Here is a 57,671-nt window from a genome sequence, read left to right as displayed (position 1 = left end):
GGGATTCATAGATTAAGCATAAATTTTAGTCAGTCTGAATAGAAAGAAAGTCCTGTCCTTTACTCCTCTGAACTGTGTTCTGAAGTCCTTGATTTTGGCATTGAACGATTCGGAAGCTGCGTTGGTGGAACGCCTGTCGAAAAAGTTGACGATTTCCAGATAATGTGTCTGTATGGAACGTATTACCCTTCCGAACGCAAGAAAGCCGGACTTTTCAACTTCGTCATACCATCTGGCAAGTCTTGTCAGAGCGGTGTCCTTGTGCTTGCACTGGTGATATATCAACCCGAGCCTCATGGAAAGATAGTATGCCTTCTTCAGGTCGGGATATTCCCTGAAGAGGATACCGGCACGTATGCGTTGGGATTCAGTCCATAATGACTCTTTTTTATACAGCAGATAGATACTGCGGGCGAGCAATTGCTTGCGCGAATCCCCGTTCTCAAAGGTCGGGGCATGGTATATCTTCCCGCACGCCTTTGCGTATGCGATCTGTATTGATTCCTTGTCCAAAGCCTCCCAGCGTGCCTTCACGCGCATTTCCTGTAAAGCTTCAAAAGCCAGCTTCTGCACATGGAAACGGTCAGTAACACGGCGTGCCGCAGGAAAGCAGACACGGGCGATCTGTTCCATATTAGGAGCCATATCCATAGTGATTTCCCTTACCTGAAACCGTCTGCGCCGGGAGAGACGGAGCAATACGGAGGTGACACTCCTTACATCTGTACCTTTTACAATGGCGATGATGCTGCCTGAACGGCCTGTCTTTTCCTTGTTTATGAGGATAGTATAGAGCTCACCACGCGAAAGGCAGACTTCATCTATACCCACATAGGCCCCTATATTCTTCTCAAAGAGAAGCCAGTCCCCGGCATGAGGAAGAGACTCCCATTTCAGATAACCGCTCAAGTGGTTGCGGTATTGACGTTCAAGAAGCTCACTGTCCACACCGAACAGGGTTCCCAGCAGCTTACAACTGACAGGAAGCGTATCAATATAATTCTTTTAAAAAAGACGCAAACTCATGCGTCATACGGCTGCCTTCCGCTACCAGTTTCCAGTTACGGCTTACGTAACGCCCCTCGTCTTTCAAAATCCACCGGCGCCGGCGGATATTCAGGAAAAGATTCTTGCCACGGATGGGGAAGTCCCGGACTACTACAGGGTCGTAGAAGCCTTTGCTTTCCACTTTGACAGTCGAATATTCACCGGGAAGCTCATTTTTCTCTTCCAGGTAAATCACGATTTCACTACTGCTTTCCTTTACATCGGAAATGTTGAAATAATCCAAGGTACCTTCGGGAAGAAGGAGACGGTAACCGTTAGTTTCCATAATCGCTGATGATTCGTTTGTTTCACACAAAGATAGGATTTTATCGGATATACCCCTCAGGATTTTACGTTGACCCCAGTTTGGCGGGATGGTTGAAAACGGCTCAGTTTCTTTTTAAGATGCATCCTTCATGACCAATAAAGAAGGAAGCGCTTTAAAGACTTTTTCATTGGCAGCAATCCCCACACAAGTATCATAGCTTAAAATAAGCAATCCATGAATTATCGGCAATACCAAATCCTCTATTTCAACCAAAGGATACAGATGTACCCTATTTGCATACTGCTTATTTATCTTATATATTTGTCCTACATATTCTTCACTTCCACTGCTGAAATAATATAAATGAATAAAACTCCCTCCATCTTCCAATAAACGACGCACATAAGTGAAAAGAAAACTATCCATACTTCCATTTATCAATACAGCCACTTCATCTCCATTACGATAGTCACGATTTACAAAGATAGCAACAGGACAAGAAGCATGCTCTAACACATCATCCACTTTTTTACGAAACAAACCAAAAAAAGAAGTCATCGACTTTTCACCGTCAGTCATAAAGCGAGGCCCTGCGCCTAACAACAAAATATCCGGTGACTCCGCTTCTACAGTGGAAATCATATCAGATACCAAATTATCAGTTACTCTATAACGCTTCTCTATATGTATATTCAAGTGCTCTGCCTGTTTATCAACAGGAATAAAACTTTCTTCAAAAAATTGCTCAACACTAGTAGGATTCACATCGGTACCCGTTGTATAATGAGCTGCAATTACCTGATGATAAGAAAGTTGTTTTCCAAAGAGTAATTTGTATACCGATAATAGCTTACCACCTGTTTCGGGACGTCCAAAGAACAAAAGCAATTTTCGTTGCAAAACCGTTTTTTGTTCTCTTACTGCAAAGCCCCATTCGACTAAATTTAATAAAGGTGTCGTCATAAAAGTCGTAACCAAAGCCATTATGATAAGAATAACAAAGATAGATGGAGGAAGTACCCCCAACTCATAACCGATATTCAATGCCACCAATTCCATCAATCCACGGGTATTCATCAAAGTACCTATGGTGAAACTATCTTTCCAAGACTCACCCACCAAACGGGAGGCCACAGCACATCCACCAAATTTTCCGACAACCGCTACAGTAATCAATAACAGGCATACACACCATAATTCCGGCGTATTAATTAATCCTATCTGTGTGCGTAATCCTGTAAAAGCAAAAAATAACGGTAGAAAAAAAACCAATGCTATATCCTCAACCTTCTCCATCATTACCTTACGGAAACCAAAATTAGAAGGCATGACTACACCCGCCATAAAAGCACCAAACAAAGCATGAATCCCCAAAATTTCCGTAATAGCCGCCGATACAATCAAAACCAAAAAAATAAAACTGACAAAGGTCTTGTTTATAACTTCTTTATTGGAATAAAGTGTACCGATTTTCTTTAAAAACGGACGAACAACAACAAACATCACAGCTATATAGACAAATGTAAGAAGAACTGTATACAAAGCACCTCCCAACGTTCCTGCTTTTGTAATAGCAATGACAACCGCCAACAAACACCAAGCTGTCACATCATCATTGGCTGCAGATGCTATCGTAAGAATTCCTACAGGTTTCCGTGTCATATTCCGTTCTTGAATAATACGGGCCAAAACCGGAAAAGCGGTAATACTCATAGATATACCAATAAATAAAGCAAATGGAAGAAATGCTGTTTGCTGGGAAGCATATTCCTCATATACCCAGTAAGAAGCCAACATTCCCAAGAAGAAAGGTACCAAAATTCCTGCATGACTAATAACTAATGTTTCATTTATCTTATTTTTCAATACTCCGAAATCAACCTCCATTCCAATAACAAACATAAATAGTACCAACCCTAACTGACTGATAAGTTCCAGATTAGTCAAAGAATCCGGTTGAAACAAAAAGCCGAAAAACTCAGGATAAAGAGATCCCAGCAGGGAAGGCCCCAAGACAATTCCTGCCACTATCTCACCTATCACTCCCGGTTGCCCTATATAGCGGAATGCAGACGCAAAAATACGAACCGCAATCAATACAACTATAATTTGAATGAGTAAAATGGAAAAAGGATGCTCCAGATTATCAAGTAATATAGTTTTAAACATAGTAAAAGCATCATCACCTGCTGTCGCTGGCTTTATAGATGACAAATGCAAAAAACGCTCACCACCTGCTATAGCGGTATAAATCAACCCTCCGAATATCAATAGCATCATCAAGTAAATAAAGTAGTTTTTACGTGCCTTTCTCATACTCGTTATACAGAAATAATATTAATGAAAATATAACAAATAAAGCTGTTAAAGAGTTCATCAACCAAAAACCTTTTTCATACCTTTGCTCTACAAATTTCATGAAGATGTCCGAACGCAAAATAATACATATCGATATGGATGCATTCTACGCATCGGTAGAACAACGTGACAACCCCGAATTATGTGGAAAACCGCTTGCTGTGGGACACGCTGAAGAACGAGGTGTGGTAGCTGCTGCCAGTTACGAAGCCCGCCGTTACGGAGTACGTTCCGCCATGTCATCACAAAAAGCCAAAAGACTTTGCCCAGAACTGATTTTTGTTCCGGGGCGAATGAATGTATATAAAACTGTATCCCAGCAGATACATGATATTTTTCATACCTATACAGATATCATAGAGCCTCTGTCACTAGACGAAGCTTTTCTGGATGTAACTGAAAATAAAGCAGGCTTTTCACTTGCTATAGATATAGCCAAAGATATTAAAAAGCGTATTCGCAAAGAATTGGGATTGATAGCTTCAGCCGGGGTCTCTTATAACAAGTTTCTAGCCAAAATAGCATCGGATTACCGCAAACCCGACGGATTATGTACAATACATCCCAACCAAGCATTGGATTTCATCGCCCACCTTCCCATCGAATCTTTTTGGGGAGTAGGTCCGGTAACAGCCCAAAAAATGCACACATTAGGGATTCATAATGGTACCCAATTACAAGCCTGCACTTTAGAAATGCTTACCCGGCAGTTTGGTAAAGCAGGTAATCTGTATTACGATTTCGCACGAGGCATTGACCTCCGTCCTGTAGAACCCATAAGAATCCGTAAGTCCGTAGGATGCGAACATACATTGGAAAAAGACATTTCTCTTCATTCTTCCGCCATCATTGAACTATATCATGTAGTTACCGAATTGCTAGAAAGACTGAAACGCACTAATTTCAGCGGTAACACACTTACTTTAAAAATAAAGTTCCATGACTTTAGCCAAATAACCCGCAGCATCACTCAAAACAGTGAACTGACAAGTATGGATAAAATTCTTCCGTTAGCAAAAAAATTACTGAAAGAAATTGATTATGAAAGCCACCCCATCCGCCTTATCGGACTATCCATATCTAATCCAAAAGAAGAAAAAGAAGAAATAAAAAAACAATGGGAACAACTTTCATTGGAATTTAAAGAGTGGGATTAAGGTACTGGATAAATGAATCAATATAAGATTCCATTGTTTCAAACCCCTTCACTCCATTCTTTAATTCTAATCCATAATATATTCCCGCCAGCAAACCTGTCAATGCTCCTACCGCATCACTTGACTTACCTGAGTTTATAGCCGAAAATACGCACTCCTTATAACTATTTCCTGCCATAAACCAATTGACCACTGATTCCACCGTATCTACAACAAAGCTTCCATTACAAAGATTTTGCCTGTTAACCTCCACATCACATCTCTGCTCAGCCTGCTGTAATGCCTGTTCTTTATCTTCATATTCCAACAGGCAACGAATGAACTCAATAAAAAACCAAGTATACTTAAAGCTATAACGACTATTATGAGTGATCTTAATAAAAGAAAAAATCTCCTCTTTAGATAAAGGAGAAAAAGCCAAAACACAACACCCCATCAAACTGCGGTTGCCACTATTAGAATCCGAAGACACTCCCCTGAAATTTTTCATGATTGCTTTTTGGGTCACCTGATCAATATCAAACTCAATGTTTTCTCCTGTATACTTTCTATTGAAATACCAGTTTCTTAAATTCTGCTGATAAAGTTCCAAATTGCAACGACTGTCCAAAGCACATATAACATCGAGGTATTCCCTGAACATTTATCTCCCCGAAGATAAGATTTTGTCCATATAGGTTTAAATGTCCCTTTTCCTTTTCCCCTGTAAGGCATTCCCAACCAATCTCCTAATATAAATCCCGTTAGTCCTGTTTTAATTCTTTTCATGGCATGTGTTAATTACAAAGCACAAAAATAATAAAAAGAGAAACAAATCCTTGCCTTCCATTGTTAAATTCATAATTAATGGGTATTGATAAGTATGTATGCTACAACTAATTTTGTTGCCAACAGAAAATGTATTACCGGGTAATAAAGAAAGGAGAACAAATGAAAAGAATCGTATTACTCCGCCATGGAGAAAGTACTTGGAACAAAGACAACCGTTTTACAGGATGGACAGATGTAGATTTAACCGAAAAAGGTATCGCTGATGCCAACCAAGTAGGTACACTCTTAAAAGAAAAAGGATTTCATTTTGATAAAGCTTACACTTCTTTTTTAAAGCGTGCAGTCAAAACATTAAACTGTGTGCTAGATAAAATGGATCAAGATTGGATACCTGTAGAGAAAAGTTGGCGTCTAAACGAGAAACATTATGGCGTATTGCAAGGATTAAACAAAAGCGAAACAGCTTCTAAATATGGAGAAGAACAAGTATTGATATGGCGCCGTAGCTTTAACGTAGCCCCCAAAGCCCTATCGGAAGACGATCCGCGCAATCCGAAAACAGATACCCGTTATAAAGAAGTTCCTGACAAAGATCTTCCACGTACTGAATCTCTGAAAGAAACAGTAGAACGTATATTACCTTATTGGAAATGCATCATTTTCCCCAATCTAGCTACAGCAAACGAACTGCTGGTAGTGGCTCATGGAAACAGCCTCAGAGGAATTATTAAATATTTGAAACACATACCGGATGAGGAAATTGTAGGCCTTAATCTACCTACCGCTATTCCGTATGTGTTCGAGTTTGATGATGACCTGAATTTGAAGAAAGACTACTTTTTGGGAGATCCGGAAGAAATAAAAAAACTAATGGAAGCAGTAGCCGATCAAGGAAAGACCACCCCCGACGGCAGGAAATAATTTTCCTGCGCTGTCCGAAACCTCCATCACAGAATGGAGAATACATCAAAATAGTGTTTTCAATAATGCATTCAAGCGCAATCATACGCCTTTATACTAGAAAGAAAACATTATGGATAAAGAATTATTAATCAATAAAAGAAAAAAATAGTATGAGTAAAATAACAAATTTATTGGGTGACCAAGCAGCATTTTATTTAGAGCACACCTGTAGAACTATAGATAAATCATTAATCCATATCCCTTCTCCAAACATCATTGATGATACTTGGATATCATCAGACCGCAATATTCGTACCCTAAGCAGTCTTCAAGCCCTGTTAGGACACGGGCGACTTGCAAATACAGGGTATGTATCTATTCTTCCTGTAGATCAAGGCATAGAACATACAGCAGGAGCCTCATTTGCTCCCAATCCACTTTACTTTGATCCGGAAAATATTGTAAAACTCGCTATTGAGGGGGGCTGTAATGGCGTAGCCTCTACTTTCGGAGTATTAGGTTCCGTTGCTCGCAAATACGCCCACAAGATTCCTTTTATTGTCAAACTAAATCACAATGAATTATTGACTTATCCCAATTCTTACGACCAAGTGATGTTTGGCACTGTAAAAGAAGCCTGGAATATGGGGGCTGTAGCAGTAGGCGCCACTATCTATTTCGGTTCTGAACAGAGCCGCAGACAACTGGTTGAAATAGCGGAAGCTTTTGAATATGCCCACGAACTAGGCATGGCTACTATTTTATGGTGTTACTTACGTAATAATGCTTTTAAAAAAGACGGCGTAGATTATCATGCAGCAGCCGATTTGACCGGACAAGCCAATCATTTGGGAGTTACTATCAAAGCGGATATTGTAAAACAAAAATTACCGGTCAATAACGGTGGTTTTACAGCCATTAAATTTGGAAAGACAAATGATAAAGTTTATACCGATCTGACTTCAGAACATCCTATCGACCTCTGCCGCTATCAAGTAGCCAATGGATACATGGGACGTGTAGGATTAATCAACTCTGGAGGTGAATCTCATGGCAGTTCTGATCTAAAAGACGCGATAATAACAGCAATCGTTAATAAACGTGCCGGAGGCATGGGTCTCATAAGTGGACGTAAAGCCTTTCAAAAACCGATGAAAGACGGAATTGAATTGTTAAATACCATTCAAGATGTTTATTTGGATTCAAGCATCACTATAGCTTAACTTTCACTATATGTCCAAGCCGGGAACAAAACAGCCACCTTTCCATGTTCTCGGCTTTTTTATACTCTCGGCTTCCTTTTTTAAGTAGCAACCTTCAAGTATTAAGATAATATTCCTACCTTTGCAATCCGATACACATTATTATATTATATAAAGTATGATGCAAATAAAAGTAACGGCACCCGCTCAAATATATACAACGATCCAGCTCCCCTCTTCCAAGAGTATCAGCAACCGTGCATTGATTATCAACGCACTGGGAAATAGAACATTCCAACTTGAGAACCTATCTGACTGCGATGATACCCAAGTAATGATTCACGCCTTAAATGACGGCAAAAATACCATAGACATTATGGCAGCCGGAACAGCCATGCGCTTTCTTACCGCTTATTTGTCCGTCACTCCGGGAACACGGATCATCACTGGTACACAACGTATGCAACAACGTCCCATCCAGGTGTTGGTCAATGCTTTACGTGAGTTAGGAGCAGAAATAGAATACATAATCAATGACGGATATCCTCCTCTGCGTATCACCGGACACAAACTGCAGAAAGATACCATCAGCCTGCCGGGCAATATCAGTTCTCAATATATCTCAGCCCTATTGATGATTGCCCCTATACTAAGTAACGGGCTGGCCCTTACACTGACAGGAGAAATTATATCCCGCCCTTATATCAATCTTACCCTACAGTTGATGAATGACTTTGGAGCCAAAGCCAAATGGCTCAATGAATATCAACTAAAAGTTGAGCCACAACCCTACCAATCCATACCTTTCTACGTGGAAAGTGATTGGAGCGCAGCTTCATATTGGTATCAGATAGCCGCTCTTTCCAACAAAGCGGAAATCATTTTACCGGGATTATTCGAAACAAGCTATCAAGGGGACAGTAAAGTGGCTGAAATTTTCCAGTTACTAGGAATCGAAAGTATTTATGGAAATAAAATGGTAACATTGAAAAAGACCGATAAAATAGCCGAACGTCTGGATTATGATTTCATCAACCAACCAGATTTGGCACAAACATTTGTTGTCACTTGTGCGTTAATGAATATTCCCTTCCGCTTCTCAGGCTTACAAAGTTTGAAGATTAAAGAAACAGACCGTATAACAGCCTTGATAAAAGAAATGGGAAAGCTAGGATATATACTTCATGAAATAGACGATCGTATTCTGTCTTGGGAAGGTGAACGATGTGAAATGACCGCTGATGCCGCCATTGACACTTATGAGGACCACCGTATGGCTATGGCGTTCGCTCCGGTTTGTGTAGTGATGCCCGAAATCCGGATTAACAACCCACAGGTCGTTTCAAAATCCTATCCTTACTATTGGGAAGATTTAAAGAAAGCTGGTTTTATAATAGAGGAGATATAAAGTTATGCTCATACTTATTATTGGTCTGATTATTTTGGCAGGTATCGCCATGGCAGTGGGAGTTTTACACAACCGCCAGATACAAAAAAAGATAGAAAGCGGAGAATTGAAGACCGCTCCCGAAATAGTGGAAGCAGACGCTGAATGTTGTGGACAACATGAAATTTGTGAAAAAGAAAGCCTGCTTGCCGCTGTCAGCAAAAAAATAGAATATTATGATGATGAAGAACTGGACCGCTTTCGCGGCCGTCCCTCAAATGGTTATAATGAAGAAGAAGTGGAAGAATTTCGAGAAATCATGTACACTTGTAAAGAAGATGAGGTAGCCGGATGGAGCCGTAGCCTGCAATTACGTGGAGTAGAACTGCCAGACGAGTTGAAAGACGAACTTTTCCTGATTGTAGGTGAACGAAGATTCAAATAATCCGCCCTACATCAAACAAAGCCTCCATTTGAATAAAAACCACTGAAAAAAGAATACAGTATGGATATATTAGAACTTTTGCATTATACTTTCTTCCAACATGCCTTGCTAGGAAGCTTGTTTGCCAGCATTGCCTGTGGCATTATCGGCACATACATTGTGACGCGCCGTTTGGTATTTATCAGTGGAGGAATTACCCATGCCTCTTTTGGAGGTATCGGTCTAGGATTATACGCAGACATCTCTCCTCTATTATCTGCTGCAATCTTCTCCGTACTCTCTTCCTTTGGGGTAGAATGGTTAAGCAAACGGAAAGATATGCGCGAAGACTCTGCTATCGCTGTGTTTTGGACTTTTGGTATGGCAGTAGGTATTATATTTAGCTTTTTAGCTCCAGGATTCACTCCCGATTTATCCGCCTTTCTGTTCGGTAACATTCTGACCATTACGCCCACAGATATTTTGTTACTTGCCATTCTTTCCATACTGTTGATACTATTTTTCACTTTATTTCTAAATCCTATCATTTGCATCGCTTTCGACCGGGAATTCGCATGTTCTCAACGTATACCGGTAGCTTTATTTGAATATATTCTAATGATGTTCATTGCACTGACCATCGTATCATGTCTCCGCATGGTAGGTATAGTACTTGCCATTTCTCTGCTGACCTTACCACAAATGACCGCTAATTTGTTTACCCATAGTTTCAAGAAAATTATTTGGTGGTCTGTCATCATTGGTTATGCAGGTTGTTTAGGTGGACTGTTCATTTCTTATAAATTACAAGTTCCTTCGGGTGCAGCGATAATCTTTTTTTCAATCCTCATCTATACTTTTTGTAAAATGGGGAAAAGCATGTACCTTTACAAACAAAAGAAACTCAATCAAACCAATGAATATGGAAATTAAAATCAATTCTTTAAACTCTATCCACGAAGCTGCCAAACAATTCATCGCAGCCATGGGTGACAATACCGTTTTTGCTTTCTACGGAAAGATGGGGGCCGGTAAAACAACATTTATCAAAGCTGTATGCGAAGAGCTGGGGGTAACAGATGTCATTAACTCACCAACTTTTGCCATTGTCAATGAATACCGTTCGGATGAAACCGGCGAACTTATTTACCATTTTGATTTCTATCGTATCAAGAAACTGGACGAAGTATACGACATGGGATATGAGGATTATTTCTATAGCGGTGCCCTCTGCTTCATCGAATGGCCGGAACTGGTAGAAGAACTCTTGCCTGGCAATGCTGTAAAAGTCGAGATTGAAGAATCTGAAGATGGAAGCCGCATCATGCGCTTTGAAGCTGAATAAAAGAAAATATCCACTGTAGGGACGAACATAATCTGCCCTACAGCCAAATTCATTAAATTATGGGAATGCATTATCTGATCCAAGCCATATTCGTATTGGTAGGACTACTGTCTGTTCTGGCAGCCTTATTTAATTGGGAGTGGTTCTTTACCGCACACAACACACAGTTCATTGTCAGTAATGCAGGGCGCCAGCGTGCACGACTTCTCTATGCTATATTAGGGCTATTAATGATAGCTACAGGAATCTATTTCTTTTTGAATGTACAAGGCATCGTATAAACACATAGTAAACAAAATCTGTGAATATTAAATTTCCCTATCCACCAGACATAAAACACTTTTTTCAGGAAAGAGCGGGATTTTCACCCGCCCTGTTATAACCAAATTCCAAATCAATCTATAATTTCAGCCAACAGCCCTCTAGTTTCATCAAGATCAAATTCTGTAGGATCAAAATTATACCCCAACCATTCTTTATATTCACGCGCAGCTTTGGAGCGAGGTTTTTCTAAAGCTTTCAGCATTTCCCTATACCCCCATATGCCATTACAATCTTCCGGCGGACAAGCATTTTCACCATCCAACAAGGCAATAACCGGAATTTCCTCTTTCTTATAAGACTGACAGGATTCTAATATAATTTCATGTATCCAACTATCCCCGAAATCATATTCATACTTAATCTTTGATCCCTTGCGACTTAATAATTCACCTAAAGAAAGCATACCGGAATCAAACTGTTTGAGTGCACCTTCAAAAAAACAATCACCTGTCCGATCTTTGGGAGGAAGATAATAAGTGTCCCCCTTAATAAAACGATGCAAATGATAACCATCCCATCCCATTGCCACTTCTACCACCTCAGAAAATCTTTCCAAGCAAATATTCGAAGGGACCTCCAATATGCGCCATACTAACGGTTCAGAATCTTTCAACTCTATTTTTATTCTAAGTTTTTTAGCAGGCTGATCTTCTATGTAAAGCGGATCATCGTAAATTTCCTCATCCTCGTCCTCATCAGTAGCAGCCTCAAAAACTTCAGCTAAATAATCTTCTACCCGCTCCATTTCCAACCCATGCATTTCCGCATAAGGCATTTTTTTCTTTAGTTCATTAATACTTGGAATGCCATAAGGTTTAATATGATAAGTCCGATAAATCTTTTGCAAAATAGGTAAAGTTTCTACCCCTCGAATATCCATCATGCAAGCTGTAACATGATCAAGCAGCAAAGTGGAACAAATATCATTCTTCTGATCTTTCAGTATATCAAAATAATAACCCAACAAATTACCAAACCAATCCATCACTTCCTCTCTTCTGGCAGGATGAGTTATCACAATATGAGCAACCGCTTCAATCACTCTATATTTAGACATAGGAAGCAATCCAGGCTCTTTCATAAAGTCCATCAAAACATCTAATTGATTCTGTCCCAATTGATAGGTTATAGCAGACAACATTGTTTCATACAAATAACCGAAATAAAAATCATAGAAATCCAAGTCTTGCCGCAATACTTCCAAAACAATATCCAAACAACGTTCCATACGAAAATGCTCCATCATTCCTAATGCATACCACATTCTATATGAATAACATTTTTCGGGCATTTTCCGATATACGACAAAGATGTTAAAAATAAAATTACGGAGATCTCGTTCCAATGTTTCTTGTGGAATAACAGCACAAGAAGAGTAGATTTCAGCCGGTGACAGACTACTCATATCATCCATCGTCCACAAAGGCATCAAATAAGATGCGACTGGCTGTGCAATCAATCTATAATCGGGACACTGATGATGATAATAAATATGAGACAGTTCTTCATCTACCTGATTGGCTCCATCATTAAACAATTCAAATGCAATTTCTTGTTCTTCCGGAGTCAATAAAGACATGATATCCTCCAAAAAACCAGGTAGGAATTGGGAATTTTTCTTTTTAGCCATTAAGCAATGTTTTTATAGTTAAAATGAGCATGAGCGTTTTTACAAAGGTACTCTATTATTTTCTTTTACAAAAGAAATAAGAGAGCTAATAGTAGATATTACCTTGTTTTCAAATATAAAAAATGCGTATCCCTAGCTGGAGATACGCATCTTTTATTTTATTATGAGACTATCTTCTTAATCTACCTGTCCCAATGAATTCCCATATTCCATTTCCCCCTGGACTACAAAGAATACATCATTGGGGTCATAAGGCCCCATTCCGTCTTTCTTGGCTTCCTTGACTATGTAATTCACAATTTCATCTTGATCAATATTAATGTATCCCTCTTCATCAGGTTGTACATCAAGGCATCCGCTGGAGGTATAGTAATCCACAATCACATCAAGGATATAATACAAATCATCCTCCGTGAATTTATCTTTCAAATCCTGAGGCAGATAATTTTTGATAAACTCTATCGTTTTTTGATCATCCTCATCTTCCAATAAGAAATCGTCTTCCATTCCCATAGTCGTATATATTAAAGGGTGAATATTCTTTTTATTACAGTAAAGCTTTAATTTTTTCTTCCAGCTGGGCCTTGGTCACTGCACCTACAGTCTTATCTTTCACTTCACCATCCTTGATAAAAAGAACGGTAGGAATGTTACGTACACCAAATTTACCGGTCAGTTCGTCGTTATCATCCACGTCGCACTTTCCAATTATTACCTGATCCTTATATTCTTCTGCCAAAGCTTCAACATCTGGAGCTATTTTTTTACAAGGACCACACCATGTTGCCCAAAAGTCCACTACTACAGGCTTGCCCGATGCCAGCAATTCTTCAAAATTGCTATCTTTAATTTCTAGTGCCATAATTATTATACTTAGTTATTTAAAATGTTAGCGCAAATATACTAATTAATTTTGTAAGAGAGCTGTGGTTGGCTCTTTAAATAAGTCATGATCTCTTTTTGAACCGAAATCTTCATAGTACGTGACATCAGATTGACATACATTTGTCCATCCTCATCCATTACATGAAAATAAAGCTCTGCATTACCGGGATTTGCCTTGATTAAGGCTGAAAACTCCGTTATCAGCTCTTCATCCAATGCAGACAAAGGAGCTGAAACTGTAAGTTTCTCAATAATCTTTTCCTTTACTTCTGGTAATAATTCAATAGTACTTATCTTCACCTCCCATTCTTCCTGCCGCCATTGTTTTGGCTGACATTTCCCTCGCATAAATAAAAACATACCAGTCATAAAAAAGTTCTTCTTCTCTACCCATTCATTACCGAAGAAAGCAAATTCCGCTGAGCCCGAATAATCTTCCACTTTAGCAATACCGTATGGTTTTCCCGTCTTGGTATATCCCTCACGCACTGCACTCACAATCCCCCCCATGGTTAAGTCTCTGTTCTGCAAAGGGGTTAAATCGGCAAGTTCCGCCATGTGGACATTACATACATTCTCTAATATAACAGCATACTCATCCAACGGATGGGCAGAAAGATAGATACCTACCAAATCACGTTCTTTATTCAAACGTTCCAAATCCCCCCATGCAGGAGACGGAATGATTTCGGGAGTAGCAATATCCACTTGATTCTCACCTCCAAACAAAGAATTTGCAGCTGCGGCTTTATCCATCTGATACTTATTTCCATAACGTACCAAAACTTCGGTAAAGGTTTCATCCTTAGCGTTCTTTACAAAGAAGTCTTCACGCTTTATTCCCGTGAAACTATCAAAAGCACCTGCCAAAGCCAAGTTTTCTATATTCTTACGATTACAAGCCGAAAGATTTACACGCTGTACAAAATCGAAAATATCTTTATATTCTCCATTTCTCTCACGTTCTTCAAGGATAGACTGCACAGCACTTTCCCCCACTCCCTTAATGGCTCCCAGCCCAAAACGGATATCCCCTTTACGGTTCACAGAAAACTTCAGATAACTTTCATTCACATCGGGTCCCTTGGTCATGATGCCAGTCGCCTTACTCTCATCCATCAATTTAGTAATTTCCGTGATATTCGAAATATTCCGGCTCATCGTAGCTGCCATATATTCCGCGGGATAGTTTGCTTTCAGAAAAGCAGTCTGATAAGCCACCCATGAATAACAAGTAGCATGAGATTTATTGAATGCATAAGAAGCAAACTTTTCCCAGTCCGTCCAAATCTTCTCAAGTACTTTGGGATCATGACCGTTCTTTCGTCCGCCTTCAATAAACTTAGGCTTCATATGGTCTAGTTTATCTCTTAGTTTTTTACCCATTGCTTTACGCAAGGCATCGGATTCGCCACGAGTGAAATCCGCCAACAAACGTGATAAAAGCATGACCTGCTCCTGATATACCGTAATACCATATGTATCTTTCAAATATTTCTCCATAATAGGAATATCATACTCAATAGGCTTACGGCCATGCTTACGGTCGATAAAGTCCGGAATATAATCCATAGGCCCCGGACGATAAAGAGCATTCATCGCAATCAAATCCTCAAAAGTACTAGGTTCCAATTCCCGCAAATATTTCTGCATACCGGCAGATTCGAACTGGAATGTACCAATCGTCCGTCCTTCACTATAAAGAGCATAAGTAGGAGGATCCGAAATGTCAACCTCGTCAATGTCCAAGATAATCCCCTTACTATGCTTAATATTTTCAATCGCCTCTTTGATAATAGAAAGAGTCTTCAGACCCAAAAAGTCCATCTTGATCAATCCAGTATCTTCAATAACTGAACCTTCATACTGAGTCACCAGCATTTTTTCACCGGTTTCCTTATCATCTGCCGTACTTACAGGCACCCAGTCCGTTATATCATCTCGACATATAATAGTACCGCACGCATGCACACCTGTATTACGGACATTCCCCTCCAACATCTTTGCATACTTTATCGTATCACGCAAAATAGGATCAGGTGAGACTTCCGCTGCCTGTAGTTCAGGAACATAAGCTATGGCATTAGTCAAATTCATTTTTTTATCAGGAATCTTATCCGGAACCAGCTTACACAAACGGTCAGACTCCGATAAAGGTAATTTCTGTACACGGGCTACATCCTTGATCGCTAGCTTGGTTGCCATCGTACCATATGTAATGATATGCGCCACCTTTTCCTGACCATATTTTTCAGTTACCCAATTCAGTACTCGTCCACGACCATCATCATCAAAATCCACATCAATATCAGGCAAAGAAATACGGTCGGGATTCAGGAAACGTTCGAACAGCAAATCGTATGCAATAGGGTCTATTTTAGTGATACCCAAACAATATGCTACGGCAGAACCTGCCGCCGATCCACGTCCCGGCCCTACAGACACGTCCAATTCTTCACGCGCGGCACGAATAAAATCCTGCACAATCAAGAAGTAACCCGGAAAACCCATCGTCTTCATAATATGAAGTTCGAATTTGATCCGTTCCTGCACTTCCTCATTCAAGACTTCTCCATAACGCTTGTGCGCACCTTCCAACGCTAATTTCTTCAGATAATCAGCTTCCAGTTTAATACGATAGAGTTTGTCATAACCACCCAGTTTCTCTATTTTGGCTTTGGCGGCCTCCTCACTCATTACCACGTTACCGTTTTCATCTTGAGTGAACTCATCAAACAAGTCCTTTTCTGTATATTTCTTCCGATACCCCTCTTCTGTCCCAAAATCTTCAGGAATAGCAAAAGTAGGCATAATCGGTGCATGATCTATACTATAAAATTCCACCTGATCACAAATATCCACCGTATTTGAAAGAGCCTCGGGGACATCAGCGAAAACTTCATTCATCTCGGCACGTGTCTTCATCCACTCTTGCTTTGAATAGAGCATACGGTTAGGATCATCCAAATCCTTACCCGTACTCAGACAGATCAGCCTGTCGTGTGCTTCAGCATTCTCTTCATCTACAAAGTGAACGTCATTAGTACAAACCAGCTTGACATTGAATTTTCTAGAATACTCTATCAACTTTTCGTTAGCAATTTGCTGCAATTTATAAGCTTCATGATTCGCACGAGGAACCGTCGCTTTATGACGTTGCAATTCCAAATAGAAATCATCTCCGAATACACGTTTATACCATTGGATAGCCTCCTCTGCCTCTTCATATTTTCCAGCTATTATATTTCTAGGCACTTCTCCGGCAATACACGCTGTACAAACAATCAGCCCTTCATGGTATTTTTCCAATTCCACACGATCAGTACGCGGACGCATATAGAACCCTTCCGTCCATGCCTTTGACACTAATTTTATGAGGTTGTGGTATCCTTTTTCATTTTTAGCAAGCACTACCAAGTGATAACCACTTTGATCGGGTTTTCCTTCTTTGTTAAATAAACGACGGCGTGCCACATACATCTCACAACCGAAAATCGGTTTAAACAATTTCCTCTTTGCCGCCTCCAACTTCTCCTTGCACGCCACAAGTTCCGCCTCGGGATTATCACATTCCACCGTACCTTTTTCCAGTCCGGCTATTCTTTTCTTCAAATCCTTTATCTCACCGTTAGTACTGCTATTCTTCTTATTCACATAATTGAAGAATTCCTTGATACCGAACATATCACCATGGTCTGTTACGGCTATACCTTTCATTCCATCAGCCATAGCCTTGTCTACCAAACGTGGAATAGACGCCTGGCCATCAAGGATGGAATACTGGGTATGGACATGTAAATGGACAAAATCCTGCATAATCGTTACTCTCCTAAAAAATTGTCTAAAGATACTCCGCTTTCATAAAACCTGCAAAAAGATAAAGAAGAAGTTATCAACATTCGCTTTTTTTATCTTAAATGAAGTCGAAATAGGCATTTCTAACAACTTTTATTTGCAGGGTTTTCAAAATAAGTTTATTTTTGCACGATAATTGGTTTTATACAATCATGAACCGACTGAAGAAATTAAAGAAAATAAGACTACATAGAGAAGGAACAAGCATCTTAATTGTCAGTGCCAGCCTATTAATTGGTATCAATGCCCTGTTGTTTTGGGGAATTGAGTGCAAAATTCCATTCTATATATTTGCCGCCGCAAGTATCGTTGTTTACCTGTTAATGGTTAACTTTTTCCGTTGTCCCATTCGATTATTCGAGCACGACACCGAAAAAATCGTAGTAGCCCCGGCAGACGGAAGGATAGTAGTTATAGAAGAAGTAGACGAACATGAATATTTTCATGACCGCCGGTTAATGATTTCTATTTTTATGAGCATTGTCAATGTACATGCCAATTGGTATCCCGTAGACGGAGTAGTGAAACATGTAGACCATCATAACGGTAAATTTATGAAAGCATGGCTGCCTAAGGCCAGTACGGAAAATGAACGTTCTATGGTCGTTATTGAAACTCCCGAAGGACATACCGTCATGGCGCGCCAAATAGCAGGAGCAATAGCCCGTCGAATCGTGACCTATGCCGAAGTAGGAGAAGATTGCTACATTGATGAACACATGGGTTTTATTAAATTCGGTTCGCGTGTAGATGTTTATCTTCCCCTAGGAACCGAAGTCTGTGTCAAGATGGGACAAGCGACTGTAGGTAACGAAACCGTCATTGCTAAACTAAAATAAAAAAATCACCAATGGCAAACTGTATCACACGCCACATTCCTAACGCAGTAACTTGCTGTAATCTATTCTCCGGTTGTATTGCCAGTGTCATGGCATTTAATGAAGACTATACCTTGGCCATCTCTTTTATTATACTAGGTGCTGTATTTGATTTCTTTGATGGCATGTTGGCACGTTTGTTCAAAGTATCAGGTCCTTTAGGAAAAGAATTAGACTCGTTGGCCGATGACATCACTTTTGGATTCGCTCCTTCCGCCATTGTCTTTTCCTTATTTAAAGAGGTACACTATCCTGATTTTCTATTGCCTGTTGCCGATTATATGCCTTATACCGCATTCCTTATTTCCGTATTTTCAGCTTTGCGTTTAGGCAAGTTCAATATAGACCCACGTCAGAGCAGTAGTTTTATTGGTATGCCCACTCCGGCTAATGCTTTATTTTGGGGATCATTGACTGTAGGAGCACATTCTTTCCTTATATCCGATTCTTTTAATGCGGCATATCTTTTCATTTTGGTAGTTATTATGTCATTATTGCTGGTGGCAGAAATCCCAATGTTCTCATTAAAATTCAAGAGTCTTGCCTGGAAACAGAACAAAGTCAGCTATATTTTCCTCATTGTATGCATCCCCCTGTTGATTTTTTTTAAAATCAGCAGTTTTGCAGCTATCATCCTGTGGTATATCATTCTATCTCTTTTAACTAAAAAAAGAGCGTAAACAATAAACGTGGCACGCTTGTTGTACGTGATATATAAAAAAAGAAATTACTATGTTTGGATTTTTAGGCTTTCTACTTATTATTTTTCTGCTGATTGTTTTTATCGGCTTCACTATATTAGGTAACATTTTGCGTGTATTGTTCGGGATCGGCAAACGTCCCCCCTATCAAAATCGAACTTCCACCCACCAGAAACAAAATACATATACTCAGAATCAAGCGAATGACGAGAATGAGAATTTTGCAGAATCCTCTTCTTCAAATAGACGTTCTCATTCGTCGGGAAACAGAAAAAAAATCTTTGATGAGGATGAGGGAGAGTATGTAGATTATGAAGAGGTGAAATAAGAATCATCGTTTTTTCTTAAAGAAATCTTTCATCAATCGGGCACATTCATCGGCAAGTATTCCTTTCACCACGATCGTCTTTGGGTGCAAGGCATCGGGAGCATATTTTTGATATCCCCTCTTTGGATCTTCAGCACCAAAGACAAGTTTTCCTGTCTGTGCCCAAGCTATAGCACCGGCACACATCACACACGGTTCCACTGTGACATACAAAGTACATTCATTCAGGTATTTTCCCCCCAATGTATTAGCCGCAGCAGTAACAGCCTGCATTTCGGCATGAGCTGTAACATCATTCAATGTTTCTGTCAGATTATGGCCACGGCCAATGATGCGGTCACGACAGACTACCACCGCCCCCACCGGAACTTCTCCCTGTTCAGCTGCTTTTACAGCCTCCATCAAGGCTTGTTTCATATAATAGGTATCATCTGCCATCTTATCTTCTCATATCATGTTCATTAAACAACGTAGGATAATCCTCTTCCATCTTCTGATGGATAAAAGTCAATACTGTTTCGCGTAACCAACGCGCCTTATTGGTTATCTTATATTTTTTAAGATAACAATCCACAATCCGTACCTCCTCTTCACTCATCAGACATACCATACGCTGCTTGCGTTTAGGGGTTGATGCCGGTACTTTTACCCTCTTTTTTACGTTGTTTGCCATATTCTCTGCAAAATTAGCTTTACTTCTGTAAATACAAAGCATAAAAAAGAGTATTTTTGTGCAAAAAGAAACAGAATGGCAGAACACAACGAATTTGGCAAGGAGGGAGAAGAAGAGGCCGCTGCATATCTCATAGATAAAGGATATTCCATCCGCCACCGGAATTGGCATTGCGGGAAAAAAGAACTGGATATTGTCGCCGAATATCGAAACGAACTAATTGTTATAGAGGTAAAGACCCGCAAGAATACTAGATTCGGTAATCCGGAAGATGCAGTAACAGATAAGAAAATTCGCAGAATCATAGCTTCAACTGATGCATACTTGCGCAAGTTCTCAGTAGATTTACCTGTACGTTTTGATATCATCACCTTAGTGGGCGAAAAGGCTCCTTTCACTATAGAGCATATTGAAGAAGCCTTTTATCCTCCGATTTGGTAGAAATATATACATTATATATGGACATAGAAACAATACGCGATTACTGTATCAGAAAGAAAGGAACAACAGAAGAATTTCCTTTTGATAATGTCACCTTAGTATTCAAAGTCATGGGGAAAATGTATGCCTGCATCGGATTGGACAACCCGGAATGGCTATCTTTAAAATGTAAACCCGAATATGCCTTGGAATTAAGAGAACATCATTCCGGCATTGAAGGAGCCTATCACTTCAATAAGAAATATTGGAACCAAGTATCATTACAAGGTGACATTGACGACAAACTGATTTTATTACTGATAGACCACTCATACGAAGAGGTTATCAAAAAATTCACCCGTAAACTTAAAAAAGAATATGATGAAATCCCCTAACTGGTTAAGCAAAATCTTAAAAGAAGAAACTGTAACCTCTACAAACGACCGACTTGCAGAACTTTGTCAGGAAAAAGAAATCAAGGAATTCACCACGCTTATGGCAGAATATCAAACCGCCGGAAAAGGGCAGCGTGGGAATTCATGGGAATCAGAATATGGCAAGAATCTGACATTCAGCACTGTATTTTATCCCCAAACAATCGCCCCCGCCAGTCAGTTCATTTTATCTATGGCGGTAGCTTCTGCCATTCGTACCGCATTGGCCCATTACGTCCATGCAGATTGCCTGCAAATAAAATGGCCCAATGATATCTATTGGAAAGACAAAAAAATAGTCGGCATATTGATTGAAAATGATTTAACAGGAAGCCAAATTTCACAAAGCATTGTTGGAATAGGAATCAATATTAACCAGGAAGAATTTCATTCATCCGCCCCCAACCCTGTTTCATTAAGACAAATTACTCAAAAGGAAACAGACAGAATGGAAGTTTTAAACAGCGTATTGGAACATATCATAAACCTCTATTCCCGGATAGAAAACAGAGAAACTGATATCATCACCAAAATTCAGGAATACTACCTGAAAGCACAATATCGCAAGGAAGGTTATCACCCCTATTGCGATGCAAAAGGAGAGTTTACTGCCAAACTGATCCGTGTGGAACCCGACGGACATTTGATTCTGAAAGATAAAAACGGTTCTCTTAGAAAATATACCTTCAAAGAAGTTAAATATATCCTTTAGTTGTCCTTCCCTTCAGGAACCATCAACATTCCTCCAGTGGCATGACGTTCTGTCGATTGATACACAGATTCCCCCCTCATAATCGATTTAGATAACGTATTCATGCCTCTGGCTGATCGTTTTACTCCTGTAATCAAGGAGATGGCTTTACCCAGCATGAATTCATCCGGATCACCCAATGGTAATAAAGCGTCCGTCGGATTTTGAGTCAAATCATACTCGTTCCATTCTATATCCGGTTTAAAACCGGCACTGTAGTCATAATTCACCGCATTAGTCACTCTCAATGTAATAGGCCAATACATCCATTCATATTTATCATTTTTCTGCATCTCCATTCCTACATTTTTTCCTTCTGTCAATTCGCCAATAAGGATAACATCCATAAATGGGTTGAGGCTGTTAATAACGACTTCCGAAGAAGAAGCCGTACTTTGGCTTGTCAATATATAAATTCGATTGGAATTAAGTTTCAAGTAACCTGCCGTTCCTTTCGTCTCCACACAAAAATCATTAGAATAGGATTGTCCTTTATTGTCAGAGAAAACAGCAAATACTTTTTTTCGAGAAGCTTCTGGTATGAGGAGTCCTGCAAGCATATTAGCAGAATTCTCATATCCACCTCCATTATATCGCAAGTCCAACACAAATTCGTTCACACCTTGTGCCTGAAATCCGGCAAATATCTTCTTCATTTCCTCATCATAGGTACGATCCGAATACCCATTCGGTCCGGGAGTAAAATGATTATAAACCAAATACCCTATCTTTTTATCTCCCCGAGTATATACATTGTGATAGAATAAGGGATTGTCCTCCACGGCCCGGGAAGCTTCTATATCAATAGTTCTGACCTCTGTATCGCCACGTTTGACGAGCCATTGAGTCCTATCCCCATTTAATAAGATTCCATAATTATCGGAATTAATATTATTTTTCCCTTTAACACCCACGATCCAATCCCCTCTTTCCAAACCTGCACTTGATGCCGGACTATTAGGAAGAACATACAGGATACGGGCATAATAATATCCTAAAGGTTGATTACTATCGTTTACAACATTAAATAAAGTAAACTCCATACCATAAGTATCATCCGCATCAATGCTGGTACGTGCTTTATAATCTTTATTCTTCTCCATATAAGAATAATAATAAAGATGCTTTCCGTTTCTCGTCTTTCCATCTTTCAAACTGAGCATAGAGCTAAAAAATGTTTGGGGATCAGCAGAGAAATCCAATTTATCTTGAGCAGGAATGTCGTTATTCCACAAATAATCACTGCGCATGACACTCTCTATCCACTCATTGACTTCCAACTCCGTGTTGCCATTTCCCGGTTCATTTCCTTTAGCCGGAGTATCATCCGAACATGACATACCTAACAGACATAACAATAAGCCCAACCAAATATGGATTTGAAAATTCTCTTTCATAATTCTCCTGTTTTGATCATTTTAATAACCGCAAATATATCTATAATCCAATGATATATCATCTTAAACAACAACAAATTTCAGTTCAAATTTAAATTTTCATTGGTTATTTATGAGAAAGAGAGTACCTTTGTATCCATCTATCAATCTACACTCATGATTCAACTTAATAACGGAAACAAAAAAATACTTCAAATTGCCATCCCTTCTATCGTTTCAAACATTACAGTTCCTCTGTTGGGTTTGATTGATGTTACTATTGTAGGTCATTTGGGCTCTGCCGCCTACATCGGAGCAATAGCTGTAGGCGGAATGCTTTTCAACATCATCTACTGGATTTTCGGTTTTCTGCGTATGGGAACCAGCGGCATGACTTCACAAGCATACGGCAGGCACGACCTGAATGAAGTCACCCGGTTACTACTCCGTTCCGTCGGAGTAGGATTATTCATTGCATTTACTTTGCTAGCCTTGCAATATCCTATAGAAAGAATTGCATTCACCTTTATCCAAACGACTGAAGAAGTAGAACATCTGGCCGGTCTCTATTTCCGTATCTGTATTTGGGGAGCACCGGCTGTATTAGGGCTTTACAGTTTTGCCGGCTGGTATATCGGTATGCAAAATTCCCGTTTCCCCATGTATATAGCCATCACACAAAATATAGTGAACATTGCGGTCAGTCTTCTTCTAGTATATGGATTAGGAATGAAAATAGAAGGTGTCGCTATCGGAACATTAACTGCACAATATGCCGGGCTAGTCATGGCATATTTGTTGTGGTTACGCTACTACAGCACCCTGCGGAAACGCATAGAATGGCATTCCTTCTTTGACAAACAGGCCATGTACCGTTTCTTCCAAGTAAACAGGGATATCTTTTTCCGTACCATCTGCCTGGTGGCGGTTACTGTCTTTTTCACCTCGGCAGGTGCGGCACAAGGAGAAGTGGTGTTGGCGGTCAATACATTACTTATGCAATTATTCACTTTATTCTCCTACATTATGGACGGCTTCGCATACGCCGGAGAAGCATTGACAGGAAGATATATCGGAGCCAATAATCAGAAAGCACTCCACACGACGGTTCGCCAACTATTCGGCTGGGGACTAGGATTATCACTTAGTTTCACCTTATTATATAGTATAGGAGGACAATCCTTTCTCGGATTACTGACTAACGAAACAACTGTCATTCATGCTTCCGAAAGTTATTTTTATTGGGTACTTGCCATTCCTTTGGCAGGCTTCTCTGCTTTTTTGTTCGATGGAATATTCATCGGTGCGACGGCCACCCATCTGATGCTGAAAGCCATGATAGCAGCTTCTGTCAGTTTCTTTCTTATTTACTACGGTTTCCGGGGAGCAATGGGCAATCACGCTTTATGGATGGCATTCATTACCTATCTTCTACTTCGCGGAGTAATGCAAGGAGTTATGGGAAGAAATATTTTAGGATATAAAACAAGTAAAAAAGATTAATATTTTTATCTTTGCAAAAAACTAAAAAACAAACCAATATGGCAAGATTTAAAAGAATTCTACTAAAGCTGAGCGGCGAAAGCCTGATGGGCGAAAAGCAATATGGTATAGACGAAAAGCGTCTGGGTGAATATGCGCAACAAATCAAGGAGATACACGACCTTGGCGTACAAATAGGTATTGTAATCGGTGGTGGAAATATCTTCCGTGGGCTGAGTGGAGCTTCTAAAGGTTTTGACCGTGTAAAAGGTGACCAAATGGGAATGTTGGCAACCGTTATCAACAGCTTGGGATTGAGTTCCGCATTGGGAGCAGCCGGAGTCAAGGCACGTGTATTGACAGCTATCCGCATGGAACCCATCGGTGAGTTTTACAACAAATGGAAAGCGATTGAAGCGATGGAAAACGGAGAAGTTGTAATTATGTCTGCCGGAACAGGCAATCCGTTTTTTACTACCGATACCGGGTCTTCCCTACGTGGTATCGAGATAGAAGCCGATGTGATGCTGAAAGGAACACGCGTGGACGGCATTTATACAGCTGATCCTGAAAAGGACCCCACTGCTACGAAATTTGACGATATCACCTACGATGAGGTATTAAAGCGCGGTTTGAAAGTAATGGATCTTACAGCAACCTGCATGTGCAAGGAAAACAACCTACCCATTATCGTTTTCGACATGGACACAGTAGGTAACCTGAAAAAAGTAATGACCGGTGAAAATATAGGAACACTGGTACACAACTGATATTCTCATCAAGTTCATCCATTTGTCATTCCTTATTTCCTTCTAAATGACAAATGGGTGAACAGTTTTTCTCTGTCTTACCATTTTTTCCACAAATTCGTTCTTTATTGACACATATTCCTTAAAAAAGAGACTCAACCGATAGATTTTCCATCTAAATGAACAATTATTCATGGACTTATAGCGTTAATTAGCCTATTTTTACATCAGCAAAAAATGTAAATCATTCAAAGACTATAAAAACGACAGGAAATACCATGAAAAATTACTGTTACATCTATTTATTGGCCGCCTGCATGGCACCCATGTCTCTCCAAGCTAAAAAAGCAATTCCGTACAGTGGAGAAGTATGCATAGCCCCTCTCCCTACAGTCCCCACACCCCTTCCCGGTATATCTTCCGATTCATATGCCCAGCGCTTTGCCGACTCTGAGATGCTCCGCTTTCCCAAAGCCTATCAGCTAGATCATGGCAAACGGCTCTTTTTCGGGTATTCACAAGGAGTAGGCTGTTGCGCCATGCTGGATATGTGGAAAAATACCGGTGACAAACGTTACTTTACTTATGTTGAGGAATGGGCGGATAGTTTGATTAACGAAAAAGGAGAAATCCACCTCTATGATATGTCAACTTACAACCTAGATTACATCAATTCAGGAAAAGTTCTGTTTGACCTCTATAAAGAAACAGGCAAAGAAAAATACAAAGCAGCTATGGACTTACTGGTAGAACAACTCAAAAGACAACCACGTACGCTGGAAGGTGGCTTCTGGCATAAATTGATCTATCAACATCAGATGTGGCTGGACGGACTTTATATGGCTTCCCCTTTCCTAGCCCGCTATGGAGCGGAATTCAACCGTCCTGATCTGATTGATGAGGCGGTAAAACAATTCACACTTTGCCACAAACATACCTATTCACCGGAAACCGGATTATATCATCATGCCTGGGACGAGAGCAAATCCCAACGTTGGGCAAATCCGCAAGACGGTACTTCACCTAATTTTTGGGGACGCAGTATAGGCTGGTGGTTCATGGCCATGGTAGATGTACTGGACTATATTCCCGACAACCACCCCGGACGTGCCTCGCTTATCAGTTGGATTCAAGGTTTGGCAGAAAGCCTGCCCAACTATCAAAGAGACGGTCTATGGTATCAGGTAATAGACCAGCCCGAGCGTGAAGGTAATTTTCCCGAAGCATCCGTAACCACCCAATGTATGTATGCTTATGCCAAAGCGGTGAACAAAGGATATATAGATGCCCAATACCGGACCATCGCGGAAAAAGCCTTCAACGGATTAAAGCAAACATTGCTTCTCGAGAACCCCGACGGAACTCTGACGCTGACCCGTTGCTGCCAAGTAGGCGGACTAGGCGGCACTCCTTACCGCGACGGAAGCTTTGAATATTACATTGGCGAAAAAATGCGTGACAACGATGCCAAAGCTACCGGTCCTTTCATCATGGGTTGCCTGCAGCTTGGCAAATAGAATCATATCGCATAAACAACAGAATTATCCATCTTTTTAAATTAGCTATATACAATGAAACACACCATTTATGCTCTGACAATGTTTGCATTGGCTGCTTGCACCTCTCCCAAAGAGAAAGCCATAGACCGCCATGCACTGGTAACACGCAATAATCCGGAAGTGACTGCCATGGATTCATTATCCTCCCTGTCGGTAGGGAACGGAGAATTTGCCTATACGGTAGATGCTACAGGATTGCAGACTTTTCCCGAAGTCTATAAAAACGGAGTTCCACTGGGTACACAAAGCCAATGGGGATGGCACAGCTTCGGAAATCCCGAAAACTATAAACCGGAGGAAGCCTTGGTGGAGTATGACTTCGGCCACGGGCACAAAGAGCTATATGCCACCCAACCCAAAGAACCCGGCAGAGCAAAGGAAGCATCCGACTGGTATCGTGTAAACCCACACCGCCTGCATCTGGGTATCATCGGACTCGAATTAGGAAATGAAGTACGTCCCTCGGATGTGCAAAACATACAGCAATCACTGGATATGTGGAACGGTATTATCAACAGCCGGTTCACTCTCAAAGAAACTCCCTACTACATTCAGACAGTCTGCCATCCGGAGCGTGATATGATTGCCGCACGCCTATCGGCCCGACAACCTGCCGGCATCAAGTTTCACTTCCCCTATCCCACGGGCGGTCACTGTGACGATGCTTGTAATTGGGAGGCGAATGATAAGCATAGCACGACCCTGGTCAGTGAAGACGCACAATCGGCCGTGTTAAAAAGAACACTCGACGCAACCACCTATTATGTAACAATCAGTTGGGAAGGCCCTGCGAAGCTAAGTGAGAAAAGTGCAAACTATTTCGTACTCACGCCAACGGACAGTATATTTACATTCACCTGCCAATTCACACCACAAGTATCCGCTTCTCCCATCCTGACTTTTACAGAAGTACAACAAGCCTCTTCCGGACACTGGAAAAATTACTGGACACAGGGAGCTGTTGCCGACTTCTCACAATGTACTGATGTCCGGGCCAAAGAATTGGAACGCCGGGTCGTATTAAGCCAATATCTGCTCGCTATCCAATGCGCAGGCTCAACCCCGCCACAGGAAACCGGACTAACTTACAACTCCTGGTTCGGGAAATTCCATTTGGAAATGATCTGGTGGCATCAGGCACAATTCGCCTTATGGGGACATCCCGAATTGTTGGACCGCACTTTATCCTGGTATGAAACCGTGGAACCCATAGCCCGCCAGATAGCGGAAAGACAAGGTTTCAAAGGCATACGATGGATGAAAATGACTGATCCCAGCGGTCTTGAAGCCCCCTCTAAAGTAGGCAGCTTCCTGATCTGGCAACAGCCTCATCTCATCTACCTGGCAGAATTGCTCTATCGGGCTAATCCATCGGAAGAACTGCTAAAAAAATACAATAGCCTGATACAGGAAACCGCCGAATTCATGTATTCATTCGCCACATACGAGGAAGAGCACGACCGTTATGTCTTGAAAGGTGCTATCCCCGCACAGGAAACGTTGCGCGCTGCCGAAACTGTCAATCCGCCTTTTGAGCTTTCGTACTGGCATTTCGCCATGCAAGTTGCCCAAACATGGCGTGAACGTACAGGGATGGAACGTGTACCCGAATGGGATGTACTGATAGAGAAATTATCTCCGCTGGCATACAACGACGAACAGCTGTATCTGGCAGCCGAGACCGCGGTGGATACCTATAAAGATATCCGTTTTACCTCAGATCACATGGCAGTGCTGGGCGCTGTCGGCATCCTGCCCATGAATCAGCTGATTCATGCCGGATATATGAAAAACACCCTGCACTGGATTTGGGATAACTGGAACTGGGACAAGACCTGGGGCTGGGATTATCCGATGACAGCCATGAATGCCGCCCGAATGGGTGAGCCCGAGAAGGCAGTCAGCGCATTATTGATGGACAAACGTACCAACACCTATCTGGTAAACGGTCACAATTACCAGGACGGGCGTCTGCGTATTTACCTGCCCGGCAACGGTGGATTACTGACCACAGTCGCTATGATGTGCGCCGGATGGGATGGATCGGAAGGGAACAATCCCGGATTTCCGAAAGATGGCAAATGGAATGTACGCTGGGAAGGATTACAGCCATTACCGTAAGAACAGGAGTTAGTAGTTATCATCATGAAAACGACATATTTACTTCTATGCCTGTTGGGCATCGGTAGCGTTTCCGGCGCAGGACAAACCAAGCAGCCACAAAAGATAGGCGATTTCATAGAATCCACTTCGTACAACGAGCATCGCCGGAATGCCACCCGAAGCCTGCAATATACCCCTGACGGAGACGATTTTGTCTGCATCAACGGTAAGAATCGCTTTACCCGTGCCTTATACGGCAGCCACACAGCATTCCGGCTGGAGACAAGCGACCGGCCCGTATTCGCTGCTTATACCAAGAAGAACCCGAAACACATCTGCTTTAAACTGCAGACCTCCGGAGGAACGGTAGCCCTTGATTCTACCGAACACTGCGAGTCCCGTTATACAGCGGGACGCCGCAGCTACAATTTATTCCACCCATCCTTCGAAGGTGGAAACTTATCTATTGCCACATTGGCACTTCCCGATAAAGAAGGGGCCATCTGGCAATTCAACGCCCGGAATTTCAAGGGATCCAATCCCATTCTACTGGCATCCATTTCAGAGATACGTAATTCCAAGCTAAACCGTAACGGAGATATGGGAGCCGACCCTGCCGACAGTTTCGAAGCTCCTCTCCAGCCTCAACAGTTACAATCCTGCCCGGCACAGATAGATGGAACACTTTATATTCTATTGGAAAACCAGGAACTACGTACACTGACAACTGCCGAAGGCGAAACCCTGTTTAAAAAAGCAGAAGCTGCCCGCTCCGAAACAGCCTCACGCATCCGCATTGAAACACCCGACCCTTATTTCAACACCTTAGGAGGCACTCTGGCCATGGCAGCTGATGGAATCTGGGACGGCGAAGTATGGTTACACGGTGCCATAGGATGGCGGATGCCACTCAGTGGTTGGCGAGCCGCTTATACCGGCGATGTTTTGGGATGGCATGACCGTGCCCGGACCCATTTCAACGCATACGCGGCAAGTCAGGTCACCGAAGTGCCCAACACCCTCCCCCATCCGGCACAAGATTCCGCCCTGCATCTGGCACGTTCCGTCAAGAAATGGGGTACCCCCCAATACAGTAACGGATACATCTGCCGTAATCCGCATCGCAATAATCAGATGCACCACTACGACATGAACCTTTGCTGCATAGACGAATTGTTATGGCATTTCAAATGGACGGGGGACTTGGATTATGTCCGCCAAATGTGGCCTGTCATCACCCGTCACCTCGCATGGGAAAAGCTGAACTACGACCCAGATAACGACGGGCTGTATGACGCATACGCCTGCATTTGGGCCAGTGACGCCCTTTATTACAATAGCGGAGGAGTCACCCATTCATCGGCTTATAACTACCGTGCCAACAAGACAGCGGCCCAATTGGCTGAAAAGATAGGCGAAGATCCCACTCCTTACCGCAACGAAGCCGAAAAGATTCTGAAAGCCATGAACGAGAGGCTATGGCTTCCCGGTAAAGGACATTGGGCGGAATATCAAGATTTTATGGGACACAAGCGAGTACACGAAAGTGCCGCTGTATGGACCATTTATCATGCTATAGACAGCGAGACAGCTAACCCGTTCCAAGCCTATCAGGCTACCCGTTATATAGACACAGCCATTCCTCATATTCCCGTCACAGCCCATGGATTAAAAGAGAATGGATATGCCACTATCGCCACCACCAACTGGCTACCCTATTCATGGAGTGTCAATAATATCGCCTTTGCCGAAGTCATGCATACCGCATTGTCATACTTCCAGGCCGGACGTGCCGAGGCCGGATACAAACTTTTGAAAAGCTCTGTTCTAGACGGCATGTATCTAGGAGACAGTCCGGGCAACTTCGGCCAGATCAGCTTCTATGATGCCGCACGCGGAGAATGCTACCGGGATTTCGGCGATCCCATCGGGGTCGCTTCACGAGTACTGATCCAAGGACTGTTCGGTATCCTGCCGGATGCCCTGAACCAGCAAATCATCCTCCGGCCGGGCTTTCCGGACGACTGGGACAAGGCTTCCGTCAGTACTCCCGATATAAGCTATCGCTTTACCCGAAAAGAAGATACGGACACCTATCATATCACACAACGGTTCCAGACTCCTCTCCATCCGGTATTGCAAATCAATGCCAGAAAAGAGAAGATCCGTTCAGTAAAAGTGAATGGTGTTCCTGCCACATGGCAATCCATCGAATCGGCCCATGGCTATCCTCTTCTTTCAATCCAGGCGGAAGGAACATCTTCAACCACCATTACCATCGAATGGGAAGGAGCATCACTTCATACATTGGCAGTCCAAGAACTAGTCATCGCTTCAAACGGGAAGTTGGCTTTGCAAATACCTTCGGGAGCATCCATCTCCCAAGTATATGATCCTCAGAGCGTTTTAGCAAAACACACAGTGGAAGCCACCGCTTTCAACGCACAGCTAAAAGGTGAACCGGGACACCACACTTTCTTTGTTTACACTCATCAAGGAGAAATGGATTGGTGGCAACCTGTTAATATCTATATAGAGAACACCCAGAAAGCCCCTTCCTATACAGACTTTGCAGATATCCGTCCCGAAAAATGCCGGATGATTGATTTTGACAGACAACTGAATGCTTCTGTCACCGATATTTATCAAAATGAATACCTGTCTCCCCGGTCTCCATACACTACTTTGCAACTTCCCACACAAGGAATAGGAGAATGGTGTCATCCGCTGCTGAGCGCTACCATAGACGACTCGGGATTACGCAGCCTTGTACATCATGATACTTTCCAAACGTCTTTAGGCATCCCTTTCCGTCTGAAAGAAAAAGGGAACAACATTCTTTTCACCTCCCTATGGGATAATTACCCGGACAGTTCCACCATCTCACTATCTGGTACAGCTTCACATGCTTATCTGCTGATGGCGGGAAGTACCAACCACATGCAATGCCACATTGCCAATGGAATAATCCGCATACACTATGCAGACGGAACTTCCCAAGCAACGGAGTTGATCAATCCGGACAACTGGTGTCCCATAGAACAAGACCTCTATGTGGACGGCAAAGCGTTCCAAGTACCTGCTCCCCGGCCGTACCGTCTGCACTTGAAAAGCGGTAAAGTAAGCCGTGACCTGGGTAAAGAACTCAACATCACTGGTGTATATGGACGTGAGATAGAAGGTGGTGCAGGCATATTGCTCGATATTCCTTTGGATCATTCCAAGGAACTAAAAGGGCTGACCCTGGAAACCCTGTCCAATGATGTAGTGATAGGAATAATGGGAATCACTTTGCAATAACCACGTGTTATTCAATGCGGAATTACGTTAACTTGAACCGGCGTAGTTCCGCATTATTCATCTTTGGCACACTACGCAAATGTTCCAAAGTTACTCCTTGAATGTGTGCCTGTACCGCCCTGTTTATCAGTCCATGTCCGACAGCCAACACCTGTTTTCCATCATATCGCTCTTTCAAGTAGTCCACAAAACGCCCCGCACGCTCATACAGCATCGCCTCCGTTTCCACATCTGCCGGAAAATGTCGCAAATCAACTTCTTTAATGGCAAGCCCCGTCCAGCTCCCCCAATCGATTTCACGCAACAAAACCATTTTCTCCCAAGGCAGGTTCCGACCTTCCACCGCGATACGGGCCGTATCCACACACCGCTTCAAATCACTACTGACCACTGCGTCCAAAGAGATGTCCCGCAAAGTATCACGCAGCGCTTCAGCCTGTGCTATTCCTTCAACAGTCAGCGTGCCCGGCATATGTCCTTGGAAAATACGGGTCATATTCTCTTCTGTCTGCCCGTGACGGGCTAAATATAAAGTTATCATCTTTTTTAATGCAAAGATAATGCTTACCAACCAAATTTACCCTAATTCTGTTGATGTCTTTGTCTGTCTCGTTGTTATACCTGATTACAAAAGTATTCTCCCCGTAGACTAAGGGCTTTCTTCCGCACAGCTAAGACCTTTCATACGGCAACCTACTACAGACTCCGTCAGTGGACCGTACAGTCTATTACAGCAGACCCTACAGTCCACTACAATAGTTTATACAGTCCATTATCGGAGTCTGTAATAGGTTGCCGTATGAAAAAGCTTAATCATGCAATAAAAAGGACTTAGTATACAGGGAAGAAAAGCTTAAGGTGTTCATCATTTCAATCCTGTTATCCGATAAGACACAAAAACTTTTCACCTATTTTTAATAAAGCCTCAACAACTTAAACTGGTGATGATAAAGTAAAGAGCCGTTAGAAATATAAAATCATCCCCCTTTTATTGCAGATAATCAAAAAATAAATTACTTTTGTTTCACTTAAAACGAATCAATAAACAACTTAAATAACAGAACAGTATGATAGACGCAAAAACTTGCATCAACGACGCACAAGAGAAAATGGACATGGCCGTTATGTATTTGGAAGAGGCCTTAGCGCACATTCGTGCAGGAAAAGCCAGTACCCGGTTGCTGGACGGCATTCGTGTTGACTCTTATGGAAGCATGGTTCCCATCAGTAATGTAGCTGCCGTGACTACTCCCGATGCACGCAGTATCGCCATCAAGCCATGGGACAAAAGTATGTTCCGTATCATCGAAAAAGCTATCATGGACTCTGATCTGGGCATCACTCCCGAAAACAACGGTGAAATCATCCGTTTGGGTATTCCGCCATTGACAGAGGAACGCCGCAAGCAACTGGCCAAACAATGTAAAGGCGAAGGCGAAACCGCAAAAGTAAGTATACGCAACGCACGCCGTGACGCTATAGATACACTGAAAAAAGCTGTTAAAGAAGGTATGCCCGAAGACGAGCAAAAGAATGCGGAAGCCAAACTTCAGAAAGTACACGATAAATATATCGCGAAGATTGAAGAACTTCTGGCAGAGAAAGATAAAGAAATTATGACGGTTTAATGAAGAACTTAAAATAATGAAGCAATAATAATGAAGAAGGAAGAATTGTCCTGCACAGCCTTGCTCTTGTCCGTGCGGTCCAATCCCTCTTTCTTCATTTTTCATCCTTCATTTTAATTTATGAAAGGACTAGTAATAAAAAACACAGGCAGCTGGTATCTTGTCAAAACAGAAGACGGACGTACCATCGAATGCAAGATCAAAGGAAATTTCCGTTTAAAAGGTATTCGGAGTACCAATCCCATTGCTGTAGGAGATTATGTACAAATCATTATCAACAATGAAGGAACCGCCTTCATCAGTGAGATAGAAGACCGCAAGAACTATATCATCCGGCGCGCCTCTAACCTTTCCAAACAATCGCACATACTGGCGGCCAATCTGGATCAATGTATGCTGATTGTTACAATTAATTATCCCGAAACCTCAACTATATTCATTGACCGTTTTCTAGCCACTGCAGAAGCATACCGTGTACCCGTCAAACTGATATTCAATAAGATAGACAGGTATAATGAGGATGATACACGCTATATGGATGCTCTGATAAACCTGTACACATACATCGGTTACCCTTGCTTCAAAGTTTCCGCACTGAACAACATAGGTACAGACGAAGTGAAAAAAGACCTGAAAGGAAAGGTCACTTTGCTTTCAGGCAACTCAGGAGTAGGGAAATCAACATTAATCAATGCTATTTTGCCTGAACAAACCTTGAAAACAGGTGAAATTTCCGATTACCATAACAAAGGAATGCATACCACAACCTTTTCCGAAATGTTCCCAGTAGACGGTGGTGGATACATCATCGACACTCCGGGTATCAAAGGTTTCGGAACATTTGATATGGAAGAAGAGGAAGTAGGACATTACTTTAAAGAAATATTTGAATATTCCGCTCAATGCAAGTATGGAAACTGCACCCACAGGCACGAGCCCGGATGCGCCGTACGCGATGCAGTGGAGAAACATCTAATCAGCGAGTCACGCTATACTTCTTACCTGAACATGTTGGAAGACAAGGAAGAAGGCAAGTATCGCGCCGCTTACTAAAAACCACAACTTTATGAAAAAACACCTCTTAGCTATTGCACTGTTTGCATTATGCACCACCGGGCTGAATGCCGCTTCTCCTAAAAAAGTGACTCCTGAAAAAAAAGGAGTAGAAACCATTAACCGTGCCACAGCCGAAGCACATATCGGCTTTCTGGCCTGTGACGAACTGGAAGGACGCGAAGCCGGATGGAAAGGTGGACGCATTGCAGGCAATTATATCATTTCCTGCCTGAAACAGATGGGAATAAAACCACTGCTAGCCGGAGATTATATACAACCCTTTGATGTATATCATGCTGAACGGCAAGTGAAAGGAAAACGCTGGCAAGTACATCCCGATTCTATTGCGGAACTGAAAAAAGTGGTACATCAAAAATTGGCATTACGTAATATCTTAGGTAAAATAGAAGGAAAGAATCCAAATGAAATTGTCATTATCGGCGCACATTACGACCACATAGGCTACGATCCTATGCTGGAAGGAGATCAGATTTATAACGGTGCAGATGATAATGCATCAGGCGTTCAAGCCGTATTACAGGTAGCCCGTGCCTTTCTTGCTACCGGTGAGCAACCGGAACGTACCGTTATCTTCGCCTTTTGGGATGGTGAGGAAAAGGGATTGCTGGGATCCCGTTATTTCGCCATGAACTATCCGGATATTAAGAAGGTAAAAGGCTATTTGAACTATGACATGATAGGACGTAACAACCGGGAGGACCAGCCCGATTATTTCGTTTACTTCTATACCGCAGCCCATCAGGCCTTCGGTGACTGGCTGAAAAAAGATATTGAAGATTACCGCTTGCAGCTATCCCCTGACTACCGGGCTTGGGACAATCCGGTGGGAGGCAGCGACAACGGCACGTTCGCCAAACTGGGAATACCTATTATATGGTATCACACTGATGCCCATCCCGATTATCACCTTCCGGGAGATGAAACACAGAAAATCAATTGGCTGAAGATAGTCGATATAACCAAAGCCTCTTTCCTTGCGATGTGGAAGCTGGCAAACGAAAAAAAATATTAAAAAAGAACGTGGCGTTTAAACTGAGCGCCACGTTTTTTTATCTAACCTTACATTAACGTATTTATTAAACCCATATAGAAAGGCACATGAACAAACGAATCAAATGGGGCATCATTATATTAATCGGAGCCGGCTTGGCCGGACTAGGCATCTATCAATTTACCCCTCACGAAAATGAAGAACTGACAGCCGCCGACGCGTTACCTAAAGAAAACAAGCAACGTACATTGAAAGTCAATGCACAAGTCATAAAACCACACTTGCTGACAGATGAAATATTGGTTACCGGACGCCTGGTTCCTGACGAAGAAGTGAGTTTGTCTTTTGAAACCTCCGGAAAGATCACCGATATTTTTTTCACAGAAGGCACATTGGTAAAACGAGGAGAATTACTTGCCAAAGTAAACGACCGGCAGTTACAGGCTCAATTAAAACGTCTGGAAGCACAAATACCTTTAGCCGAAGACCGTGTGTTCCGTCAAAACGCTCTGTTAAAACGAGATGCAGTCAGTAAAGAAGCATACGAACAGGTAAAAACCGAACTTGCCACCCTTAACGCCGATATCGAAAATATCAAGGCCAATATTGACATGACCGAACTCCGCGCACCATTCGACGGTATCATCGGATTGAGACAGGTCAGTACAGGAGCATACGCCTCCCCTACCACTGTAGTAGCCAAACTGACCAAAGTGACCCCATTGAAAGTAGAGTTCGCTGTACCGGAACGTTATGCCCGGGAAATAAAAAAAGGGACTAATCTGGAGTTCAAAGTAGAAGGAAAACTGGATACCTATCATGCACAGGTTTATGCAACCGAATCCAGTATAGATATGGAAACCCATTCATTGAACATCCGTGCCATCTACCCCAACCGCAACGGCGAACTGCTGGCAGGCAGATATGCAGATATTCAATTAAAACAAAAAGAAATAGAAGACGCGATAGCGATTCCATCCGAAGCTATTGTCCCCGAAATGGGTAAAAATAAAGTATTTGTTTATCGTAGCGGAGTTGCAGACCCTGTAGATATTATTATAGGACTCCGTACCGAAGCCGAAGTACAGATTGTACGAGGATTGTCTGTGGGTGATACCATCCTGACATCGGGTACACTGCAATTACGTAAGGGAATGCCTGTGGAACTTCAGGCCATTAACTAACAACTAAAAAAATACTTTTATGAATATTTCCGAACTTAGTATCCGTAGGCCTGTGCTTGCCACCGTGCTTACCATCATCATATTACTTTTCGGACTGATCGGTTACAATACATTGGGAGTCCGCGAATATCCTTCGGTAGATAATCCGATCATCTCTGTTAGCTGTAGTTACTCGGGTGCCAATGCCGATGTAATCGAGAATCAGATAACCGAGCCTTTGGAACAAAACATCAACGGTATTCCGGGAATCCGTTCTTTGTCCAGTGTCAGCCAACAAGGACAATGCCGTATCACAGTGGAATTTGAATTATCCGTCGATTTGGAAACTGCCGCCAATGACGTACGTGACAAAGTGTCCCGCGCACAACGTTACCTGCCACGCGACTGTGACCCTCCTACTGTATCCAAGGCTGATGCCGATGCAACGCCTATCCTGATGGTAGCTATCCAAAGTGACAGCCGCTCTCTGTTGGAACTGAGTGAAATAGCAGACTTGACCGTAAAAGAACAACTGCAAACCATTTCGGATGTAAGCAGCGTATCTATTTGGGGAGAAAAACGTTACTCCATGCGCTTATGGCTCGACCCCACCAAGATGGCAGGGTATGGCATTACTCCGGTAGATGTAAAGAACGCGATAACCAATGAAAATATAGAACTCCCTTCGGGCAGCATTGAAGGTAATACCGTAGAATTGACCTTACGCACCATGGGACAAATGCACACCGCTAAAGAATTCAATAACATCATATTAAAAGAAGTAGGCGGAAGAGTTGTCCGTTTCAGCGATATCGGTTACGCCGAACTAGGTCCGGCAGATATCAAGAGTTATATGAAAATGAACGGAGTGCCGATGGTAGGTGTCGTTGTCATTCCACAACCCGGTGCCAACCATATCGAAATCGCCGATGCCGTATACCAGCGTATGGAGCAGATGAAGAAGGATTTGCCCGACGATGTGAAATACAGCTATGGCTTTGATAACACTAAGTTTATCCGCGCTTCTATTGATGAAGTAAAAAGTACGGTGTATGAAGCGTTCGTACTGGTTATCATCATCATTTTCCTGTTCTTGCGCGATTGGCGCGTGACACTGATTCCCTGCATCGTTATTCCGGTTTCATTGATCGGAGCTTTCTTTGTGATGTACATAGCAGGTTTCTCCATCAATGTGCTGACCATGCTGGCGGTGGTATTGTCTGTAGGTTTGGTAGTGGATGACGCCATCGTTATGACAGAGAATATCTATATCCGCATAGAACGAGGTATGCGTCCGTTCGAAGCAGGAATAGAAGGGGCAAAAGAAATTTTCTTCGCTGTTATCTCCACCACTATCACCCTGGTGGCAGTGTTCTTGCCCATCGTATTTATGGAAGGAACCAGCGGACGTTTATTCCGTGAGTTCAGTTTCGTTGTGGCAGGTTCGGTCATCATTTCTTCCTTTGCCGCATTAACGTTCACCCCTATGCTGGCAACCAAGTTATTGATTAAACGGGAAAAACAGGGATGGTTCTACCAAAAGACAGAGCCTTTCTTTGAAGGTATGAACCGCATATATGCCCGTTCACTGAATGCTTTTCTTAAAAGACGCATATGGGCAATACCTGTTACAGTGATTATGTTGATAGCCATCGGAGTACTTTGGGGCCAAATACCCGCTGAAATGGCTCCTATGGAGGACCGTTCGCAAATAAGTATCAATACACGTGCAGCTGAAGGAGCCAGCTATGAATACATCCGTGATTATACGGAAGATATCAACAATCTGGTAGATTCTATTATACCCGATGCAGAATCAGTAACCGCACGCGTTTCCAGTGGCAGTGGAAATATACGTATCACATTGAAAGATATCAAAGATCGTGATTATACCCAGATGGAAGTTGCCGAACGTATTTCACAGGCCATCCGCAATAAAACGAAAGCACGTGCCTTTGTGCAACAACAGTCTTCTTTCGGCGGGCGGAGAGGAAGTATGCCCGTACAATATGTACTACAAGCTGTCAGTATAGAAAAACTGGAGAAAGTATTACCGGATTTTTTAAGCAAAGTATATGATAACCCTACTTTCCAGATGGCGGACGTGGACCTGAAGTTCAGCAGCCCAGAAATGAGAGTGAATATTAACCGTGATAAGGCAGGCACAATGGGAGCCACTGTGCGTGATATAGCCGAAACACTGCAATACGGTCTCAGCGGACAACGTATGGGCTATTTTTATATGAATGGAAAACAATATGAGATTTTGGGCCAGATAAACCGCCAACAACGTAATACACCGGCCAATATCAAATCTATTTACATACGAAGCGACAAAGGGGAAATGATTCAATTGGACAATCTGGTAGAATTTGTAGAATCCGTAGCTCCTCCTAAATTATACCACTACAACCGTTTTATTTCCGCTACCGTATCTGCCGGACTAGCAGATGGAAAGACCATCGGACAAGGTTTGGAAGAAATGGATAAAATCGCCGCCCAGACTTTGGACGAAACCTTCCGTACCGCCTTGTCGGGAGACTCCAAAGACTATCGGGAAAGTTCATCCAGCCTGATGTTTGCTTTCATTCTGGCATTGATACTTATCTATCTTATTCTGGCAGCACAGTTCGAAAGTTTCAAGGATCCTTTCATTATCATGCTTACCGTTCCGCTAGCCATTGCAGGAGCACTGATTTTCATGTATGCCGGAGGTATCACGATGAACATATTCAGCCAAATCGGCATTATCATGTTGATAGGTCTAGTGGCAAAGAATGGTATTTTGATTGTGGAATTCGCCAATCAGAAGCAGGAGGGCGGAGAAAACAAGATGCAGGCCATCCGGGATGCCGCTTTGCAACGCTTGCGCCCTATTCTCATGACAAGTGCCTCTACCGTATTAGGTTTGATTCCACTGGCATTCGCAACAGGAGAAGGCGCCAATCAACGTATCGCCATGGGTACGGCTGTTGTGGGAGGAATGTTAGTATCTACTTTCCTGACCATGTATATCGTACCGGCTATTTATAGTTATATATCTACCAACCGAAACGTTAAAACAGAAATTGTATGAAACGAATCATTATAACTTTATGTATCTGCACCGCATGGGTGGCTTCCACCTATGCGCAATATCCTTATACGCTGAAAAAATGTCTGGAGGAAGGGCTTGCAAACAATTATTCCATACGTATCACCCGTAATGAAGAACAAATCAGCCATAACAATGCCACATTAGCAAATGCCGGTTATCTGCCAACTGTTGATTTGTCTGCCGGATATACAGGAACGTTGGACAATACGGATACCAAAAGCAGAAGTACAGGCACTACAGCCAGTGAACGAAACATCTACGACCAAACCTTAAAGGCCGGGCTGGATGTAAACTGGACTCTGTTCGACGGATTCAATATCAGCACCACCTACAAAAAACTTAAGGAATTGGAACACCAGGGAGAAACCAACACGCGTATCACCCTTGAAGATTTCATAGCGGGACTCACTGCCGAATACTATAATTATGTACAACAGGAAATCCGTCTGAAGAACTTCCTTTACGCTGTGTCTTTATCCAAAGAACGCCTGCGCATTGTAGAAGAACGATACCATATCGGTAATTTTTCCCGGCTGGATTATCAACAAGCCAAAGTGGACTTCAATGCAGACAGTGCACAATATATGAAACAACAAGAACTGGTGGTTACCTCACGTATCAACCTGAACGAGTTAATGGCTGTACAGGAAGTCAACCGGCCGCTACGTGTCAATGACTCTATCATAACAGTGAATGACGCGCTGAATTATGATGAATTATGGGAATCCACCCTTAAGACGAATGCCAACCTGCTGAAAGCTGATCAAAATACAACAATTGCCCAATTGGATTACCGTCAGGTTCTATCCCGTAATTATCCCTATGTGAAATTGAACGCCGGTTATGGCTATACATTCAACAAATATGAAACAAACGCCACCAGCCGGAGAAGCAATTGGGGACTAAACGGAGGAATTACCGTAGGCATTAACCTATGGGATGGTAACCGTCGCCGTGAAAAGCGCAATGCCAGCCTGCAAATACGTAACTCGCAACTGGAAAGAGAACAACTGGAATTGGGTTTGAAAGCAGATTTAAGCAATCTGTGGCAAGCCTATCGCAATAATTTACGTTTATTAAATTTGGAACGCCAAAATCTGGTTGCCGCCCGTGAAAACCATGAAATAGCCAAAGAACGTTATCTGCTGGGAGATCTCTCCGGTATCGAGATGCGTGAAGCCCAAAAGAGTCTGCTTGATGCGGAAGAACGTATTTTATCTGCTGAATATAACACCAAAGTCTGTGAAATTTCCCTGCTCCAACTAAGTGGAAGAATAACGAAATATCTTGAATAATCGTTATAGCCTTTACTTATAGCTTGTAATTCATAGCAGTTATCCGTACCTTTGCACACAATTATCACTAAGTACGTTGTAAAAAGATATGGGATTATTTATCAAGAAACCTTTTGCTGCATTACAAGCCGAAGCCTATGAGTCTGGAAACAAGACCCTGAAAAGAGTCTTGGGACCATGGAGCTTAATCGCATTAGGAGTAGGTGTTATCATCGGTGCCGGATTATTTTCCATCACCGGAACAGTGGCCGCAGGATACACAGGTCCTGCCATTACTTTATCTTTTGCCATAGCGGCAATCGGTTGTTGTTTTGCCGGTTTATGCTATGCTGAATTTGCTTCCATGATACCTGTAGCAGGTAGTGCTTATACATACTCATATGCTACAATGGGCGAACTTATAGCATGGATTATCGGCTGGGATCTAGTATTGGAATATACTGTTGCCGCTACTACCGTCAGTATCAGTTGGAGCAGATATCTCGTTGTTTTTTTGGAAGGAGTGGGGATCAATATACCCCATGCATTTGCTGCTTGTCCCTGGGACGGAGGTATTGTGAATATACCGGCCGCACTGATTGTAGTGCTGATGAGTATTTTTCTGATTCGTGGAACAGAAGGAAGTTCTATTTTTAACGGCTTCATTGTATTCCTGAAGGTGGCAGTGATTCTTATTTTCGTTGTATTAGGATGGAAATACATTAATGCAGAGAATTATGTTCCTTATATCCCTGCCAATACAGGTACTTTAGGCGAGTTCGGATTCTCGGGCGTATTGCGTGGAGCAGCGATTGTATTTTTCGCCTTTCTTGGTTTTGACGCCGTAAGTACAGCCGCTCAGGAAACAAAAAATCCGAAGCGGGATATGCCCGTCGGCATTCTAGGTTCCCTGCTGATTTGCACCATTCTTTATATGGTATTTGCTTACGTAATGACGGGAGTTGCCCATTATTCTGACTTTGCAGGACAACAAGGTATCGCACCTGTTGCCGTAGCGATTGACCACATGGGACATGCAGATACCACAGGAGTAATTCATCCGGATTATCCGTGGTTGAACCGGGCCATCGTACTGGCTATCCTGTTTGGTTACTGCTCGGTTATTATGGTAACTTTGCTAGGACAAAGCCGTGTATTTCTAAGTATGAGCCGCGACGGACTGTTGCCTCCTTTCTTTTCAAAGATTCACGAGAAATACCGGACACCGGCACACAGTAATTTGTTATTCATGGCCATTGTAGGAGGGCTGGCAGCATTTGTTCCGGCACGTGTAGCCGGAGAAATGACCAGTATAGGTACCTTATTCGCCTTCACATTGGTTTGCGCGGCAGTATTGATCGTGCGCAAAAGTATGCCTGACGTACATCGTGCCTTTAAAACTCCTTTTGTTCCCACGGTACCGATTCTAGGCATCCTTACCTGCCTTTGTATGATGTTGTTTCTTCCGGCTGATACTTGGATCCGATTGGTATTATGGATGCTGATAGGTCTGGATGTTTATGCCTGCTACGGAGTAAAACACAGCAAGCTAGAACATAATGTAAAACGACGCAAAGGACTCACCATATTGAATATGGCAGGAATCGCCCTGTCTGTACTTTCAGTTATTACAGGATTATGGCATCAACAGACTGTAGGCTGGGAGGAAGACAAGACATTGCTCGCTATTTCGTTCGTCTTTGCGTTCACACATTGTGCATTCTATATGGTACGTATCTGGAAACAGACATCCGAAAAGAAGAAGTAAGCGTTTTCTACACGCTATCTGCTTCCATAACTTTCATTCACTGTAAGGGGTAAATTCAATCACCCCCTACCGTGAATAAAGTTATCATAATTTCATACCCATCAGTTCTGAACCCATAATCAAGCCTTATAACCTATGAAAGTCTTAAGTTATCCATAGTAGAAAGAACATTTAAAAAACTTCTTCAAAAATGTTTTTAGCTACTACCACAGTATTTCCTTCAGGAATTGAGGAATAGAATCCTGTTTCTTTAGTCCATGCTTCTTCCAAGGTATAAAAATCAAGTTCCTCCGGTTGCTTTCCATCCAGGACACAAGCTAAATAATCAAAATAAGCCTTCCATCTCATAAAATAAAAATCTTTCAAAATGCCATTCCATTCTTTATGAGCATAATCACGAAGTCCGCCTTGATCTGCCGCTACACGATTTCCCCATGTAGTAATCTGAACACGTGCATTCCATTCGTATAATGCTTTTTCTTCCTGGGTCTGTCCTGCTGAACGTGCCGCTTCAATCCAAGTTCCAACCTTGAATTCTTTCCGGGTACCCAGCAAGTGGTCTTGCAATAGAATAAGATGCAGAAAATGCTGTGAAGCCAACTCAAATACTTGCTTGTCTCCTGCCCGGAACGCAGCCGTTACCACTTTTTGCATCAAACGCCCCTTTTCTGCCAATGCCTGCCGTAGCACATCCACCAAATCGAACTCAAAATTATTATTACCCTGATATTTATCAGCCACAGAAACCATCAGTCGGGCAGCCTCTATCACATCCTGCGGATTATAGTATTCTTTCATCTCCGACCAACTGGATACCTGATATACATCCAACCCCGGACGAGCACAGAATACAGACTCATGCGTTCCCTGTTGTATCTTCTCCTTGGGACTATTATAAATACCGTTACCTAGTAAATCCCAAGCTTGTTGCAAAGCCTCATCCTCTACCCCATAACGAGCATATACATATCCTTTCAACCACTCATCACGAGTAAACCGATGCTCACGCCATGGCAACTCCATCACCAGCTCATACATAACCGGGTTGTTCTCAATACCTTCCGGAGTCATCCCTACTCCACACAACGTCTTTCCGGCATGGTTATCTGTTTTCGCATCATAAAAACCATTAATTAGCGCGTCCATTTTACCATGCAATCCTATATTACCACCAAAATTCAAAAGCATACAATACACCCACCCATGTTGTCCATATCCCCCTTTGCGACACCATTCTGATGCCGGATCCCCCCATTGCGGACGGCATTCGCTGTGCAAATCCAAGACTAATAAATCTCCTGCTTCCAAATGTTCTATCATCGAAGTACGAGGGTTGTCTTGCCATGCCTGAGCCACCCACACAGCATCCGGATTTGTTTTTTTCATGGCTTTCATGATGGCTTTACCGGCTGCATCCAAATTTACTCCTTGAGTACTTCCCCCTTCATGAAACGGATCAATAGCGTAAAAACCAGTTTTTCCATACAGTTTTGTCAGTTCTTTATAATACAAAGCAGAGATTTCTTCAAAGCGTTCATCCTCCGGCTGTAAAAAGGCAGGACGATGATAGCTGCACCAAAATCCGGGATCAGCAACATTCAATCCTAATTTCTCCTTTGCATTATGGGGAACCATGCCGCAATATCCCGGCAACACAGGTTCGATGCCATATTCACGCATTCTTTTTACGATCTTCTTCTGAAGTTTCTCCTGGCGGATGTACCAGCTTTCAGGATTAGGTCCTCCCCACCCTTCCAGATTATTCATCAACCACCAAGCTGTAAAACCCGGTCCGGCTACAAACTCATTAATTTCATCCTTAGTATATCCTAGTTTTAGAAGTACATTTCTCCAAACCGACTCAGTCCCTGTCAATGCCAGGGAAAGATTGATACCATGAAGCGCCATCCAATCTATCTCCTTTTCCCAACGCTCCCAGTCCCAAAAAGCCATGGAGTAAGAGAAAGTACAATAATTCAGATCATAACGATAGGGCAGATCTGTTTCATGCCGTTCCTTTTTAGTCACAGGGGGCAAAACAGCAGGCAGTTTTGCAGTCATTCCATTCCAAGAAAGATGTATGCCTGCATAATATTTCAAATACCAATTCAATCCGGTAGCAATATTTACATAATCATTACCCCGGATAATTACTTTATCACCTTTCTGATCGAGTTCAAAAAAATCGGTCCCCGATTTCTGACGTTCGATAATAAATTTGGAGGAAGCTCCTTTGTCGATGCGCTCTAATAATCCTGTAACAGGAGAAGAAAATAAGTTGCTTGTCACCCATAACAGCACAAACAACAATCGTAGTTTTTTCATCATATTATTAAGGTAACGGATAACACCAATTAAATAAAAAACAGAACAGCCCCCTCTCCTTTAAAGGGAGGAAGGCTGTATTAGTATTATTACGAAATAATTAATTATTTACAATTTCCAAGGCAACGCGGCTTCAACTGCTTGAAGAAGTCATTACCTTTATCGTCCACTAAAATGAATGCCGGAAAATCTTCCACTTCTATTTTCCAAATAGCTTCCATACCCAATTCCGGATATTCCACACACTCAATGCTCTTGATATTATTCTGAGCAAGGATAGCAGCTGGACCACCAATAGAGCCCAGATAGAAACCGCCATACTTCTTACAAGCATCCGTTACCTGCTGGCTACGATTACCTTTTGCCAACATTATCATGCTACCACCATGTGACTGGAACAAATCCACATACGGATCCATACGTCCTGCCGTAGTGGGCCCCATAGAACCACAAGCCATACCTTCCGGAGTTTTTGCCGGACCGGCGTAATAGATAGGATGATCTTTGATATACTGCGGCAAATCTTCGCCACGATCCAAACGTTCTTTCAATTTAGCATGAGCAATATCGCGACCTACAATAATAGTTCCGTTCAATGACAGACGGGTAGCTACCGGATATTTGGTCAATTCTTTCAGAATATCCGCCATAGGTTGGTTCAGGTCAATCTTAACCACATCTCCTTCACCTGCTTCACGAAGTGCTGCCGGAATCAGTTCACCCGGTTTATCATCCATCTTTTCAATCCAGATACCGTCTTTATTGATCTTACATTTTATATTACGGTCAGCAGAACAGGAAACACCCAGACCTATAGGACAAGAAGCACCGTGACGGGGCAAGCGGATGATGCGGACATCGTGAGCCATATACTTACCGCCGAACTGTGCACCCAAACCAATCTTATAAGCTTCTTCCAATACTTGTTTTTCCAGTTCCACATCGCGGAAAGCACGCCCGTATTCATTACCGGTAGTAGGCAGCTCGTCGTAATAGTGAGTGGAAGCTAACTTAACAGTCAGCAAGTTCTTCTCTGCTGATGTACCACCGATTACAAATGCAATATGATAAGGGGGACAAGCGGCCGTACCCAAAGTCTTCATTTTCTCAACGAGGAAAGGAACCAATGTAGCCGGATTCAATACAGCTTTCGTTTCCTGATATAAATAGGTTTTGTTCGCCGAACCACCCCCTTTAGTCACACAAAGGAACTTGTATTCCATACCCTCAGTAGCTTCCAAATCAATTTGTGCAGGCAGGTTGCATTTGGTGTTCACCTCATCGTACATAGTCAAAGGAGCATTCTGAGAATAACGAAGATTTTCTTCCGTATAAGTCTTATAAACTCCCAAGGAAAGGGCTTCTTCATCACAATAGCCGGTCCATACCTGCTGACCTTTCTCACCATGGATAATAGCAGTACCCGTATCTTGACAAAGAGGTAATTTACCTTTAGCTGAAACTTCTGCATTACGCAAGAAAGTCAATGCTACATATTTATCGTTATCACTGGCTTCGGGATCACTCAGAATCTTAGCAACCTGTTCATTGTGTGAACGGCGAAGCAAAAAAGAAACATCACGGAAAGCAGCGTTAGCCATAGCAGTCAGACCTTCTTTTTCAATTTTCAAGATAGGTTTTCCTTCAAACTCACTTACTGACACATAATCTTTAGTCAGCAAATAATACTCGGTTTTATCAGGTCCCAACGGGAACATGTGCTGATAGTGGAACGGAGGTGTTGCCATATTGATACTTATTTTTAGTTAAAAGTTATTAGTGTGACAAAGGTAGTAACTATTATCGAAATTTTTCCTTAATTAGCGTGAAAACTTTCAAGGAATGTCCTTACCTTTGCCAACTCATTAAAATAACATCGCATTATACATGAAAAAATTAGGCAAATTATTATTTATTACTTCATTACTGTTATGCTTTCTCATCCCTCGAGGATGGACACAAACCCAAGCAAAAAACCAACCGGACAGTATCGAACTCAAACTGAAGGAAATCTACACGAAACGGGAAGTCATGATTCCCATGCGTGACGGAATCAAGCTTTACACCGCTGTCTACGAACCGAAAGACAACAGCAGGCAGCATCCTATCCTGATGCACCGCAGCCCTTACTCTTGTTCCCCATACGGAGAAGGATTTGACCGTCATTTCAGGACTAATCTGAAAAACTATATAGAGCACCGATATATTATCGTCTTCCAAGATGTACGTGGACGGCATAAGAGTGAAGGGATATTTATCCAAGTACGCCCTCTCAACAAAAACAAAAAGGGTAAGAAAGATAAAAAGAATATAGACGAAGCTACGGACACATACGATACCATAGAATGGTTGATTCACAACACATATAATAACGGAAATGTAGGAACATGGGGAATCAGTTATGATGGTTTCTATGCCACTATGACAGCTTCCTCCAATCATCCGGCTTTGAAAGCTGTTTCTCCGCAAGCTCCCGTCACCGACTGGTTCCGTGGAGATGACCGTCATCACAACGGAGCCTTCACCCTGCTGCAAACCACTAATTTCCTTCCCAGACTGGAAGGACGCCACATAGGGAAAGGAGTGATGAACCAAATTGTAAAGAATGATGTTTACACAGATTTTCTGACACTCGGTACCTTTAAGAACGTGGACGACTTGGTACGTGATACTACACAGACATTGTGGAATGATATCAAAAACCACCCTGATTTCGATGATTTCTGGAAAGAGCGCGACGCACGTACCTCCTGTTATAACTTGAAGCCCGCCATATTGGTGGTAGGTGGACTGTATGACTCCGAAGACTGTTACGGAGCTTGGAATCTTTATAAAGCCATCAAAGAGCAATCACCGGATACAGATTTATATCTGACATTCGGTCCTTGGTGGCATGGAGCCTGGACAGTACGCGGGTTCCAAGGTTTCGGTAATCTGTATTTCGGCAAAAGCACTTCGGCTTATTACATGGACAATATAGAATATCCTTTTTTCCGATATTTCCTGGAAGGAAAGGGAGAAAAGCCCAAACATAAAGTAAATATATTCCATACAGGTGAAAACGAATGGAAAACATACGACGAATGGCCTGTACAAAAAACTACTGGCATACCTTATTATATACATAAAAACGGATCAGTATCCACACAAGCACCGGCAGAACAAGAGTCTTATTCAGAATATATTTCAGATATGTCACGTCCGGTACCCTATACGGCAAACCCTACCACTTACCGGACAAAAGAATTCATGGTAGATGACCAACGCTTTGCCACTTCACGTCCCGATGTCATTACTTTCATGACGGAGCCGCTATGTGATACATTGACACTGGCCGGCCCTATAGAAGTGGAATTAATGACTGCCATTAGTAGTACTGACGCTGATTTTATGGTGAAAGTAATTGATGTATATCCTGAAAAATTTGAATATTCCAAAACTGCACGCAATTATTTAAAGAGTGGCTATCCAATGAGTGGGTACCAGCTGATGATTCGTGGCGAATTGTTCAGAGGACGCTTCCGTAAGGGATTCGACAATCCCCTGCCTTTCAAACCGGAAGAAATAACTCCGGTTAATTACACACTGTATGATGTGGCACACACATTCCTACCGGGACACAGACTGATGATTCAAATTCAAAGCTCTTGGTTCCCCATTATTGACCGCAATCCACAAAAATTTATTGATACCTATCATTGTACGGTAGAAGATTTTGTGATGAAACAAAAAATCAAAATTTATCATCAGCAAGGAGCTGCAAGCAGAGTTATACTACCTGTGGTAAAAAAATAAAAAAGGGAGTGTCCAAGCTCAAATGTCATCCAATAGCAAGAGCCGTATAACTACTCCAGCGTTCATACGGCTCTTTTATATATAACTACCATCTGTAACTTTTCCGAATGTTCATCTTAGTTTGAATACTCTCATCAAAAATATCATATAGAAGCAATCCGTTCTATCAACTCGTTACCTAACGCTGTTTTCGCTTCAATATGCTGCAACACCGCTGTCACAAACGGATTACTTTCAAATACCCCACGCACTTGTTCAAAATCCTGCTCCATTTCTTCACGTGATCCATCTGCACCGAACCCCGTCATAGCAGACAAAGAAAATTCCTTTTTCGCATCGGCATAGACCATTTTATCCAATCCGACAACAGCCTCCTGCCACTTCTTCACGATAGCAATAACATCCTTTGCCGTTATTTCATCGGAACGCAGATTATAAAACTCAAGCATCTTCTCGTACGCCCATGTCCACTCGTATGTATAATAATTACGATGCATCTCAACAAAACGGTCATGAATCTGATCCACATTAGTCAGAATTCCAGATTCTATATCTGCCATCAACTTCTCTATCTCACTTTTAGGAGCGATCAATCCGGAAATATCCACCCATTCTCCTGTCCCTATCTCTGTATCAGGAATCAACCGGGCACGGATTTCCTCATCACTGTTAAAACGAACTTCTTCCAAACGCTTGATTAATGAATTACCCAAAAATTTATGAATAGCCGTTTCATAAAAACGAATGCCATTATTTAAAGAAGAATTCTTAATTTTCGCACTTTGGTAAGAGTAAGTTTCTGAGGTTTCTCCGGATACTTTACGTAATTCCTTCAGAATACTACGCCCTTTCATCATTTTCTGAATAGTATAAGGACTCAACAGGTTATAATTAATTTGATCCAAACGGTTCGGATCTTTACGTTTGTCACGTTTAGGCCACTTTTGAGCATCTCGAATCGTACCTACACTCCGCAAATTTACCCCCGGCACCAAATAAGTGGTATTTTGCTGCTCTATCAGATAAGAAAAAGGCAGATTAGAAGTATCGGCATGATTCACATGACGCCCCATAACCAAAGAAAATGCACCTACACGTGCGGGCCATAAAATATAAGAATCGGAAGTAGTCTTCGCCCCACGCTCCATAGCTCCCTGATGAATCGGACCTAACTTATACATATGGTTGCTTTGATTAGAGCCGGAACCCGCATTCATAAAAGAGAACATTCCGGCAATCAGCAAAGTAGACTTATGATGAGTCACCGTAAAGGGTCCGGCAAAAATGGCACATGCCTCACCGTTCTCTTCTTGACAATTACTAAAAAACAAAGAATCAGATGCAGAATAGTTATGTCCCAAATGACATGCCTGGCTGATAAAGCAACGGGTCAACATAGTTCCATCTTCCACATTGGAACCGCTTGATATAATAAAATCATCGCATACCACTCCATAGCCGATATGAATAGGCGCCTGCTCATTACTGTTCAAGCTGCCGTTTTTCAATCGTCCCGCCCCTTCTATCTTACAATAATCACCTATTCGTACATTCTTTATATATCCCGCATCAACAATAGTAACATGCTGGCCAATAGTACCTGTATCCGAAGCATTCTCTTCAGCATACTGGTCAATAATGGCTTTCATCCGACAAATCAATTCAGGACGATGACGATACAATGCCAAAATATAGGCCTGATGCGCTGACAGACGATCATGAATAGGCACTTCACGTCCACCCGTTTCATTCAATACAGCTACTTCAACGCCATTTCCAAACTTGCTCCAGCCATCTACCAGAATAATATCTACATTCTCTATAAATGCATAATCCCCAATTATATAGTTGGCTATATAGTTTTTTATATTCTCAATACAACAATTATCGCCCACCGTTACATTATGCAAAGTCGCATGATACAATCCGGAATGTTTACGCATGCCACCCGCCAACATAAACTCGTCTTCAAAAACTCCCAATCTGACCCTTCCAGAAAAACGGGTATGACAAATATAGTCCGTCTTAAAGTTCTCTACTACTTCAATTTCAGCCCAATCAACCGCAGTGCATGATCTCTCTTTTAATTGTTGTATTTCTTCTTGTGTAAGTGAACGATAAGTTTTCATTTTCTATATGTATTTATTCTTCATCATAGGTTTGATAAAGAAAATCGTTATAAGGATACTTCTGTACGTGTAGCTCGCGTACCTTATTATATATAATAGTCTTCAATTCATCCATATTTATTTTCTCTCTAGCAGAAATGAAGATACAATTATCATTCAATTTCGCCATCCATGTCTTCATCAGTTCTTCCAATGTAATATTTTCCCTGGTTTTAGGAGTCAAATCATCCTCTGCTTTCTCTACATAGGTATAAGCATCTACCTTGTTAAAAACAATCATGGTAGGCTTTCCACCTGCCTCCAAATCAGCAATCGTTTTATCAACCACAGAAATTTGTTCCTCAAAATCCGGATGAGAAATATCCACCACATGAATCAGCAGATCCGCTTCACGTACTTCGTCCAAAGTTGATTTAAAGGAATCAACCAAATCCGTTGGTAATTTACGGATAAATCCTACGGTATCTGTAAGCAGAAATGGCAGATTCTCAATAATCACTTTGCGTACTGTGGTGTCCAATGTTGCAAAAAGTTTATTTTCAGCAAAGACCTCGCTTTTTGAAAGCAAATTCATTAAAGTAGATTTTCCCACATTAGTATACCCTACCAAAGCTACACGTATCATACGTCCGCGGTTTTTACGTTGAGTGGACTTCTGTTTATCAATTTCAGCCAACCGCTCTTTCAACAATGACATACGATTCAAAATAATACGACGGTCCATTTCCAACTGAGTTTCACCCGGACCACGTAATCCCACAGAGCCTTTACCTCCACCGGCACCAGATCCACCTCCCTGACGTTCCAAGTGAGTCCATAAACGTTGCAGACGAGGCAACATATACTTGTATTGGGCCAATTCCACTTGTGTTTTAGCATTTGCTGTTTGAGCCCGCATGGCAAAAATATCCAGAATCAGCGAAGTACGATCCAAGATCTTCACTCTCAGTTCAGCTTCTATATTACGTATCTGTTTAGCAGAAAGTTCATCATCAAAAATCACCATTCCGACTTCACGCTCATTTTCCTCTTCCTGATGAATATATTCCTTGATTTCTTCCAGCTTTCCTTTACCGACATAAGTCACGGAATTGGCAGCAGGCAGTTTCTGAGTAAACCTTTTCACCACTGTTGCCCCAGCCGTTTCGGCCAAGAACTCCAACTCATCCAAATACTCCTTGGTCTTACGCTCATCTTGTGTCTGAGTAATCAAACCAACTAAAATGGCAGTTTCAACCTGTGCTTCAGAAATTACAAATTCTTTCATTTATCTATCAATCTAAATAAGTTCGCGACAAATATAACAAAAAAAGAGGATGAACGTTGAACGTCATCCTCTTTTTTATTACAGTTATTCCCTATAGTTGTGGTTGTGGAGCCGCCGGATTGTTATCAGTATCACTGATTCCGGAATTGGTTTCCATTTCACATTGCGGAATCCGGTAGATCAGGATTTGTGCTTCTGCAGCTGAATTATATTGTACAGACGGGTCATAATTCGTATTCTTACGAATCACCGGCTTTTTCAAGCGCAGGATATCGAACAGTGAGAAACCTTCTCCCCAAAGCTCCATACGACGCTGCAACCAAACCTCATCCTGAAAATCCTGTGCCGAATTAGCTTTACTTGTAAAGGAAGGGTCCCGATATGTTCGTACAAAATTTTCCAATGTACTCTTTCCGCCACTCAAATTACCACCCATGGCTTCTGCCTCAGCTTTTATCAGATACATTTCTTCAACACGCATCAAAGGCCAGTCTGATGCATTGGTTGTGTTACCAAATATACTTTGATAAGCTCCGAACTTTGTATTTACATACGGAGTCAAACCAAAATATTCAACGATGGAAGTACCCTCAATCTGTTCATTATCAATCAATGAAGATTTATTATCCGGAGACAAAAACCATTGTTTACGAATATCTGTTTCGGGTATTAAATCATATAATGCAGAGTTCACCTTTCTATATCCATCGGGCACTCCTGAAGTATAACCGTTTCCGGTAAAAGAACACAAGTGCGAAGGCCAGTTGATAATACCAGTCTGGACAACATCATTATCAGGCGTAATCATCACTCCCCATAACCATGAACTTGCCGATGCCGAATTAAAGGTAGGAGTAGACACCTGAGCTAAAGTCTGAGGTGTACCGCCAGCGATGGCACGTTCTGCATCTTTAGCTGCATCCGCCCATTTTTGCATTAACAGATTAGCACGAGCACGCAATCCGTAAACTACCGTCTCATCAATCTGATCTTTGTTTGAGCCATTATCATACCCGGCCAATAAATCAGCAGCCGTATTCAGGTCACTCATAATTTGGTCATACACCTGCTGTACAGTTGCACGCGGATTATTCTGCATATCTTCATCAGTCATTGTTTCTGTAACAATAGGTACTGCCAGACTATTTTCATGACCTGCATAAGTAAACTGATAGATTTGAACCAAGTTCAGATAGTCATAAGCACGAGCAGCTAAAGCTTGCCCACGATAAACCTTCAAAGAAGAATCTTCCGTATCTGCCGCTATCAATTTCAGTACATTGTTTGCAGCTTTCAAGTGATTATAGAACGTTTTCCAAATCAATTCATCGCTTGAACTATCGTATACTCTGTCACTATAATTCTGAGATGTATTAAACCAATTATATCCATTAACCAATGCAACCAAGTCCTGCCCTCCTGATTCCAATATCATAGATACCGCAGGAATACCATAATCATTATGATAAGTAGTGGCATCATCTGAAATCGTACCAAAAGTATTTAATTTGGCTGCCATAGCATTCACTTCAGCAGTTATCAAATTAGGTCTGCCATTGATTATATCTTCTTTCTGTTCTTCAGATATGTAATCTCCTTCAGGGAATTTATCCAAATCGCAAGATGCCATTAATAAAGCGACACTTGCAAATGCTATATATTTATTTGACAATTTCATATTCTTAAAAATAGGTTGCTAAATTAGAAATTTAAAGATATACCTCCGGAAATTGTGCGGATAGGTGAATACACATTGTCAGCAGCCACATAACCTTGACGTGGATCCAGCCCTTTGCGAGCTGTCAGCAAAGCCACATTATCTGCAACAAAGAAAACACGAACACCGTCAATCTGCATTTTACGTGTCAGACTCTTTGGCAGAGTATAACCCAATGTAATATTCTGCAAACTTAAATAGTCCGAACTAGTCAAGAAACGATCTGTTAATCTGTTCGTATATTGGTCATTAATATTCATACGAGGAACATCCGTATTTTTATTTTCAGGAGTCCATGCTTTTAACATATCTTTATGCAAAGCACTACCTGTAGCTGCTACGTCCATTAATCCTTGGTAAGTATAGTCCAAAATACGTCCACCAAGCTGATATGCAAACGAAACAGAGAGATCAAAGCCATAGGCTGTGACACTTGTTCCAAAACCACCATAAACTTTAGGTAGAATATCACCTGATGCGAATCTGTTTTCAGAAGCGACAGAATAAGATTTTGTAACTGTATTACCATTCTCATCCGGAGTCACCAGCGCCCACAGACTCTCTCCTGTCTCAGAATCCACACCTACATATTTAGGTAAATAAAGCTGGTACATAGACTCGTCTTCACGATAAATCCGACCACCATCAATCAATTGTCCATTCAGTTCAGGAGATAATTCCAAGACTTTATTCTTAAAATGTGTAAGATTAAAGTTTATATTCCAGGAAAAGTTCTTGTTTTCAATTATATTGGAATACAAATCCAATTCAACCCCACGGTTTACCATTGAACCCACATTCTCGGGATAGCGGGAATAACCCATTGAAGCTGCTACCGGTTTGAAATAAAGCATATCAGTTGTTTTACGTGAGAAGTACTCAACAGAACCACCTAACTTACCACCCCAAAAAGCAAAATCAAATCCAGTATTAAAGCTATGTGAAGTTTCCCAAGTAATATCCTTATTACCTTTATAATATAAAGAAGTTGAAAAATCACCATTACTGTTTGCCAATGTATACTGGTCTTGATACGGATAGTAGTTACGGTACAAACCACCTTGGAACATCAAGTTATCATTACCTTGCAAACCATAGCTAATTTTAAATTTCAACATATCAATCCAAGACTGGTTTTCCAAGAATCTCTCTTTGCTCAATAACCATCCTGCTCCTACAGACCAGAAGTTACCCCAACGATTATCCGGGTGAAAGCAAGAAGAAGCATCACGACGGAAAGAAGCTGAAACAAAATACCGTCCATCATAGTCATATTGCGCACGGAACAACCATCCTTCTGTTGCATAATTACGAGAATATGAATTATTGCTCTGGTTCATAATACCATTGCCTAATTCAGGAACATTCGGATCGTACAATTTCTCACGTTGTCCGTACAAATATTGATATTTATAGTCATAACTTTCATGTCCGGCCAAAATATCCACATTATGAACATCATTAAATGTTTTGTTGTATGTCAACAAATACTGCTGATTTACACTAAATGTACGCTCAGTAGCTACACTGATCAAACCTCCGACTCCGCTAGTTTCGGAATACTGTCCGTAGAAGGGGTTAACCATATTTGTAGAACGCACATTATTTACATCAACACCTATATTCACTTTTGCCTTGATTCCATTCCATATATCAATATCAGCAGACCATTTTCCACTAACCACATCACCAGAATATTTCATTTTATCCAACATATAACTTGCCAACGGATTTGCATTAGGAATAGTATTACGGCTACCATTCGAATCTTGTCCTTGCTTTCCATAATCATAACGAAGGAAACCTCGATTATCTACCATAATATTGCCCTGTGCATCACGAACATACATAGGATAAATAGCTCCCATAATATTTGACGCATAAAAGATATTTGCATTTGAGGTACCACCCTCAGTATCCTGTTCACGGCTATCATAATGAGTAAATGATACATTTCCTCCCATTTTCAACCAAGGCTTCACTTGATAGTCAGCTTTCAAACGTGCAGAATAACGTTGAAAACCAGAGTTAGGAACAATTCCCTTATCATCCAAATAGCTGGCCGACATATAATAATTCATTTTTTCGGTCGCACCGCTAATACTTAAATTATACTCTTGGCGCAGGTTATTTTCAAAAATTTCATCCGACCAATTATCCGGAATATAATAATATGTACCATCAGAATAACCTAATGTCGCACTAGGATTCAATTTGCCATCCATACCGATCAGTTGCTGTCCTTGAGGAATGGAATACACCTGATATCCCAAATATGTAGAAGAAAGCATCGCTTGATTAGCGTACGCATTAGCTTTAGCCAAGTCTCCGGCTGCCGCATATCCTTTCAAATCAGCATTATAGATAGAAGAATAGTTTAATTCATAGAATGTAGCCGGATCCGTAATTGTTTCATAATTAGGTACTCCACGTTTATTTATACCCCATTTAGCATCAAAAGTAACACGGGCTTCCCCACTCTTACCACGCTTGGTAGTAATCAAAATTACACCATTGGCACCACGTGCACCATACAGAGCGTTAGAAGCAGCATCTTTCAACACTGTCATCGATTCTATATCAGAAGTGCTGATAGCAGAAATTTCACCATCATACGGAACTCCGTCTACCACATACAAAGGTTTGTTACTAGCCGATATAGATCCAATACCACGAATACGCACCTCAGCATCTTTGCCCGGCTGACCATTATTACTCGTAGTTTGCACTCCGGCTACTTGACCTGCCAAAGCATTTGTCACATTTGAAGTTTGTCTCGTCGCTATTTTTTCATTTTTTATAGTGGCAGCCGAACCTGTAAATGCAGATTTTTTCGCCGTACCATAAGCCACCACCATTACCTCTTCAAGCTGTTCTGTATCAGACTTCAATACAATATTCAAGTTTGCTTTGACTGCCACTTCTTGTGTAGCCATTCCGATAAAGGAAACTACCAAAGTCTTTGCAGAACTAACAAGACACAGAAAGTGCTTATAATCAAAAGATTAAAATTTATCGATTCTCTTTATTTACTCTGCGGGAATTACTTTAAACAAAGTTATGATAACCTTTTTTTCTACTTTTGTTCTACCTCAAAATTACTTTATACGATAAAAAAGTCTAATTGTGA

General features: G+C 41.8%; 46 protein-coding genes. 27 read left to right on the top strand and 19 right to left on the bottom strand.

The window, feature by feature from the left end:
• Positions 1–12: 12 nt before the first annotated feature.
• The 3 genes from GKD17_RS03095 to GKD17_RS03085 all read right to left on the bottom strand — a co-directional run bounded on the left by GKD17_RS03095 (position 13) and on the right by GKD17_RS03085 (position 3,631).
• A complete protein-coding gene (locus GKD17_RS03095) occupies positions 13–966 on the bottom strand; it encodes an ISAon1 family transposase (RefSeq protein ID WP_458693040.1) in 954 nt (317 codons plus the stop codon).
• A gap of 25 nt (positions 967–991) precedes the next feature.
• Entirely contained in the window at positions 992–1,333 is a 342-nt protein-coding gene (locus GKD17_RS03090; protein WP_007843962.1) for an ISAon1 family transposase N-terminal region protein, read from the bottom strand.
• 114 nt (positions 1,334–1,447) lie between these two features.
• On the bottom strand, positions 1,448–3,631 hold the full coding sequence (locus GKD17_RS03085) for a cation:proton antiporter (RefSeq protein WP_007836324.1): 2,184 nt from the start codon (positions 3,629–3,631) through the stop codon (positions 1,448–1,450).
• A 107-nt stretch (positions 3,632–3,738) separates the two neighbouring features.
• Between GKD17_RS03085 and dinB the strand changes: the two genes are divergently transcribed.
• A complete protein-coding gene (gene dinB / locus GKD17_RS03080; RefSeq protein WP_008656253.1) occupies positions 3,739–4,830 on the top strand; it encodes a DNA polymerase IV in 1,092 nt (363 codons plus the stop codon).
• Here dinB and GKD17_RS03075 read toward each other — a convergent pair.
• Positions 4,814–5,422, bottom strand: a complete 609-nt coding sequence (locus GKD17_RS03075) for an ADP-ribosylglycohydrolase family protein (RefSeq protein WP_235778242.1) — start codon at positions 5,420–5,422, stop codon at positions 4,814–4,816. The two genes, dinB and GKD17_RS03075, sit on opposite strands and share 17 nt — an antisense overlap.
• Positions 5,398–5,598 (bottom strand): hypothetical protein, encoded by a 201-nt coding sequence (locus tag GKD17_RS23135; protein WP_007836334.1) that lies wholly within the window; start codon positions 5,596–5,598, stop codon positions 5,398–5,400. The genes GKD17_RS03075 and GKD17_RS23135 overlap by 25 nt, the downstream gene beginning before the upstream one ends.
• A gap of 162 nt (positions 5,599–5,760) precedes the next feature.
• On the opposite strand from GKD17_RS23135, the gene gpmA reads away from it, so the two are divergent.
• From gpmA to GKD17_RS03040, 7 genes are all read left to right on the top strand, one after another.
• Entirely contained in the window at positions 5,761–6,522 is a 762-nt protein-coding gene (gene gpmA, locus GKD17_RS03070; protein WP_032936424.1) for a 2,3-diphosphoglycerate-dependent phosphoglycerate mutase, read from the top strand.
• A 152-nt stretch (positions 6,523–6,674) separates the two neighbouring features.
• A complete protein-coding gene (locus tag GKD17_RS03065; RefSeq protein ID WP_007836337.1) occupies positions 6,675–7,727 on the top strand; it encodes a class I fructose-bisphosphate aldolase in 1,053 nt (350 codons plus the stop codon).
• 157 nt (positions 7,728–7,884) lie between these two features.
• Positions 7,885–9,114: a 3-phosphoshikimate 1-carboxyvinyltransferase gene (locus GKD17_RS03060; protein ID WP_007836338.1), complete on the top strand. Its 1,230-nt coding sequence runs from the start codon at positions 7,885–7,887 to the stop codon at positions 9,112–9,114.
• A gap of 4 nt (positions 9,115–9,118) precedes the next feature.
• Positions 9,119–9,538 carry a hypothetical protein gene (locus GKD17_RS03055; RefSeq protein WP_007836339.1) on the top strand — a complete coding sequence of 140 codons (420 nt, stop codon included), beginning with the start codon at positions 9,119–9,121 and terminating at the stop codon, positions 9,536–9,538.
• Positions 9,539–9,598: 60 nt separating this feature from the next.
• The gene (locus tag GKD17_RS03050) at positions 9,599–10,450 is read left to right on the top strand and encodes a metal ABC transporter permease (protein WP_007836340.1); all 852 of its coding nucleotides are present in this window, start codon (positions 9,599–9,601) and stop codon (positions 10,448–10,450) included.
• Entirely contained in the window at positions 10,434–10,862 is a 429-nt protein-coding gene (gene tsaE, locus GKD17_RS03045; RefSeq protein ID WP_007836341.1) for a tRNA (adenosine(37)-N6)-threonylcarbamoyltransferase complex ATPase subunit type 1 TsaE, read from the top strand. The genes GKD17_RS03050 and tsaE overlap by 17 nt, the downstream gene beginning before the upstream one ends.
• Before the next feature lie 59 nt (positions 10,863–10,921).
• Positions 10,922–11,143 carry an immunity 17 family protein gene (locus GKD17_RS03040; RefSeq protein ID WP_007836342.1) on the top strand — a complete coding sequence of 74 codons (222 nt, stop codon included), beginning with the start codon at positions 10,922–10,924 and terminating at the stop codon, positions 11,141–11,143.
• Positions 11,144–11,256: 113 nt separating this feature from the next.
• On the opposite strand, the gene GKD17_RS03035 is transcribed toward GKD17_RS03040, so the two are convergent.
• The 4 genes from GKD17_RS03035 to dnaE form a co-directional block, all read right to left on the bottom strand.
• Entirely contained in the window at positions 11,257–12,816 is a 1,560-nt protein-coding gene (locus tag GKD17_RS03035) for a plasmid pRiA4b ORF-3 family protein (RefSeq protein ID WP_007836344.1), read from the bottom strand.
• A gap of 177 nt (positions 12,817–12,993) precedes the next feature.
• Entirely contained in the window at positions 12,994–13,329 is a 336-nt protein-coding gene (locus GKD17_RS03030; protein WP_007836345.1) for a hypothetical protein, read from the bottom strand.
• A 34-nt stretch (positions 13,330–13,363) separates the two neighbouring features.
• Complete coding sequence (gene trxA / locus GKD17_RS03025; protein WP_005839896.1) at positions 13,364–13,678, bottom strand: thioredoxin; 315 nt, start codon at positions 13,676–13,678, stop codon at positions 13,364–13,366.
• A 41-nt stretch (positions 13,679–13,719) separates the two neighbouring features.
• Positions 13,720–17,517, bottom strand: coding sequence for a DNA polymerase III subunit alpha (gene dnaE, locus GKD17_RS03020; protein WP_007836348.1), 3,798 nt, complete (start codon positions 17,515–17,517; stop codon positions 13,720–13,722).
• A 191-nt stretch (positions 17,518–17,708) separates the two neighbouring features.
• Between dnaE and GKD17_RS03015 the strand changes: the two genes are divergently transcribed.
• From GKD17_RS03015 to GKD17_RS03005, 3 genes are read left to right on the top strand one after another with little or no spacing between them, the layout of a single operon-like run.
• A complete protein-coding gene (locus GKD17_RS03015; RefSeq protein WP_007836349.1) occupies positions 17,709–18,395 on the top strand; it encodes a phosphatidylserine decarboxylase family protein in 687 nt (228 codons plus the stop codon).
• 11 nt (positions 18,396–18,406) lie between these two features.
• Positions 18,407–19,114: a CDP-alcohol phosphatidyltransferase family protein gene (locus GKD17_RS03010; RefSeq protein WP_007840653.1), complete on the top strand. Its 708-nt coding sequence runs from the start codon at positions 18,407–18,409 to the stop codon at positions 19,112–19,114.
• 52 nt (positions 19,115–19,166) lie between these two features.
• Positions 19,167–19,463 carry a DUF4834 family protein gene (locus tag GKD17_RS03005; protein ID WP_007839287.1) on the top strand — a complete coding sequence of 99 codons (297 nt, stop codon included), beginning with the start codon at positions 19,167–19,169 and terminating at the stop codon, positions 19,461–19,463.
• Positions 19,464–19,466: 3 nt separating this feature from the next.
• On the opposite strand, the gene GKD17_RS03000 is transcribed toward GKD17_RS03005, so the two are convergent.
• Complete coding sequence (locus GKD17_RS03000; protein ID WP_005839880.1) at positions 19,467–19,901, bottom strand: nucleoside deaminase; 435 nt, start codon at positions 19,899–19,901, stop codon at positions 19,467–19,469.
• 1 nt (position 19,902) lies between these two features.
• Positions 19,903–20,136 carry a hypothetical protein gene (locus GKD17_RS02995; RefSeq protein WP_008674910.1) on the bottom strand — a complete coding sequence of 78 codons (234 nt, stop codon included), beginning with the start codon at positions 20,134–20,136 and terminating at the stop codon, positions 19,903–19,905.
• Positions 20,137–20,211: 75 nt separating this feature from the next.
• On the opposite strand from GKD17_RS02995, the gene GKD17_RS02990 reads away from it, so the two are divergent.
• Genes GKD17_RS02990 through GKD17_RS02980 form a run of 3 tightly spaced genes read left to right on the top strand, consistent with a single transcriptional unit; the run spans position 20,212 to position 21,702 of the window.
• Complete coding sequence (locus tag GKD17_RS02990; protein ID WP_007840652.1) at positions 20,212–20,577, top strand: YraN family protein; 366 nt, start codon at positions 20,212–20,214, stop codon at positions 20,575–20,577.
• Between the two features lie 17 nt (positions 20,578–20,594).
• Positions 20,595–20,951, top strand: coding sequence for an MmcQ/YjbR family DNA-binding protein (locus GKD17_RS02985; RefSeq protein WP_007836355.1), 357 nt, complete (start codon positions 20,595–20,597; stop codon positions 20,949–20,951).
• On the top strand, positions 20,935–21,702 hold the full coding sequence (locus GKD17_RS02980; protein ID WP_007836357.1) for a biotin--[acetyl-CoA-carboxylase] ligase: 768 nt from the start codon (positions 20,935–20,937) through the stop codon (positions 21,700–21,702). Before GKD17_RS02985 ends, GKD17_RS02980 begins: the two co-directional genes overlap by 17 nt.
• Here the strand turns inward: GKD17_RS02980 and GKD17_RS02975 are convergent.
• Complete coding sequence (locus tag GKD17_RS02975) at positions 21,699–23,138, bottom strand: S41 family peptidase (protein WP_007856199.1); 1,440 nt, start codon at positions 23,136–23,138, stop codon at positions 21,699–21,701. The genes GKD17_RS02980 and GKD17_RS02975 overlap by 4 nt on opposite strands.
• Before the next feature lie 156 nt (positions 23,139–23,294).
• Between GKD17_RS02975 and GKD17_RS02970 the strand changes: the two genes are divergently transcribed.
• The 5 genes from GKD17_RS02970 (at position 23,295) to GKD17_RS02950 (ending at position 32,310) form a co-directional block, all read left to right on the top strand.
• Entirely contained in the window at positions 23,295–24,620 is a 1,326-nt protein-coding gene (locus GKD17_RS02970) for an MATE family efflux transporter (protein WP_007836361.1), read from the top strand.
• Between the two features lie 38 nt (positions 24,621–24,658).
• Positions 24,659–25,369 (top strand): UMP kinase, encoded by a 711-nt coding sequence (pyrH, locus tag GKD17_RS02965; protein ID WP_005839859.1) that lies wholly within the window; start codon positions 24,659–24,661, stop codon positions 25,367–25,369.
• Between the two features lie 257 nt (positions 25,370–25,626).
• Positions 25,627–26,865 (top strand): glycoside hydrolase family 88/105 protein, encoded by a 1,239-nt coding sequence (locus GKD17_RS02960; RefSeq protein WP_007840648.1) that lies wholly within the window; start codon positions 25,627–25,629, stop codon positions 26,863–26,865.
• Between the two features lie 54 nt (positions 26,866–26,919).
• On the top strand, positions 26,920–29,028 hold the full coding sequence (locus tag GKD17_RS02955) for a hypothetical protein (RefSeq protein ID WP_007836367.1): 2,109 nt from the start codon (positions 26,920–26,922) through the stop codon (positions 29,026–29,028).
• Between the two features lie 24 nt (positions 29,029–29,052).
• A complete protein-coding gene (locus tag GKD17_RS02950) occupies positions 29,053–32,310 on the top strand; it encodes a DUF4450 domain-containing protein (protein WP_007836369.1) in 3,258 nt (1,085 codons plus the stop codon).
• A gap of 22 nt (positions 32,311–32,332) precedes the next feature.
• On the opposite strand, the gene GKD17_RS02945 is transcribed toward GKD17_RS02950, so the two are convergent.
• Positions 32,333–32,851, bottom strand: a complete 519-nt coding sequence (locus GKD17_RS02945) for a histidine phosphatase family protein (RefSeq protein ID WP_007836370.1) — start codon at positions 32,849–32,851, stop codon at positions 32,333–32,335.
• A gap of 526 nt (positions 32,852–33,377) precedes the next feature.
• Between GKD17_RS02945 and frr the strand changes: the two genes are divergently transcribed.
• The 7 genes from frr to GKD17_RS02910 all read left to right on the top strand — a co-directional run bounded on the left by frr (position 33,378) and on the right by GKD17_RS02910 (position 43,308).
• Entirely contained in the window at positions 33,378–33,938 is a 561-nt protein-coding gene (frr, locus tag GKD17_RS02940) for a ribosome recycling factor (protein WP_005839846.1), read from the top strand.
• 120 nt (positions 33,939–34,058) lie between these two features.
• Positions 34,059–34,991, top strand: coding sequence for a ribosome small subunit-dependent GTPase A (gene rsgA, locus GKD17_RS02935; protein ID WP_007836371.1), 933 nt, complete (start codon positions 34,059–34,061; stop codon positions 34,989–34,991).
• A 13-nt stretch (positions 34,992–35,004) separates the two neighbouring features.
• Positions 35,005–36,027, top strand: coding sequence for a M28 family metallopeptidase (locus GKD17_RS02930; protein WP_007836372.1), 1,023 nt, complete (start codon positions 35,005–35,007; stop codon positions 36,025–36,027).
• Positions 36,028–36,113: 86 nt separating this feature from the next.
• Entirely contained in the window at positions 36,114–37,190 is a 1,077-nt protein-coding gene (locus GKD17_RS02925) for an efflux RND transporter periplasmic adaptor subunit (protein ID WP_007836374.1), read from the top strand.
• A gap of 19 nt (positions 37,191–37,209) precedes the next feature.
• Entirely contained in the window at positions 37,210–40,245 is a 3,036-nt protein-coding gene (locus GKD17_RS02920) for an efflux RND transporter permease subunit (RefSeq protein ID WP_007836383.1), read from the top strand.
• Positions 40,242–41,561, top strand: a complete 1,320-nt coding sequence (locus GKD17_RS02915; protein ID WP_007836385.1) for a TolC family protein — start codon at positions 40,242–40,244, stop codon at positions 41,559–41,561. The genes GKD17_RS02920 and GKD17_RS02915 overlap by 4 nt, the downstream gene beginning before the upstream one ends.
• An 88-nt stretch (positions 41,562–41,649) precedes the next feature.
• On the top strand, positions 41,650–43,308 hold the full coding sequence (locus GKD17_RS02910; RefSeq protein ID WP_007836386.1) for an amino acid permease: 1,659 nt from the start codon (positions 41,650–41,652) through the stop codon (positions 43,306–43,308).
• 171 nt (positions 43,309–43,479) lie between these two features.
• On the opposite strand, the gene GKD17_RS02905 is transcribed toward GKD17_RS02910, so the two are convergent.
• Together GKD17_RS02905 and GKD17_RS02900 are read right to left on the bottom strand one after the other, a co-directional pair.
• The gene (locus GKD17_RS02905) at positions 43,480–45,636 is read right to left on the bottom strand and encodes an alpha-N-acetylglucosaminidase (RefSeq protein WP_007836388.1); all 2,157 of its coding nucleotides are present in this window, start codon (positions 45,634–45,636) and stop codon (positions 43,480–43,482) included.
• A 101-nt stretch (positions 45,637–45,737) separates the two neighbouring features.
• Entirely contained in the window at positions 45,738–47,381 is a 1,644-nt protein-coding gene (locus GKD17_RS02900; RefSeq protein WP_007840635.1) for a fumarate hydratase, read from the bottom strand.
• 139 nt (positions 47,382–47,520) lie between these two features.
• Between GKD17_RS02900 and GKD17_RS02895 the strand changes: the two genes are divergently transcribed.
• Positions 47,521–49,428: a CocE/NonD family hydrolase gene (locus GKD17_RS02895; RefSeq protein ID WP_007836390.1), complete on the top strand. Its 1,908-nt coding sequence runs from the start codon at positions 47,521–47,523 to the stop codon at positions 49,426–49,428.
• 143 nt (positions 49,429–49,571) lie between these two features.
• Here GKD17_RS02895 and GKD17_RS02890 read toward each other — a convergent pair whose 3' ends face one another.
• The 4 genes from GKD17_RS02890 to GKD17_RS02875 form a co-directional block, all read right to left on the bottom strand.
• Entirely contained in the window at positions 49,572–51,557 is a 1,986-nt protein-coding gene (locus GKD17_RS02890; RefSeq protein WP_007836397.1) for a DUF4954 family protein, read from the bottom strand.
• A gap of 13 nt (positions 51,558–51,570) precedes the next feature.
• A complete protein-coding gene (gene hflX / locus GKD17_RS02885) occupies positions 51,571–52,824 on the bottom strand; it encodes a GTPase HflX (RefSeq protein ID WP_007836398.1) in 1,254 nt (417 codons plus the stop codon).
• Between the two features lie 91 nt (positions 52,825–52,915).
• Positions 52,916–54,502, bottom strand: a complete 1,587-nt coding sequence (locus GKD17_RS02880) for a RagB/SusD family nutrient uptake outer membrane protein (RefSeq protein ID WP_007836399.1) — start codon at positions 54,500–54,502, stop codon at positions 52,916–52,918.
• 23 nt (positions 54,503–54,525) lie between these two features.
• Entirely contained in the window at positions 54,526–57,477 is a 2,952-nt protein-coding gene (locus GKD17_RS02875; RefSeq protein WP_007836400.1) for a SusC/RagA family TonB-linked outer membrane protein, read from the bottom strand.
• Between the last annotated feature and the right edge of the window lie 194 nt (positions 57,478–57,671).

The organism is Phocaeicola dorei, assembly GCF_013009555.1.
Classification (GTDB): Bacteria; Bacteroidota; Bacteroidia; order Bacteroidales; family Bacteroidaceae; genus Phocaeicola; species Phocaeicola dorei.
The sequence above is the reverse complement of the archived record's forward strand: the minus strand, read 5'-3'. Positions and strand labels throughout refer to the sequence as shown.

Coding starts and splice junctions, on each gene's coding strand:
- GKD17_RS02905 (WP_007836388.1), bottom strand. CDS start 45,636: ATGATGAAAAAACTACGATTGTTGTTTGTGCTGTTATGGGTGACAAGC.
- GKD17_RS02945 (WP_007836370.1), bottom strand. CDS start 32,851: ATGATAACTTTATATTTAGCCCGTCACGGGCAGACAGAAGAGAATATG.
- GKD17_RS03065 (WP_007836337.1), top strand. CDS start 6,675: ATGAGTAAAATAACAAATTTATTGGGTGACCAAGCAGCATTTTATTTA.
- gpmA (WP_032936424.1), top strand. CDS start 5,761: ATGAAAAGAATCGTATTACTCCGCCATGGAGAAAGTACTTGGAACAAA.
- GKD17_RS03000 (WP_005839880.1), bottom strand. CDS start 19,901: ATGGCAGATGATACCTATTATATGAAACAAGCCTTGATGGAGGCTGTA.
- GKD17_RS02975 (WP_007856199.1), bottom strand. CDS start 23,138: ATGAAAGAGAATTTTCAAATCCATATTTGGTTGGGCTTATTGTTATGT.
- GKD17_RS02900 (WP_007840635.1), bottom strand. CDS start 47,381: ATGGCAACACCTCCGTTCCACTATCAGCACATGTTCCCGTTGGGACCT.
- GKD17_RS02985 (WP_007836355.1), top strand. CDS start 20,595: ATGGACATAGAAACAATACGCGATTACTGTATCAGAAAGAAAGGAACA.
- GKD17_RS03090 (WP_007843962.1), bottom strand. CDS start 1,333: ATGGAAACTAACGGTTACCGTCTCCTTCTTCCCGAAGGTACCTTGGAT.
- GKD17_RS02880 (WP_007836399.1), bottom strand. CDS start 54,502: ATGAAATTGTCAAATAAATATATAGCATTTGCAAGTGTCGCTTTATTA.
- GKD17_RS02890 (WP_007836397.1), bottom strand. CDS start 51,557: ATGAAAACTTATCGTTCACTTACACAAGAAGAAATACAACAATTAAAA.
- rsgA (WP_007836371.1), top strand. CDS start 34,059: ATGAAAGGACTAGTAATAAAAAACACAGGCAGCTGGTATCTTGTCAAA.
- dnaE (WP_007836348.1), bottom strand. CDS start 17,517: ATGCAGGATTTTGTCCATTTACATGTCCATACCCAGTATTCCATCCTT.
- GKD17_RS02980 (WP_007836357.1), top strand. CDS start 20,935: ATGATGAAATCCCCTAACTGGTTAAGCAAAATCTTAAAAGAAGAAACT.
- GKD17_RS03035 (WP_007836344.1), bottom strand. CDS start 12,816: ATGGCTAAAAAGAAAAATTCCCAATTCCTACCTGGTTTTTTGGAGGAT.
- GKD17_RS03015 (WP_007836349.1), top strand. CDS start 17,709: ATGAACCGACTGAAGAAATTAAAGAAAATAAGACTACATAGAGAAGGA.
- GKD17_RS02960 (WP_007840648.1), top strand. CDS start 25,627: ATGAAAAATTACTGTTACATCTATTTATTGGCCGCCTGCATGGCACCC.
- GKD17_RS02920 (WP_007836383.1), top strand. CDS start 37,210: ATGAATATTTCCGAACTTAGTATCCGTAGGCCTGTGCTTGCCACCGTG.
- GKD17_RS02875 (WP_007836400.1), bottom strand. CDS start 57,477: ATGGCTACACAAGAAGTGGCAGTCAAAGCAAACTTGAATATTGTATTG.
- GKD17_RS03010 (WP_007840653.1), top strand. CDS start 18,407: ATGGCAAACTGTATCACACGCCACATTCCTAACGCAGTAACTTGCTGT.
- GKD17_RS23135 (WP_007836334.1), bottom strand. CDS start 5,598: ATGAAAAGAATTAAAACAGGACTAACGGGATTTATATTAGGAGATTGG.
- pyrH (WP_005839859.1), top strand. CDS start 24,659: ATGGCAAGATTTAAAAGAATTCTACTAAAGCTGAGCGGCGAAAGCCTG.
- hflX (WP_007836398.1), bottom strand. CDS start 52,824: ATGAAAGAATTTGTAATTTCTGAAGCACAGGTTGAAACTGCCATTTTA.
- trxA (WP_005839896.1), bottom strand. CDS start 13,678: ATGGCACTAGAAATTAAAGATAGCAATTTTGAAGAATTGCTGGCATCG.
- frr (WP_005839846.1), top strand. CDS start 33,378: ATGATAGACGCAAAAACTTGCATCAACGACGCACAAGAGAAAATGGAC.
- dinB (WP_008656253.1), top strand. CDS start 3,739: ATGTCCGAACGCAAAATAATACATATCGATATGGATGCATTCTACGCA.
- GKD17_RS03050 (WP_007836340.1), top strand. CDS start 9,599: ATGGATATATTAGAACTTTTGCATTATACTTTCTTCCAACATGCCTTG.
- GKD17_RS02950 (WP_007836369.1), top strand. CDS start 29,053: ATGAAAACGACATATTTACTTCTATGCCTGTTGGGCATCGGTAGCGTT.
- GKD17_RS02915 (WP_007836385.1), top strand. CDS start 40,242: ATGAAACGAATCATTATAACTTTATGTATCTGCACCGCATGGGTGGCT.
- GKD17_RS03030 (WP_007836345.1), bottom strand. CDS start 13,329: ATGGGAATGGAAGACGATTTCTTATTGGAAGATGAGGATGATCAAAAA.
- GKD17_RS02995 (WP_008674910.1), bottom strand. CDS start 20,136: ATGGCAAACAACGTAAAAAAGAGGGTAAAAGTACCGGCATCAACCCCT.
- GKD17_RS02990 (WP_007840652.1), top strand. CDS start 20,212: ATGGCAGAACACAACGAATTTGGCAAGGAGGGAGAAGAAGAGGCCGCT.
- GKD17_RS02970 (WP_007836361.1), top strand. CDS start 23,295: ATGATTCAACTTAATAACGGAAACAAAAAAATACTTCAAATTGCCATC.
- tsaE (WP_007836341.1), top strand. CDS start 10,434: ATGAATATGGAAATTAAAATCAATTCTTTAAACTCTATCCACGAAGCT.
- GKD17_RS02925 (WP_007836374.1), top strand. CDS start 36,114: ATGAACAAACGAATCAAATGGGGCATCATTATATTAATCGGAGCCGGC.
- GKD17_RS02910 (WP_007836386.1), top strand. CDS start 41,650: ATGGGATTATTTATCAAGAAACCTTTTGCTGCATTACAAGCCGAAGCC.
- GKD17_RS03055 (WP_007836339.1), top strand. CDS start 9,119: ATGCTCATACTTATTATTGGTCTGATTATTTTGGCAGGTATCGCCATG.
- GKD17_RS02955 (WP_007836367.1), top strand. CDS start 26,920: ATGAAACACACCATTTATGCTCTGACAATGTTTGCATTGGCTGCTTGC.
- GKD17_RS03085 (WP_007836324.1), bottom strand. CDS start 3,631: ATGAGAAAGGCACGTAAAAACTACTTTATTTACTTGATGATGCTATTG.
- GKD17_RS02895 (WP_007836390.1), top strand. CDS start 47,521: ATGAAAAAATTAGGCAAATTATTATTTATTACTTCATTACTGTTATGC.
- GKD17_RS03040 (WP_007836342.1), top strand. CDS start 10,922: ATGGGAATGCATTATCTGATCCAAGCCATATTCGTATTGGTAGGACTA.
- GKD17_RS02930 (WP_007836372.1), top strand. CDS start 35,005: ATGAAAAAACACCTCTTAGCTATTGCACTGTTTGCATTATGCACCACC.
- GKD17_RS03005 (WP_007839287.1), top strand. CDS start 19,167: ATGTTTGGATTTTTAGGCTTTCTACTTATTATTTTTCTGCTGATTGTT.
- GKD17_RS03060 (WP_007836338.1), top strand. CDS start 7,885: ATGATGCAAATAAAAGTAACGGCACCCGCTCAAATATATACAACGATC.